Raw genomic sequence first — 55950 nt, 5'->3', positions numbered from 1 at the left:
GACCACTTCGTCGACTGGATCGACTGTCGTGCCCGCGACATCGTGGACCACCGTGCGAGTATCACCGGCAAGCCGATTCAACAGACTCGACTTCCCGACATTGGGCCGGCCGATCAGAGCAATCCGGTGCAGCCCGACGGCCGGGACTCGGCGGCCCTCGTCAGGAAGCAGTGCGACCACCTCGTCCAGCAGGTCGCCACTCCCTCGCCCATGCAGCGCGGACACTGCCCTAGGTTCACCCAGACCGAGCGACCACAGGCTCGCGGCCTCCGTCTCGGTGGCAGTGTTGTCCGCCTTGTTCGCCACCAGAAGCACCGGCTTCTGCGAACGGCGCAGAATCCGTACCACCTGTTCATCGGCGGCGGTGGGGCCGACTGTGGCATCGACGACGAACATCGTCACATCCGCATCGCGGATAGCGCGTTCGGCTTGGAGCGACACTGAGGCTCCCCTTCCCACTGCCGCGTTGTCCCAACCGCCGGTGTCCATGAGCATGAAGTCGCGACCAGCCCAATTCGCGCGGTACGACACGCGATCACGCGTGACACCCGGGACGTCCTCGACGACGGCTTCGCGACGTCCGAGGATGCGGTTCACGAGCGTCGACTTACCGACATTGGGTCGTCCAACGACCGCCACCACCGGCAGGTACTCGTCCGCCTCGGTCTCGAAGTCCTCGTCGATCCACTCCTCATGCGCGGCGCGCTCCGCCGCGTTCTCAAGATCGGTGTCCGGGGCGTCGACGAACCACTCCCGGTCACCGGGGTCGACGACCGGGATCGGTTCGGATTCCTTCACCGCGATTCCTCCCGAACACTCAGCACCAACAAGGCGACCGCATCGATGGTCTGGGCGAGGTCCATGTCGGTCGCGTCGACGAGAGTTGCGTCATCGTGCATCCGCAGCGGTGAATGAGTCCGAGTGCTGTCCTTGCGGTCGCGTTCCCGCAGGGCCTCCTCCGTGGCTTCCACACCAGAAGAGGGCCGTCGTTCCTGGGCGTCCTGGGCCGCGCGGCGAGCTGCCCGCACTGCGGGGTCGGCGGTCAGGAACACCTTGACGTCCGCATCGGGAAGCACCTCGGTGCCAATGTCCCGACCCTCGACGACGATCCCGTGACCAGACGCGATGGCCTGGGAGACCTCAGCGCGTTGGAGGCGTCTCAGGAGTGCCCGCACGTCGGGTACTGCACTGACCGCACTTACTGAGTCGGTCACCCGAGTTCCCCTGATGGGCCCTCCGACATCGACGCCGGCGATCCGGATCGTCGGGTTCTCGGGATCGGTGCCACTGATGATGTCCATGTCAGTGAGCAGCGCCCGAACGGCCCTCGGGTCCGACGGATCGGCACCACGTTCCAGCACCAGCCAGGTGGCCGCGCGGTACATGGCCCCGGTGTCGAGGTAGCGATAGCCGAATCTCGTCGCCACGCCTTTGGCCACACTCGACTTGCCAGAACCGCTGGGACCGTCGACGGCGACCACCAACGGACGTTCGCTCATTGGGCGAGGTCCCGGCGCAGGACTTCGGCGCCGCGCAGGTAGACGTGTTGGATATCGGCTCGGGGCACGTCCAGGTCAGCGTGCATCAAGACCCGGACCGCGCGCGGCAGGGCGCCTGCGACGCCGATCTCACTCGCGCACAGCAGGGGCACATCGGTGAAACCGACATCTCGGGCAGCTGCCGCCGGGAAGGCGCAGGACAGGTCGGGGGTCGCGGTGAAGATGACGCTGATGATGTCGTCTGCGGTGATGTCGTTGCGCCGCAACATGACGGTGAGGAGTTCGACTACTGCATCACGCATCTCGTCTGCATCGTCGGCGATGAGATGCGTGGCTCCCCTGATTCCGCGCAGCGCCACAGGACCTCCTTGTCCGCCGCCAGCGTAGTGGTCAGCCGCCTTGCTCTGCACCCGCGGGATCAGTCGCCGCGTAGAGGTCGCGCACCTGTCGCTGGGTCAGTTGCCGCACACGCCCGGGCCGCAGCCCATCGAGGCGCAGTGGACCCACGCTCAGGCGCACCAGGTCGATCACGGGGTGTCCGGCGGCAGCCAACATGCGTCGGACGATCCGATTACGTCCTTGGTGCAAGGTGATCTCGACGATGGCCCGGTCGCCATGACTGCTGACGACGCGAAACGCATCCGCCGCCGCAGGTCCGTCGTCCAGGTCGATCCCGGTGGTGAGGGTCCGGGCGACGCCCTTGTTGACGGGGCCGGGGACCGTTGCCCGGTAGGTCTTGGCCACTTCATGGCGGGGATGGGCGAGCCGATGTGCCAACTCGCCGTCATTCGTGAGCAGCAGCAGCCCGGACGTGTCGGCGTCGAGGCGCCCGACATGGAACAGCCGCTCGGGACGATCCGCGACGAACTGATCCAGGCAGGGGCGCCCCCGGTCGTCGGACATGGCGGACATGACTCCGGTCGGCTTGTTGATCATCAGGACGACAAGGTCCTCGTTGCGCGGCAGTAGGTCTCCATCGACTCGGATCTCGTCGTCCGGGGACACCCGCACTCCTTGCGCGCGCACGGGACGGCCGTTCACGCTGACGCGTCCGGATTCGATGATGAGCTCGCACGCGCGGCGACTGCCCAGACCGGCTCGGGCGAGGGCCTTCTGCAGGCGTTCGCCGTCAGTCGATGAGGTCATCCAGGGAGCCCAGGTCGGGAAGGTGGTCCGCGATCGGCGGGAGTTCCGACAGCGAATCCAGGCCCATTCGATCGAGGAAGTAGTCGGTGGTCACGAACCGCGTGACGTGCTCGCCTCCGGACTCCTCGGTGATGAGTCCGCGAGCCTGCAACGTCTTGATCACACCGTCGGGATTGACTCCCCGCACGGCCCCGACTTGCGCCCGACTGACCGGTTGGCGGTAGGCGATGATCGCCAACGTCTCGAGTGCGGCCTGGGACAGTCGGGACTGGCGGCCATCGGTGACGTAGCGGGTGATGAGTTCGCGGCAACTCGCGGCCGTGTAGAAGCGCCAGCCGGAGTCCACTCGTCGCAACTCGATGCCACGGCCGTCGCCCAGGTATTGCATCGCCAACTCCGCGAGGCAACTCTCCACCTCGACTTCGGGCCTGCCCACCACTTCGGCGAGCATGACGGCCGGCTGCGGCTCATCGGCGAGGAGCAGCAAGGCCTCCAACGCCGCGGACAACGATGGGGCCCCCAGGGGCAGTTCCCTTGTCGGAGTGGAACCCGCGGGGTTCGACTGTTCTGTCGGAATTCGCTCGCGCAGGTCGATCACATCGGGCTCAGCCGTGTCGGAGTCGACCGTCTCGGACGCGATGGCGTCGGAGTGAACTGTGTCGGGCTCAACTGTGTCGGGCTCAACTGTGTCGGGCTCAACTGAATCGGACATAGTCTCTGTCTCCTCGCTGGGCAGGTTCGTCGCCTTGGTCGTCTTCGTCGCCACCGTCGACTTCACCCGCGTCGGCCTGGACTCGTGCGGATCCGGCAGCGACGGACCCTTCCTCGGTGGATCGCTGATCGGCGGATTCCTGGTGGGCGGACTCTTCGTCGGCGGACACTTCACCGACGGACTCTTCGTCGGCGGACACTTCACCGACGGACTCTTCGTCGGCGGACGCTTCACCGACGGACCCTTCGTCATCGAACTCGTCATGAACATCCACTCGGCCGTCATCCGTCCCGGTCCACCGGATGAGCAGATCAGCGAGTGGACCGGCCTGTTCGAAACTGACGGCCGCCTCGCGATACAACTCCAGAAGGGCGAGAAATCGGGCAACGACATGGGGGACGTCCGGGCAGTCGGACACCAGAGCCCGGAAGGTCATCTGTTCCTGGCGCCGGAGTCGGGTCACGATGATCGCGGCCTGGTCGCGAACACTGATGGCCGGAGCGTGGATGTGCGTGACGCTGACTTCCGGCTCTTCGCGGGGTGTCAGAGCACGAATGGCCGCGGCCGCGAAATCGTCATGAGATCCCGGAATCTCGACGTCGGGCAGTAACCCGGTGAGTTCACGGTCCATTCCGACGCGGGCCGGAACCCGCGGAGCCGCCTGGTAAAGGCGGTCCATGAAGAACTCCGACGCCTCCTTGAAGGCGCGGTACTGCAGGAGACGCGCGAACAACAGGTCACGGACTTCGAGCAGGGCGAGATCTTCTTCGTCCTCCTCGGTGTCCCCCGGGAGCAGGCGAGCGGCCTTGAGGTCGAGCAGGATCGCCGCGATGACCAGGAACTCGGTGGTCTCGTCCAGATCCCATTCGTCGCCCTGGTCTCTCAGGTGTGCGACGAAGTCGTCGGTCACTTGATGGAGCGCCAGCGCGGTGACCTCGAGCTTGTGCTTGGCAATCAAGGACAGCAGCAGATCGAACGGGCCGGTGAACCCGTCGACCGAGACCTCGAACACCGCTCCCGATGCCGCCTCGGCGGTGGTGTGCTGCGGCGGGGCAGCGGGGAGGGCAGACGACACCCGACGACGGTAACCCACGGTGGGGTCGGGGCCGCGCAAGGCGCGCGTCGCGTCACCGCCCGCGGGGATGGGCGGTCAGGTAGACCTCACGCAGATGATCGATGGTCACGCGCGTGTAGATCTGGGTGGTGGTCACCGAGGCATGGCCGAGCAACTCCTGCACGACGCGGATGTCCGCGCCTCCCTCGAGTAGGTGGGTCGCGAAGGAGTGCCGCAGCGTGTGCGGGTGAACATCAGTGAGGTGGGCGGTGGCGGCGGCGCGCTGCAAGATCGCCCACACACTCTGTCGCGACAGGCGACCTCCGCGCGGGTTCAAGAACAAAGCAGGCGTCGCTTGGCCCTTGGCCGCCAGGCTCGGGCGCACCCTGATGAGGTATGCCTCGCAGGCTGCGATCGCATGGCGGCCGACAGGGATCAATCGCTGCTTGCGACCCTTCCCCATCACGGTCAGAACGCGGTGGGACAGATCGAGGTCGTCGACATCGCTGCCGGTGAGTTCGCTGACCCGGCAGCCGGTTCCGTAGAGCAACTCCAGCACCGCCCGGTCCCTGATCCCGGCAGGAGTGTGTGGGTCGGGGGCCACGAGCAGCGCCTGCACCTCGGCGACACTCAGGCCTTCGGGCAGCCGGTCCGGTGGCCGGGGCGGATTGACCTGTCCCGCCGGGTCGTGGTCGACGATTCCTTCGGAGACCGCGAACGCATGGAACCGTCTCACGGACACCACCGTGCGTCCGACCGAGGACTCCGCCAGGCGCGCTCCCCCGTCTCCCCCCCGCAGGTGTGCCACGAAACTGGTCACCAAGGCGCTGTCGATCTGCGACGCGCACTTGACGCCCTGAGCCGCCAAGAACTGCTGGTACTTGTCCAGATCCCGTCGGTAGGCCGAGATCGTGTTGCGGGCCAGTCCTCGCTCGACCGTCAGGTGATCGAGGTATTCGTTGACCTGGGCGTTGAGCGGTGTCGGCTCCATCCCCATGGGCAGTCAGCCTACTGAGTCGCGGGAACCTTACTGAATCGACGGAACCTTGCTGAATCGAACGAACCTTGCTGAATCGAACGAACTAGGTGGTGTTGGCTTGGTCCTACCGCCCTCGTCAGGCACACTGCCTGGGTGATCGACCCCTTCCTCACGCTGGGTGGCCTCTTCGCGGGCACCGTCGTGGGGCTGACGGGGCTCGGGGGTGCGGCCATCGTCACGCCCATGCTGCTTCTGCTGTTCAACGTCCCCGCTCCGGTGGCTGTGTCAACCGATGTCGTGTCGGCCGCGGTCATGAAACCGGTGGGTGCAGGGGTGCACATCAAGCGCAAGACGCCCTACTACCCGGTGGTTCTGTGGTTGACCATGGGCTCCGTGCCCGGGGTGCTGCTGGGTACGTGGCTGTTCGCCTTGCTGGTCGCGGACGCCGAACAGGGCGATGAGATCCTCAAACGCCTGATCGGCGTCGTGCTGCTGACCGCCGTCGCCATCACGGTGATCCGGATGCGGCTGCGCAAGTTCGCGGACGTCCATGCCGACCGGGCCTTGGAGTTCAGCCGTGGCCGGCTCGCCATCGCAGCCTCGGTGGGCCTTGTCGTGGGCACGCTGGTCGGACTCACATCGGTCGGCTCGGGCACTTTGATAGCGGCCAGCCTGCTGATCCTCTTTCCGGCGATGCTGCCCAGTCGACTTGTCGGAACCGACTTGGTGCAGGCAGTTCCGATGCTCATCGTGGGCGCGTTGGCGCACTGGGGGCTCGGAGATGTGGACCTGACTGTCCTGCTGTCTCTCATGCTCGGTCAGATTCCGGGGGTGTTCATCGGGGCGCGGGTATCGAGCCGTTACAACGGCCAGGAGTTGCGCTGGCTGCTGCTGGTTTTGGTCGGGGCTGGTGGCTTGGCGCTGCTGGGGGCGCCGACCTGGGTGGCGACCACCGTCACGGTGGTGGGTGTGGTTGGGCTGGGGGTCCCGATCCTGGCCCGGGCGTTCCGGGCTCGGAGGAATCCGCAGCCGCAGCCGGATTCCAGCCCTGACGCGAAGCCCGAGCCCGCCGAGGAGCCGACCGGCACCGCGTGAGCCCCCCGCCCCCCGGTCCAGTTGTGTGGTCGGAGGACTCAGTCCGAAGGCAGCCAGACGCGGTCTTGGCTGATCAACTGATCCCGGGTGGGCCACGGAGTGTCCGCCGGCCGCAGGCCCTGCCAGCCGCGGGCCTGGGCTGCCGCAGCCGCAAGGACTCCCGTGGCCGACGTCGGGTTGGCCAATGCGCCCGCCAGGACGAGATCGACGGCGTCCGACAAGGGGACCCACGCTGTCGGCAGGTCAGCCTCCTCCCCCGAGCCCGGTGGCCTGCCGCCGGGAACCTCGTGCAGGCCCCGCGCGAGGAAGCAGCGAAACGCCTCGCTGGTCCCGCCCGGCGAGTTGAACCAGTCGGCCAGCACATGCCATTCGTCGGCGAGCAGGCCGGCCTCCTCGACGAGTTCTCGCTGCGCCGTGCGCAGGGCGGACTCCCCAACCATGTCCATCAGCCCGGCGGGAGGCTCCCACAACTGAAATCCGACGGGATGGCGGTACTGGCGGATGAACAGGACCCGATCGTCGTCGTCGAGCGCCAGAATGCCGACTGCCCCGGGATGAACGATGTAGTCGCGGACGACCACCTCGCCGCTGCTCAACTCGACGTGGTCGGTGCGCACGGCCCAGCGCAGCCCGTCGAAGCGCGGGATCCGCTGCGTCACTGGGCGGGGGTCGAACTCGTCGGCGATACCTGTCGAGTCCGTGTTGTCCGTGTTGTCTGTCGTATCTGTCATGACCTGGCCAGGCGAGAGGTGGTCGTCGGATTACGCGGGATCGGCGGGTGTGGCACTGCTGGAGATTTGGGCATCTGAAACCTGCGCATCCTGCGACCGCAGTTTGAGCGCCGCCTCGACGAGTCCCGCGAACAGTGGATGGGCCCGCGTCGGCCGGGAGCGGAACTCGGGGTGGGCCTGGGTTCCGACGTAGTACGGGTGGACGGTCTGGGGCAGCTCGACGAACTCCACCAGACGCCCGTCGGGAGAAGTGCCGGAGAAATCCAATCCGGCGGCCGCGAGTTTGGGTCGCAGGGAGTTGTTCACCTCGTACCGGTGTCGATGACGTTCGTCCACGTACGGGGCGTTGTACAGCCGTTCGACCAGTGATCCCGGGGTGAGCTTCGCGGGGTACAGTCCCAGCCGCATGCTGCCGCCCATGTCACGCGCCCCCGAGACGACGTCCATCTGTTCGGCCATGGTGGCGATGACCGGGTGTTCGGTGGTCTCATCGAACTCCATGGAGTTGGCATCGCCCCACTTGAGCTCGGTGCGGGCGAACTCGATCACCATGCATTGCATCCCCAGGCACAGACCCAAGGCCGGGAGCCCGTGCTCGCGGGCGTGGCGCAGAGCACCGACCTTGCCGTCGATGCCGCGGACCCCGAAACCTCCGGGGACACAGATCGCATCCACATCGGCGAGGTGCTCCGCGGCACCTTCGGGGGTGGCGCAGTCGTCGCTGGACACCCACCGCAGATTGACCCGGCAGTCGTGGTGGAAACCGCCGGCCCGAAGAGCCTCGGTGACGGACAGATAGGCATCGGGAAGGTCGATGTACTTGCCGACCAAGGCGATGTCAATCGCGTGGGCGGGCTCGTGGACCCGACGCAGCAGAGCGTCCCAGTCGTTCCACCCCACATCGCGGAAGGGAAGCCCGAGTCGGCGCACGACGTAGGCGTCCAGACCTTCGCTGTGCAGGACCTTGGGGATGTCGTAGATCGACGGGGCATCGACGGCAGCGACGACGGCTTCGGTGTCGACGTCGCACATCATCGAGATCTTGCGCTTGATCGGCGACGGGACATCGCGGTCGGAGCGCAGCACGATGGCGTCGGGCTGGATGCCGATCGAACGCAGCGCCGCCACGGAGTGCTGCGTGGGTTTGGTCTTCTGCTCACCTGACGGGCCGATGTAGGGCAACAGCGACACGTGCAGAAAGAAGGTGTTCTCGCGACCGATCTCGTGGCGCACCTGGCGGACGGCCTCGAGGAACGGGAGAGACTCGATGTCGCCGACGGTGCCGCCGACTTCGGTGATGACGACATCGATGTCGTCGGTCGCCATGCGCAGAATCCGAGACTTGATCTCGTTGGTGATGTGAGGGATGACCTGCACCGTGTCGCCGAGGTATTCCCCGCGGCGTTCCTTGGCGATGACCGTTGAGTACACCTGACCGGTGGTCACGTTGGCCGAGCCGTGCAGGTTGGTGTCGAGGAATCGCTCGTAGTGGCCGATGTCCAGGTCGGTCTCGGCGCCATCGTCGGTGACGTACACCTCGCCGTGCTGGAAGGGGTTCATGGTCCCGGGGTCGACGTTGAGATAGGGGTCGAGCTTCTGCATGGTGACCCGCAGACCACGGGCCTTGAGCAGGTTGCCAAGGCTCGAGGCGGTCAAGCCTTTGCCGAGGGAAGAGGCGACTCCGCCGGTGACGAACAGGTGCTTTGTGGTCCCCGGACTCATGGGAGATCAGACTATCAGCGACCGTAGTGCGACATCTCGTCGCGAAACTGGGCGAGTCCCATCGGTCCCAGGCGGATGGCGGCCATGTGCCAGTCCTTCAGATCGAACTGTGGGCCCAGACGTTCCTTGGCGTCGGAACGCAGTTCCCACCACACTCGCTCGCCGACCTTGTACGAGATCGCCTGCCCCGGCATGCCCAGGTAACGGTCGACCTCGCTGGCGGCGAAGTCCGCGTCGAGCAGCGCCACGTCCATCAGTAGTTGACGTGCCATCTTCGGCGTGACGTGACCGCGCTGGCCGGGGAACCCCGCCGGAACAGTGCGTCCGGTGTGCAGTCCGATGTCGACAACCACCCGGACGGCTCGCATCAGCTGGGCACTCAGGAAACCGATGCGGGTGCCGGGTTCGTCGAACCACCCGAGTTCGTCGGCGAGCCGTTCGGCGTACAGCGCCCACCCCTCGGCATGTCCAGACGTGAACCCGAGCAGCCGCTGGAACCGCGACATCGACTCTTGCACCGCTGTCGCACCCAACTGCAGGTGATGGCCGGGCACTGCCTCGTGGTACCAAACCGACTCCAGCCACCACCGCGGGAACACCTCCGCGCCGCGGGTGGGGTACCAGGTGGTCCCGGGTCGAGACAAATCCTCGCTCGGCTGGACGTAGTACGGTGCCGCCGCGGAACCCTCGGCGGCGATCCGGACGTGGCATTCCCGAACGCGCGGGTCGATGTCGAACAGCACCTGATCGACTCGGTCTGTGGCCTGTTCAGTCAAACGCTGAAGATGATCGGTGAGCGCGGGGACCCCGTAGATCTGGTAGGTCGGGTCGTCGCCCAACGCCGCCCGGAGATCACGCAACGGAACCTCGGGCAGAATCCGGTCGGCCTCGCGACGAAGCTCGACACTCAACCGACCGATCTCATGCCACCCCCAGTCATAGGTGTCGTCCAGGTCCAGATCGACCCCGTTGAACGCGGCGGACGCGCGCACATAACGTTCCTCGCCGACGGCGTCCTCGGGATCGGCCATGGCCGCATAGACATCGGACAGCCACACGGCGGTGTCGGTGAATCCGGCGCGGGCCCGTTCCACGGCGTCGTCGGGGATGTCTCGCCCGGCGACGTAGGCAGGCAGCCACGCCTGCGCGTAAGTGGCCATCTGTTCGGCCACCGCCACGGCTTGTCGGCGGGCGGCAGGACAGTCTTGGCGGACGCCCTCATGCAGAGTTTCGCGCCACCCCGCCAACGTGGGCCCCACCTGGGTGAGCAACTGCGTGGCCACGTGATCGTCGGTGGCGAACTCCAACGCCATGCGGACCTGTTGGGGCGGGCTGGCCAGCACGTTGATGGTGCGCAGGTAGTCGCCGGCGTCCGCAGCGGCCAGCGTGTGTCCGAACTGTTGCCCCATGACCTGGAGGGCGATTCGGTCCGCGTCCGATTCGACCGGAGTTCGGGCAGCGCGATCGGCCAGATCACGCAGATGATCGAAGCGGGCGATGTGACCAGCCGGACTGAAGTCGGTGAGAGTGGGAGTGGTCGACCCGAGCCCGAGGATGAGGCCGAGGCAGGGGTCGTCAGCCGCAATCAGATCGACTGCCTGATCGGCCAGCTCGAACGCCGCACTTGTCGTCATGGCTGCGCCGATTCCCTGGAGCGTGCGTGGGTCTGCGTGCCGGCGAGTTCGAGCAGTTCCTTGGCATGAGCCAAAGCAGCGGCGGAGTCCGGCTGCCCCGACAACATGCGCGAGAGTTCGGTGGTGCGGTCCTGTCCGGTCACTTCGGTCACGCTCGTGGCCGTGACCATCCCGTCGGAGCCCTTGCGCACCACGATGTGTTGATCCGCGAAGGATGCGACCTGCGGCAGATGAGTGACCACCAGCACCTGCGATCGAGTCGCGAGTCTCGCCAGGCGCCGTCCGACTTCGACCGCGGTGCGCCCCCCGATGCCTGCGTCGACCTCATCGAAGATGAACACCCCGGGCGGCGCGCTGGCCGCCAGTACAACCTCCAGCGCCAGCATGATGCGGGACAGTTCGCCACCTGACGCGCCCTCGCCGACGGGCGCCGCGGCGGCTCCGGGGTGGGGGCTGAGCAGGAATCGGACGACGTCGACACCGGCCTCGCCGAAGGCCACCCGGCGGCCGTCGGAGAGCGAAAGTCCCTTGTCGTCAGGGCGCTGCTCGACCTCCACGCTGAACCGTGCGTCGGGCATGGCCAGCCCGGCGAGTTCGTCGGTGACCTCCTGGGACATCGAGTCGGCGGCCTTCTCGCGTGCTCGCGTCAGGCGCTCGGCGGTCGCTGCGAGCGCGGTCAGGCATTCGGACACCTTGGTCCTCAGCTCTTCGACCGCCTGCTCACCGCCGTCGATCCCGGCCAACTCGGCTCGGATCGTGTCCGCATGGGCCAGTACGTCGTCGACGCTGGGTCCGAATCTGCGCAGTAGCGGCGTCAGCCGAGCCTTGCGCAGGTGCAATGCCTCCAACGCCGCCGGATCGGCCGATAACGAGTCCGTGTAGGTGCGCAGTTCACCGGCGAGATCACGACTCGACTCGTGCAGGGTCAGGAGCCGGTCAGCGTATGTCTGCAGCGAAGGGTCGAACCGCGCCGCGTGGCGCACGCGCTCCGCGGCTGCGGCCAACGCCGAGACGGCTGCATCATCGCCACCGATCAGAGCCAGGGCGGTGGACATGTCGTCGTTCAGGGCCTCTGCGTTGGCCAGGCGCGTGATGGCATCACTGAGTTGTTCATCTTCCGCCGGGACGGGGGCGACGTCGTCGATGTCCGCGAGTTCGGCCCGCAGCCTGGCGATGCGGTCGCTCCGGTCGCGTCCTGCTCGCGTCAGTTCGACCAGTCGATCGGTCAGCTTCAGGTACTCGCGATACCGGGTGTTGTACTGGGCGCCGAGGTCCGCGGCTTCAGGTCCGGCGAAACGGTCCAGCGCCGCGCGTTGTCGGCGGGCGCTGCGCAGTTGCAGCTGATCGCTTTGCGAGTGACGTTGAGCGAGGGACCCGCCGATCTCGGACAGCAGCGACACGGGAACGGTGACTCCCCCGGCGGTCGCCCGGCCTCGCCCGCTGCGTGGGACCACGCGCCCGATGACCAGTTCGGCGGTGCGGGTGTCGTCGTCGATGTCGTAGCGTCCGCCGGACTCGGTCACGGCCGTCACTGCGGGTGAATCGGCGGGCAGGTCGATGACCGCATCCACGCGGGTTCCCTCCGCGCCGAGTAACGCTGTGTCGAAACGATCGCCCAGGATCAGCCCTAGGGCCGAGACGACCATCGTCTTGCCGGCGCCGGTTTCGCCGGTGAAGACCACCAGCCCCGGATGGAGGTCGATGTCCGCGGCCCGGATCACCCCGAGCCCGTCGATGCCGAGGTGCCGGATCACGTGATGTCCCGGCCGCGCCAGCCGGCCACAGGGAGGTGGAACTTGGCGACCAGGCGGTCGGTGAATTCCGATTGATGGACGCGGGCGAATCGGATGGGCCGATCGAGGGAGGTGACCTCGACCCGGCTTCCCGGGGGCACGGGATGGGTCCGTTGCCCGTCGCACCAGATCACGGCATCGGGACTGGTGTCCGCGAGGTCCAGTGCCACCAGGTTGGTGGGATCAACCACCAACGGGCGAGCGAACAGCGCGTGGGCGCTGATCGGCGCCACGATCATCGCGGAGACACCGGGCCAGATGACCGGACCGCCCACGCTCCATGCGTATGCCGTCGAGCCGGTCGGAGTCGCCACCACGACACCGTCGCAGCCCCAACGCGACAACGGTCGCCCTTCGATCTCGAGCATCACATCGATCATGCGTTGCCGCGCGGCCTTCTCGACCGATGCCTCGTTCAAAGCGAAGGTGCGCCATACCTGCTCGCCATCGACGAGCACCCGCACCGACAACCCGGTGCGTTCCTCGACGCGGTAGGTCCGGTCGACGACTGCCGCGACCAGGTTCGGCACGTCGTCGGTTTCGAGCTCCGCGAGGAATCCCACGTGACCGAGATTGACCCCCAGCAGCGGAACGCCCGCGGCGACCGCGTACTCCGCTGCCCGCAGGATCGTGCCGTCGCCCCCGACCACGACGACCAGTTCGCAGGTGCAGTCGTCCCGCCAGGCGGTGATCGGGAGATCGACTGAGGCTGAGGCAATGTCGTCAAGTTCGACCTCGGGCACCCGGACGCAGATGCCACGCTCGGACAGCTGACCGGCGAGTTGCCGCGAGATGTTCAGCGCGCCCGCCCGCCCGGAGTGGGTCACCAACAAGACCTCGCGCTGACTGCTCACCCGGCAACGCTAACCTTCTCGGCCGACAACGGTTGGTTCAGGAGCGCGAGTCGCCCACATCGGGCCACTTGATTCGCTACTGTTCGGACGTTGACCGGACCTCATGACCCGGTCTGCGAAGGGAGCCCCCCGGTGAATGGTGCAACCGCAGTGTCGGCTCCGCGCCGATGGCCGGCGGTTCTGATCCTCCTTTCGGTGCTCGCGGCGCTCTTCACTGTGAGTGCCGCACCCGCGCTGGCGGCGGAGGAGCAAGGCGCCGAAATCCGAGGGACGATGCTCGATCCTGCGGGTCAGCCGATCCCCGGCGTGAGTTTCCAGGTGACCAATGCCGCGGGGTTCAACGGCGACGACACCACCAACAAGCAGGGCCAGTGGGTCGTCCCGATTCCCGGCCCGGGCCAATACGTCGTCACGATCGACACCACGACACTGCCCGAAGGCGTGACTCTCACCGACCCGGAGAAGACCTCGCTGACGGTCAATCTGCTGTCGTCGTCGAAGACCGTCGCCTTCCCGACCGGCGAATCGTCGACCGTCCGCGAGTCCTTTCTGGACCGATTCCTGCAGCTTGCCTCCGACGGATTGGTGTTCGGGCTCATCATCGCGCTCGCCGGCGTCGGCCTGTCGATGATCTTCGGAACCACCGGTCTGACGAACTTCGCCCACGGTGAGATCGTGACCCTCGGTGCCATCGCGACGTTCGTGTTCAACAACATGCTCAGTCTGCCGTTCCCGCTGGCTGTCGCCCTCGGGGTCCTCGTGTGTGGCGCCTTCGGCGCGCTGAACGATCTCGGCACTGTGGCGACCGCTGCGCCGCAAGGGCGTCAGCCTGATCGCCATGCTCGTCGTGTCGATCGGCTTCGGCATCTTCTTGCGCTACGTCTACCTGTTCTTCTTCGGCGGGGACACCGAGCAGTACGCCTCCTACAGCGGTCAGGCGGGATTGGCTCTCGGCCCCGTCGACATCACACCCAAAGTGATCGTCGGCAGCATCGTCGCGGTGATCGCGCTGATCTTGACCATGATGTGGCTGGCACTCACCAAGAACGGCAAAGCCAGCCGCGCAGTGTCGGACAACCCCGCTCTCGCATCGGCATCGGGCATCAACGTCGAACGGGTCATCAATCAGGTTTGGATCATCGGAGCCGCCCTGGCGGGCCTTGCCGGCTCGCTGTACTCCATGAGCGTCGGGGTCAACTGGCTCGAGGGATTCCAACTGCTGTTGCTGGTGTTCGCGGGTGTGATCCTCGGCGGCCTCGGCACAGCGCTGGGCGCCATAGTCGGGTCCTTGGTCGTCGGAGTGCTGATCCAGGTGTCCACCTTGTTCATCCCCACCGAGATGAAGACCGTCGGCGCTCTGGCGATCATGATCATCATCTTGTTGATCCGACCGCAGGGTCTACTCGGACGACGAGAGCGAGTGGGGTGACGACATGGACTTCAACCTGATCCTCAACCAGTCCATCACCCAGGGCCTTGGCGTCCAGGCGGTGATCTTCGCCCTGGCCGCTATCGGCCTGAACGTCCACTTCGGCTACACGGGGCTGCTCAACTTCGGTCAGGCGGCGTTCTTGGCAGTCGCCGCCTATGGTCTCGGGGTCACGGTCGCGACCCTGGGTCTGTCCTTGTGGGTCGGCATCCTGGTGGGCCTCCTGGCGGCGGTGGTCCTCGCCCTGTTGCTGGGCATCCCGACGCTTCGCCTGCGGGCCGACTACCTGGCCATCGTCACGATCGCCAGCGCCGAGATCGTCCGACTCGTCGTCAGGTCCGTGACCCTACGCGACATCTTCGGCGGCTCCGACGGCATCAACCGATTCGCCAACGACTTCTACGCCCTCAACCCCTTCAGCGCCGGACTCGCGCTCGGCCCGTTGACCTTCAGCCAGAACGACCTGTTCGTCGTCGTGGTCGGATGGCTTCTCGTGGCCCTGTCGTGCCTCATCGTGTTCCTCGCCATGCGATCTCCCTGGGGCCGCGTCCTCAAGGGCATCCGCGAGGACGAGGACGCCGTGCGCAGCCTCGGCAAGAACGTCTACTCCTACAAGATGCAGTCGCTGGTCCTCGGCGGCGTCCTCGGCTGCCTCGGAGGGTTCATCTTCGCGATCTCGTCGCAGTCGGTCCAGCCGGACAACTACGGCACGGACCTCACGTTCTTCGCGTGGGCCGCGCTGATCCTCGGTGGGGCCGCCCGCGTGTTCGGGCCCGTCCTGGGCTCCATCCTCTTCTGGTTCCTCCTCGTGTTCATCAACGTGGCCCTGACCGAAGCAGTCCGCGTCGGATACATCACCTTCATCGACGGCACCCAGGTCGGGCAGATCCAGTTCTGGATCCTGGGCTTGTCCCTCATGCTGCTGATGATCTTCCGACCGCAGGGGATCCTGGGCGACAAGCGGGAGTTGGCGTTCGATGTCAAATAACGAGAAACGTGAGATCGCCCGCGCAGCACTGGCCGGCGTCTCCCATGACGCCGGAGCCGCCAAGCCAGACCCCATCTTGATCGCCGATGGCGTGACCCGGCAGTTCGGTGGACTGACCGCCGTCAACGTCGAGCACGTGGAGATCCAGCGCGGTGCCATTACGGCGCTGATCGGCCCGAACGGTGCCGGCAAGACGACCTTCTTCAATCTGCTCACCGGGTTCGACCGCGCCAACGAGGGTCAATGGACGTTCGAGGAACGCCAGATGGCCGGCATTCCCCCCTACAAGGTCGCCCGGATGGGAATGGTGCGCACCTTCCAACTGACCAAGGCGCTGTCCAAGATGACCGTCATGGAGAACATGCTGCTGGGCGCTCCGGACCAGCGGGGCGAGAACTTCTTCCGCAGTTTGATCCCGGGCCTGTGGCGGTCTCAGGAGCAGACCAATGAGGCCCGCGCCGAGGAACTGCTGGCGCACTTCAAGCTCGACGCCAAGAGTGAGGACTTCGCCGGGTCCCTGTCGGGCGGGCAGCGCAAACTTCTCGAGATGGCCCGCGCCCTCATGGTCAAGCCCAACCTGGTCATGTTGGACGAACCCATGGCCGGTGTGAACCCAGCCTTGAAGCAGTCCCTGCTCGACCACATCCGTGAACTGCGCGAAGCCGGCATGACGGTGCTGTTCGTCGAGCACGACATGGACATGGTCCGCGACGTGTCCGACTGGGTGATCGTGATGGCCCAGGGCCGCATCATCGCCGAGGGCCCGCCGTTGGAGGTCATGCAGCAGCAGGCCGTCATCGACGCGTACTTGGGCGAACACCACGACGCCTCGCTCGACACCGGGAGCGCCCGATGAGCACGACCGATCCTTACGATCCCCTGGACCCCATCAACCCACTGGAGCCCGGGTCCGACAAGTTCATGCAGCAACTGCATGTCGATGCCGAGCAGGACACCCGCTCGAAGGAACTGACCACCCGTGACCATCACCTGGCCACATCGGGGAACGCCCTGCTGCGCGCCGACGAGGTCGTGGCCGGTTACATCCCGGGCGTCAACATCCTCAACGGCTGCGACTTCTACGTCGACGATGGCGAGATGGTCGGCATCATCGGGCCCAACGGTGCCGGCAAGTCCACGCTGCTCAAGGCGCTGTTCGGACTCGTGCGCATCCGCACGGGAACCGTTACGTTGAAGAACGAGGACATCACCAACCTGCGCGCGGACCGGCTCGTGCGCCAAGGTCTGGGGTTCGTCCCCCAGACCAACAACGTGTTCCCCTCGCTGACGATCGAGGAGAACCTGCAGATGGGCGCCTACCTCGCCCCCAAGAACTTCAAGCAGCGGTTCGACTACGTCTGCGGGATCTTCCCGCGACTCGGCGAACGGCGCAAACAACGCGCGTCGGCGCTGTCCGGTGGTGAGCGTCAGATGCTGGCGATGGGCCGAGCACTCATGATGGAGCCGTCGGTACTGCTCCTCGACGAACCGAGCGCGGGCCTCTCCCCGCACTGCAGGACGAGGTGTTCGTCCGCGTGCGGGACATCAACAACGCGGGCGTGACCGTGATCATGGTCGAGCAGAACGCTCGCCGTTGCCTGCAGATCGTTGACCGAGGCTACGTGCTGGACCAAGGACGTAACGCCTACACCGGCACCGGCCGCGACCTCGCGCACGACCCCAAAGTCATCGCCTTGTACCTGGGCACGCTGGGCGCCGAACGCGACGAAGGCACCAAGGACCTGTAGCCCCATCCCCGTCAGCGACACCGGATCATGTGCCATCGTCGGCGGAGTTCCCACCGCCCTGCTCAGGTCATCCGCACACCGCCGTGGCCCACGATCGCGATTCGGCTCGGCGACGGCGCGCCGGATCACTGCCGCTTCCGATTGCCTTCCAGTAATCGAACCAGCACACTGTGTGACCTCACGGCTCGCGTGATCCCGGTCAAACCCGGGTTTCAGAATTCTAGTGTCAGTGGACCAGTGGAGGCTCTCGGTGGCCCGACAGTTGCGACGACCCACACCGCGGCGATGGACCCGTTACGTCGCGGCGGCGCTTGCCGGCTCCCTGCTCACGACGGCAGCGCCCGTCGCGGCGTTGGCCGAAGAACTCTCCTCGCAACCGAGACCGCCGGCCCCGACACCGCCCCGGCAGACCCGAGTCCAGCTGTGTCGCAGCCACCGGTCGGTGCCGCCGCCACCGTCCCTGCGGGGTTCTCCGGGGACGGAGGCAACCCCGCCGATCTGCTCGTCGCCAACCGGGTCATCGTCGATCCGGGCGTCCCACTGAGCGAACTCACCACCGATGAGAAGACCATCTGGCGATCGCAGTGGAACACCGTGGGCCCGGCGTTCGGAGCGGATGTTCAGGTGGACAACACAGTTCGCCCAGGGGGCCAGGCCACGGTGACTATCCCACTCGTGCGACGAGCCAACCCAGGCGTCCGCGCCAAAGATGTCCAAGTGCGGATCACGGCCGAGAGTGGCCGGATCTCCGCGGTCAAGGGTACTCGCTGGTCCTGTGACCCGAGCAAAGACGACACCGTGTGTGCCTATCGCAGGACCGTAGGTTCCGCGACCAGTCCGTCGAAGCTGACCGCCGATCTCGCCGTACGGGAAGGTGCCCGTGGCAAGGCTCGGGTAGTTGTCGTTGCGACCTGGAAGGAGCAGCGGATCGTCAACGCGATTGGGGGTGCGACGGGACCGGTGGGCACCTATCGGACCGATGGGTGGCGACCCGGCAGAGTCAAGGCAACGGAAACCAGCGAGTTGCTCCCCCGATTGCGGATGCGCACCGAATCGTCCGGGAACAACAAGGACAACGCCCTGGTCTCCGTCGGTTCAGGGACGACGATCCAAGACCGCGCCGTTGCCCTGAGTGCCATCGTCCCCAGCGCGGCGGGCCAGCCGGTCGACTTCGCGTGGAAACAGGTCGGTGGCCCCGAGATGCGGCTGACGGATCGGTCGATAAGCAACACCAACGGAGCCAGCAGCGTGAACGCAATCGCGCCCACAGACCTGGACAAGCCCGCCAGGGTGGCGTTCCGAGTGAGAGCCGCCAGCGGCGGCGCGGCGCTCACGCGCACTGTACGACTCACCGTTGTGCCCATTGAGCGAGCCAAGGTCACGATGCCGGCGGGTACGCAGAAGGAGATCCTGGACACAGCTAGGGTCACCGGAAAGGGAAGGACTTACAACAACTCCCGAACCGAGTTCACTGTCGAATCGCCCGGTGTGCTGGCCAACGGACGTGCCCGAATGCAGTTCGTCGCGCACTCCCGGAACACCCGAGTCAAGCGAGTGACCTGGACGCAGCTGTCAGGACCACCCGTGGTGATGAAGAAGACGGGCAAGACGACAGCCGTGGTGAAGGGCGACTCACAAGCCGGGGTGGCGACGATGCTGGCCACAGCGCAGGTCGCGGGGCGGGGCACAATCGAGCGCGCCGAGTTGGTCAAACTCGGAAGCGGCATCACCCGCACCGAGATCCTCCTCCGAAGCAAGAGCGTGGGAGCGCGCAGTTCCAAGACCTGATAGCCCCTTTGTGTGCGGTCGCAACGATCGGATCGAGCTCCACCATCACCTACACGTTCCCCGGTAGTGCCTCTGTGACCGTGAAGAAGGAGGACCTGGGAAAGAACAACAGCCCCAAGGACCTCGAAGACCTCACCAAGTCGAATTGCGACAAGTCCGAACAGGCCCTTACCTTCACCAGACGCCGTGCTCACCTACAACGGCAACACCTTCCGCAGTCTCACCGGTGAAATCAGCAGCGAGATGCTGGATCTGTTCGGCATGAAACTCAAGCTGGAGGATCTGGCGCCCGGTGCGTTCAAGACCGCCTGGGTACAGAAACTGGCCGGCAAGGCAGATCCCGCGTTCACCCTGGACAAGGACAAGACCTTCCAGGCCAAGTGGGAGTCCAAGGATTCCAAGTGGGGTTCTCTGGAGGGCGAGTTGGTCCTCGACTCGAAGATCGCCTCCCTCCCGATCCTGCCGTTGCCGACCGGCTGGACCCGTAAGCCCACCGCCTTGGCGCTGGCGACCAAGAAGGGGATCATCGGATACAACTCAACAGTCACGCTCACCCAGGAGTACAACGCCAAGCGCGAGGGCGATACCGAAAACGCCGACGGTCAAGCCCTTTTCGTCGGCGAACTGGCCAAGATGAACGTCTCGAAGCTCAGCGCTCATGCCGCCAACCTCGCTGTCCTGACCGCAGCGGATGGGAAACAGGTGAGTTTCAACGGCGACGCCGAGATCAAGGACTCCAGCGGAAGGTGGACGGGGTCCGTCGAAGCGAGTGCGACATGCCCGACGGACGGGTGTGCACTCATCGGAGGTGCTCGGCTCAAGAATGCAAAGCTGAGTTGGTCGCGGGAATCCACGTCGGATCAGGCGGGTGTCGCAGCGCGCGCCGGCGACGACGAGGAATCCACCCGCACCACAATCGCAGCAACAGGATCGTTGAGCGTCGAACACCTCGGAGACATCGACGTCGAAGGTTCTTTCACGGACGTCGGCAACTGGTCGTTGGCCGCCAAAGTAGCCCCAACCGTGAAGCGGCAGGTCAAAGCCGGTGTGACCCTGACGAAGATCTCAGGCGAAATCAAGGTCGAGACCCCCGAAGCTTCGAAGGACGATCCCGATCCTGACAGTCACCTGACGTTCGGCATCGGCGGCGAACTCGAGGGCTTCTCGGTCGGCAACCTGACCAACGGCAAACTCTCCGGTGAGTTCTCCAACATCTGCACAGAAGCCGACCAAGAAGCCAAGAAGTGCGACCGCTCCAACCTGCACCTCGCCATCGAGGCCACCGGGAAGTTGCGTCTGGCAGGCAAGGACGTCGACATCACGGCGCGAGGAATCGTGGACCTCGCCAACGATGATCTGGAACTTACCGGGGTCATCGGCTCGGCCGAAGGTTTCGGGCCACAAGAACTGAACATGAAGAACTTCGGAATCACCTTGACCAACAACTCCAAGATGGCGCAGTGCGTCGCAAAGTCGGACAAGGGTGAAACGGTCACTGAAGACGGTCAGCCCCTCCAGATCGGAGCCCTCGCCGATCAAGCCGATCCGAAGACGCTCATGGTCGTGATCGGAGCAGACGCTGAGCTGACGGGGACTCCTGTCAAGATGTACGGGCAGTACTCCAACGGCGGTCAACTATGCATGTGGGGCGCCACCAACGAGCTCCTTCACCAAGGGTGGGTCTGACGGTCGATGACGCATACGTCGCCTACAGCACATTTGAGGCCGACATCACCCTGCCGGGTGCCAAGCAGGTTCGCGTCGACGCGAACTCGCTGAATCTCGCAGGCGACTTCGCACTGAACCGGGAGCAGTCAGCTTCCGTCACCGGTTTGTCGACGCAGAAGGTCAGAGAACCCACTGACCGACCATGTGACGATCAATCTCACATTCGGCAAGGGGCTCACCAGTTTCAGCGCGAAAGCCGCCTACCAAATGGCACGCCCATGGATGATGTCGGGAACTCCTGACAACGGATTTGCCGTCTCGGGCCTCGAACTCTTCGCGAAGTTCGACGGTGGTAGCGGCACGGCCACGATTGGTTTCGGCGTCACCGGTAGTTATGACACCCCCGCCAAGAACGGTGTCGGCGCTTCCCGCACACCCGTCTTCGCCACCATCGACTTGGAAGCCGGCGGCAGTACCGGTTTCCAAGCCTGCCTGACGGTTGGTGTCAACGGCGGCCAGCCCGTCTTGAACGCCTTCGGCATCGCTGAGTTCAATCTCAGCAAGATGGCGATCGCAGGGTGCCTGGCCGCCGACCCGGTTCAGTCCTCCGTCGCGTTCAACTTCGAGGCGCAGTTGCCGAGCAGTTGGACCAAAGACATCGCGTTCATCAACTCACCAAAGGTTGCCTTCGGATTCAAACTCTCCCTCGACTCCCCGTGCCTGGTGGCGAGTGTGGGTGACGACCGATCCGCCACCGGCCCGGACACGCGTCAGACCGTGTTCGACCTCGCCAACGGTGGATTCCTCACCGCGAAGTTCCTCAAGATCGTCGTCGCCCCAGTCGGCTGCACCCTGCCGCTGTCCGACGGCAAGAACGACGAGATCGATCCCGGATTCGCCTTCGCCTTCGACGGGCAGATCATCGGCGCTGACGTGTACGTCAACGTCGCCGTGGCGCTGAAGCCGTTCGCGGTCAAAGCCAGTGTTGAACTGCCCGCGATCGAGACAGCCGGCTTCTCCCTGACCGGCTACGAACCAGGCACCCCGCTGCGATTCAGCATCGACACCGCCGCCGGCAAATACACGATCGATGCCGCCATCGAACTCGGGACCGAGTCGACCGGCGCTCGCGTCCGAGTGCTGGGCGATCTGGACACCAAGGCCAAGACCCTGCAGATGAAGGGCAACGGTGACGTCCGCCTCGCGGCGATCACCTTGGCGTCGGCAGATGTCGTGGCCGACGTCAAGTGGGGATCGGACCCCGCCTACAAAGCGAACGTCAACGGACTGGTCAACATCTTCGGAATCGTGACCGTGCGAGTGGGAGCGGACCTCACGTATGAGGACAAGAAGCTCAAGCAGTTCTACCTGGGTGTGGGGGTAAGGGCCAACATCGCCGTCGCCTCCATCGATGGCACGATCGTCATCGAGTACTGCCTGGGCACCCTGAACGACTTCCAGACCGTTGCGGACAACTTCGAAAGGACCAAGAGTTTCGACAACAAGAACTACTGCACCCGGGCAGACAACCACAAGCGGGTGCGGGTCTGGGGTTCGGTCGATCTCGGCTTCTTGATGTGGAAGACCCACAAGGTGGCGGTGCTCTACAACTCCGACAATGACCAACCGGTCTACGAGGACTACAACGTTCCGACTGATCGCACTCCCCCGGTTCGTCCCCACGGTGGATGACATGGTGAGACAGGCCAGTTACACAGGCATCAAGTGCTCATGGAGCGGCGCTGGTGCAGGTACCCCACTCAATCCTGAGAAATGCAAGAAGACCTGGATCAAACCCATCCAAGGCATCGGTTCCCGGCCATGTGTCGCGTCACAACAAGGGGTGGACTGGGACCCGGAGGACGGCTCGAACCCTCCCCCGACCGGGGTGAGCAAACTCCAGGTCAACTCCAACGGCAAGGCCATCGACCTACGGGTAGGTGACGGTTGCGAAATCCAGGTCCTGATGGGGCGTGGGGGAATTCGACGCAGCCAAACCGGACTCGGTCAACCTGGTCACCGTGAGCTGCAATCGATACAACGCGGAATTGGAGGCGTGTATCTGGAATGACCCGCGTAACGCGGGACGGCGAGCAGGTCCTCGTGGTACCTGGCACCGACAACAAGCCGCTGGGTACCACCTTGCCTGAACAGGCCGAAGCGGGCATCCAGCAACTCGTCATGAACTTCGCGGGTGAGAAGAAGGCCGCCGACCTTCCCGGCTTCCGGAAAGGGACGTTGGCCAATCAACAGTCGAACCGCTGCCTCGACGTGCCCTTCGGGGACAGCAGCAAACAGTTGCGAATCTGGGACTGCAACAACACCGCCAATCAGCAGTTCGAGTACAACCCGGACACGCAGCAACTCAAGGTCCTAGGGCAAATGCCTGTACCGGGATGACGGCCTGACGTGGTTCTACGCCAAGGTTCAGGACTGCGACAGGAGCAGCGCGAAACAGCGGTGGGAGTTGACGGATCGCGGCGAGATCGTCTCACTGGCCGGCGGTGGTTACGACCGATACGTGTTGGAAGCCCTACGGCACCGACAAAGGCTCACTGGTCTACGTCCGAGACAACAAGAACCGGGTGAGTATGAAGTGGTACGAACAGGTCAGCGACAAGTGACTCGCTGACTGCCCCGCCTCCCCCACCAACTGCTGCACCGCCCCCAGTACGGTCGGGGGATGGTCGACGAAGGAGCTGCCTCTATCGAGGCTGAGGGCGAGGTCGGTGCCCCCACCGAGGACCAGAGCCACCGGGTGGTGAGATTAGCGCGCAAGGTGCCGTTCACGATCATCGGGACTGTTGTGCTGCTGGCCACCGCGGTGGTCACGGGCACGGTCTTGCAGTCGGTCTGGGACAAGCCCTGGTTCCCGGAGGTCGCCTACGGATTGCCCGCGTTCGAGGCCGGTCGTTGGACCTCGGTGGCAACCGGGACACTATTCGCGATCTCCGCGATCGGGGTGGCGGTGGTCTTCGCCCTCATGTGTGGATTCGCCGAATACCGCATGGGCACCTGGCGAACGGTCGTCACGTTCTTCGCCGGACAGGTCATCGGCATCCTGGCCGCGGCAGCCTTCCTCGCCGTTGCGCGCGACCGTGGCTGGTACTGGGCCGACCAGACCGCACTGCTGCTGGACGTGGGATCCAGCGCCGGGGGTATGGCCGCGCTGTCGGCGGCGACCGCCACCTTGACCCCGCCGTGGCGGGGTCGGGCCCGGTTCCTGATCGTCATGTACTGCGCGGTGTCGTTTCTCTACGTCGGCGCCATCTGGGATCTCGAACACGCGATCGCGGTGACCTTCGGGTTGCTCGTCGGGCCCGTGCTGCTGGGCCGCCGACCCCAACTGCCTTCCTGGCAGGGAAGCAGACGCGAGTGGCGGATGCTGGCTGCGGCGTTCACGTTCTTCGTGGCACTCGGCGCCTTGGTGGGCGCGATAATCCCGGCGAGCGGACCGCTGGCCGAACCCAGCGATATCACCGACACCGACGGACCCGGATTCCTGGGAATCGTCCTGATCGTGCTCCTGCTGCTGTGGTCCGACGGGTTGCGCCGGGGCCGTCGGGTCGCCTGGCGCTGGGTGGTCGGCCTGTCCGCCCTGATCGTCTTCGGCGCGCTGCTACCCCCGTACACCGCCGACTCCATCTACACCGGGCTCCTGATGGCCGTGCTGCTGGTGATCCTGATCCTGGGTCGCAGCGCGTTCACGGCTCGAGGCAACCGGACAGTCGGCGCCGGAGTGTGGTCGCTGCTCGGACTGGGGCTCGCCGCATTGATCGCCTACTCCGCACTCGGGTTCCTGCTCATCAGAGGTTTCAGCCCGGCGGCGACCATCGACTCAGCCATGCTCGAAGCCTCCGAACGAATCACCTTGGGAACGGGAGAACTGATTCCCACGACGATTCTCGCCACGGTGTTCCTGGCGTCGCTGCCGGTGTTGTGGTGGGGCTTGGTCCTCGTGGCGTTCGTGCTGGTGCTGTGGAGCAACCAACTCCCGGCCCCCGGTGTCGATCGGGAACGGTCGTTGGAGCTCCTGCGCCGCTACGGCGGAACCAATCTGTCGTGGATGACCACGTGGCCCGAGAACTCCTACTGGTTCAGCCCCGATGGCCAATCCGTCGTCGCCTATCAGGTGCACGCGGGGGTCGCGATCGGTCTCGCGGACCCCATCGGACCCCCCGACTCTCTGGTCCCCACCTTGCGGCAGTTCGCCGACCACACAGAGACCCAGGGCACCCCCGCTTGCCTGTTCAGCGTCACCGAACCGGTCGCCGCAGCCGCTCGCGAAATGGGCTGGCGCACTCTTCAGGTCGCGGAGGAGGCCATCGTCGATCTGCCGGATCTGGAGTTCCGTGGCAAGGCCTGGCAGGACGTGCGCACCGCCATCAACCGGGCCAAGAAGGAGTCCGTCACTTTCGAACTGGGACGACTGGCCGACATGTCGGCCACCACACTGCGCCAGGTCCGCGCGATCAGCGAGGCGTGGGTGTCCGAGAAGGGACTGCCCGAGATGGGATTCACGCTGGGTGGGGTGGAGGAGGCACTCGACCCCGAGGTCCGCGTCGGACTCGCGGTGACCGCGGACGGGACCGTCGATGGGGTCACCTCATGGCTGCCGATCCTGGCACCGGGTGGTGCCGTGCGCGGCTGGACGCTGGACCTGATGCGCCGCCGAGACGGCGGATTCCGCCCTGTCACCGAGTTCCTGATCGCCTCAGCCTGTCTGGCGTTCAAAGACGAGGGCGCGCAGGTCGTGTCGTTGTCGGGGGCTCCCTTGGCCCGGGCCGATGCCGATGCGGAAGTCACCGCATTGGAGCGGGTCCTGGACTCCGTCGGCGAGGCCATGGAACCGCTGTACGGGTTCCGATCCCTGCATCAGTTCAAGGCCAAGTTCCAGCCCCGCTACGCACCGATCTCGATGGCGTACCCGGATGAAGCGGCGCTGCCCCGCATCGGGGTCGCGATCGGTCGCGCGTACCTGCCGACCGGGCTGACGGCAGTGCTGACCCATCGGTGAACGGGCGGCGCCCACTCACCACTCCGACTCCTCGCCGTTGCCCGGTTCGCCCAGGTTGCGCGACAGCGCCTTGTCGGCGTAACGCTCCCAGTTCTCCTGCAGCGCGTCGATGAGCTGGGTGACCAGCAGCGGCGACAGGTTCACCCGGGCGACCAGCACCCCCGGCAGTTCGGTGTCGGTCTCGTTGGCGTACTCCATGCGCACGAAGTCCAACGTGAACTCGTAAGGACTGTGGGCAACTGCCGCGAAGTTCGCCCACACCCCACCGCGTGCATCTGCGGGAACGTGGACATTGATGTGTTGCTCGGCACCGTAGTCAGCCATACCGGCAGGCTACTGCGTGACGCGGTCGGCACCCGGGAGGCTGAGACGGCTGTGGACTACGCGCCGACTCCGCCGCCAGCGTCGCCTTGGCCTCCCCCGCCGGTGCCGCCGCGGTCGGTCTCGGAGGACGACCCCGGTGGAGTGTTCAGCAGGCGTTCTTCGAACAGCTTCACGATCGTCGGGATGCGGTCACGCCCTTCGACGGGCATTTGGCGACCACCGGGTTCGGGGAAGTACAAGCCGATGAACAGCGGTCCGCGCTTGAGGTAGACGACAACGGTCGACGACTCCTCTCCGGACAGCTGCTCGGTCTCGTTGACGCGGTAGGCGAGGCGGTCCACGCCGGCCGTTCGCTGCCAGGAGCGATCGATATCCGCGGTGATCGATGATGAAGTGATCGTGCCCTGCGACAGGTCCATGCTCACGTCGAACTGACAGTCCGCCGTGCTGCTGCGGACCTCCGCGAACGCCTGCGCGGTGGCCGCATCGGATTCGTACTGGACGGCCTCGGTACTGAGGGTCGTCGTGCCTTGTCGGTCCTTCGCCGCGACCTGTAGGCGCCCCACCCGAAGATCCTCGCTGGGGTAGTCCCCCCCACACAGGTCCAAGGTGGGACCTCCGGCAACTGACCGTCCCCCCGGGATCGGTGCGACCGTGAACCGGTTGGGGACATCCTGCTGGCGCACGACCAGGTTGGCCAACGTGGCCTCGATCGACTGCCCGGGCGGTGAGGGGGCGGCGCTGCCGGAAGGCCCCGGCTGGGAAGGGGCCAGCGGGGAGGGTGTCGTTGGATCCGTCGGATCGGTGGCTTCCGGGGACGGGCTGGGGCGCGGGGACTGCGACGATGTCGATGTCGCGCGCGGGGTTGTCCCCGAGTCCATTCTCACGAGCGCCACCCCAGCGCCCAACACCACGAGGAAGGCCACGACGGCGGCGGCGATCCACAGCGGAGTACGGTTGGCGGCGGCCGTTGTCGCCGTGACCGGGGCGGGAGCCGGTGGGGCGGTCCCAGCCTGTGGGCGGAAGTGCCAGGCAGGCGGTGGCGGGGACGGGTTGGCAGGCTCGGACGGCGGGGGGCCGTACGTCAGGGCGAACGGCGTGGCGGTGACCGCCGAGCCGCTGAGATCCGTGAAGGTATCGGCTGTCCAACCGCTTCCCGACCAGAAACGGTACTGGCCGCTGTACCAAGGGTCCGGATACCAGCCGGCGGTCATGCTCGAACCTGGTGTGGTCCCCACGTCGACCTCCTTGCGCCGGCGGCTCTCATCTCATCACGACTTGACGCTGTGCGAAACCGCGGACTACAGGGAGGTCCCCAGCGCGGCACTGGAAACACCGCGAAGACCTCATCGTCCCCGAACAGTGTCTTTGTGTCTCCCTTACAGATGTGTGGCACATTCGTCCTGGAGCTCCCACCCTCCTGGAGCGCAGCGCATGGTGCGAGGAGACTGTCATGGAACCGACCGCGAGTGCACCCGGCGTTGGTCAGCCGATCCTGACGGATCAGTTGAACGACGCCATCGCCCAGGTCCGCAGCGTCGTCGTCGGACAGGACCGGATGGTCGAGCGGGCGTTCATCGGGCTGCTGGCAAACGGCCACTGCCTGATCGAAGGTGTTCCAGGACTGGCCAAGACACTGATGGTGTCCACCATGGCTCGAGTTGTGGGTGGGGACTTCTCGCGGCTGCAGTTCACGCCGGATCTGGTCCCGGCCGACGTGGTGGGCACCCGGATCTGGCGGCCGTCCCGAGAGGAGTTCGACATCGAATGGGGCGCGGTGTTCGCCAACATCGTGCTCGCGGACGAGATCAACCGCGCACCGGCCAAGGTGCAGTCCGCGCTTCTGGAGGTCATGGCCGAACGGCAGGTGTCCATCGCGGGGCAGACTCGTCGGGTACCGTCGCCGTTCCTCGTGCTGGCCACTCAAAACCCGATCGAGTCAGAGGGCGTCTACGCGCTTCCTGAGGCGCAGCGGGACCGGTTCCTCATGCAGGTGGTGGTGCACCATCCCACCTACGAGGAGGAGACGAGGATCGCGGAACGGATGAGCGTGTCCGCCCCCACTCCCCGCCAAGTCCTCAACACCGAGCAACTGCTGCAACTGCAGTCAGAGGCGAACCAGGTCTTCACCCACGAGGCCGTGCGTGACTATGCCGTCCGCCTGGTGATGACCACCCGGGATCCGGTCCGCTGGGGGCTACCGGACCTGGGTCCGCTGATCGAACTGGGAGCGAGTCCGCGCGGGACCCTCGGACTGTTGGCCGCAGGACGGGCGCTCGCCGTCATCCGCGGCCGGCGGTTCCTGGTCCCTCGTGACATCTATGACGTAGCGCCCGAAGTCCTGCGCCACCGCGTTCTGCTCACGTACGAGGCGCTCGCCGATGGTGTGGCCGTCGACCAAGTCGTGGCGCGGGTGCTGGGTCACGTCCCGGCCCCCGCTGTCGTGCCCGGTGGCGATGTGGCATGGGGAGGTGTGGCGCCGACCTCGGCGGTTGGATGAACGATTTCGGCGGTTGGATGAACACGGTCAACGGATCGTCGGAACCGGTCAGCGACCATGTCGGCCGGGCTGCTGTCCTGCGCCGCCTGGAACTCGACGTGGTCCGCCGACTCGATGGCCGCGTCACCGGCGAACACCACACCACCGACTACGGGCCCGGCAGTGAACGGGCCGGGGCCCGCGAATACCAGCCCGGGGACGATGCCCGATTGATCGACTGGAACCTCACCGCACGTTCCCACGTGACCCATGTCCGGGTCACGGAAGCGGATCGAGAGCTCGAGACGTGGGTGGTGGCTGACCGCTCCGGCAGTTTGGACTTCGGGACCCAACTGCGGGAGAAGCGCGATGTCGTGCTCGGGACGGCCGCTGCGTTCGGCGTGCTGACGGCCCGCGCCGGCAACCGCTTCGGGGTGCTCACCTGCGGCGGTACCCGACTGCACTCGCGACCGGCGGCAACTGGTCGCCGTGCCATGCTCGGCGCACTGGCGACCCTGTATGACACCCCCCGCGCCGAGGGGCCGCCACACGCGGGGGCCGACCTCGCTGCTGCGCTCGCCGCTCTTCGTCAAGTTCAACCCCGACGTGGCCAGGTCGTGGTCGTCTCGGACTTCCTGGACAGTTCGCACTGGCAGCGCAGTCTGCGCCAACTCGCGCTGCGCCAACAGGTGATCGCGGTTCACGTGACGGATCCGCGGGAACTCGAGTTGCCGAGCATCGGGATGTTGGGTGTGGTCGATCCTGAATCGGGCCGTACCGTCCACGTTCACACCGGCTCGGCACGCCTGCGCCAGCGGTACGCCGAGGCCGCGCATCGGCGACACCACCAGATCGTGTCCGCGATCCACGCCAGCGGCGCCGAGTACCTGCATGTCTCCACCGACCGTGACTGGCTGACCGATGTCGTCGCATTCGCGACCGGCCGCCGCCGTCCCCGAGCGGTAGGTGTCCGACGATGACGTTCCTCTCGGCCTGGCGGCTGTTGCTCCTCGTCGTCCCCGCGGTCCTGCTCGCGGTGTACGTCTGGCGTACCCTGCGTCGCCCCGCAGTGGCTGCGCGGTTCAGCAGCGCGGACCTGCTGGCATCCATCGTCCCGCGCCGGTCCGGTTGGCAGCGTCACTTGCCCTGGGTGGGGCTGCTGACCGCGATCGTGCTGGGTGTGCTGGCGTTCGCGCAACCGGCGGTGGCCCTGCTGGTGCCCAAGGAACGCGCCACCATCATGCTGACCATGGACACCTCCCGGTCCATGGAAGCCGACGACATCACTCCGAATCGGCTGGCTGCTGCTCAGGCCGCGGCCCGGTCCTTCGTCGCTGAACTGCCTCCGGAGTTTCAGGTCGGCCTGGTCACTTTCGACGCCCGGGCACAGTTGGCGCAGTCCCCGACCACCGACCGCCAAGCGCTGCTGGCCGCGATCGGCGCGATCGATTTGGGTGCTGGGACGGATACCGGCTCCGGACTGGAACTGTCGCTCGACGCCATCGAAGCCGTCCCCCCGGATGCCGACGGCGCCCGCCCGCCCGCTGCCATCGTGCTGATGAGTGACGGCACCCCGACCCTGGGAACGGCCGATCTGACCCCGGAGGAGGCCGTAGCTGCGCAGGCGGTCAGAGCCAAGGACATGTCGGTTCCCATCTCGACCATTGCCTTCGGCACTGACGAAGGCGTCGTCTTCGACGGCTCCGAGGCCGTTCCGGTGCCCAGTGACGCGGACGCGCTCCGGGCGATCTCTGAGGTCACCGGAGGTCAGGCGTTCACCGCGGAGTCCGCCGCCGAACTTGATTCGGTCTACCAGACCATCGGGACCTCGATCGGCTACGACGAGGAATTGACCGAGGTATCGGCTGCGGTGGCGGGGCTGGCCATGCTGTTCGCTGTGCTGGCCGCAGTGGCGGCGCTGGTGTGGGCTCCGAGCCTCTCCTGATACGCCGCTTGCTCGCGCGGGACGCCAATCCGTAGCCCCGTTGACTGGACCCCGCTATTTGTGTCGTGCAATAATCCTTGGGGTGGTCATAGCCTTTGCGCAATCCGCGCGGCGGCACAAGATCGGGTCCGGCATGTCGTGAAACACCCGTTCTTCACCGACCGAGTGCCAGCGCCCACCGGGTCGCTACAACCAGATGATCGGCTGGTGTTCCTTGGCGACGACCAGACCGGGCGACCGCTGGAGGTGATGGCAGTGGAACTGGACGACGGCGGACTTCTCGGCATTCACGCGAGGGACCTCCGAGCCAAGTACCAACCCGCGTATGAGGAGGGGAAGAATGCCCGCCAAGACTAAAAGCGGCACCGTCATTACCGACGAGATGTCAGAGGAGTTGGCCGACGAGGCCGAAGTTGGATACGAGTTGCGGCCAGGTAGGGGGCGCCCATCCCTGGCAGGCGACGCCACACCCTCACCCCAGGTCACGTTTCGACTGACGGAGACCTTGCGCAGGCAGGCTCAAGCACGGGCTGAGGAGGAAGGAAAGACCGTTTCAGCGCTGGCTCGGGAGGCTCTTGAGCGGTACCTGGCTTCCTGATACGCCGAGGTGTCTGGGCTCCGAAGCCGAGGAATACCAGCGACGCAGTCCATGTCCTCACCGCATAGCCCGGGCAATCACTCATCAGGGCTCAGGTACGGGCGAGGAGGAAGGCGGCTACGCCGTGGATCGGTGGTTCTCGGGCCATCCGCGGTCACCGATCGAGTCCCCCAGGCTCAGGGCCGCCAGGGCACCGTTGACGATCGAACCACTGTCGAGGTCGTGGGCGCGGTAGAGGTCCGGGATGGTGCCGGACTGACCGAACTCGTCGACACCCAGGGCCACTTGCGGGGCACCCAACGCGGAGCCGATCCAGGACAGGGCGTGCGAGGAAGCGTCATGGATCGACACGAGGGGTGCAGGTTCGGGGAAGGCGGCGCGCAGAGATCCGGGGAGGGACGGGGTGGTCGCCGTTCGCACAGCTTGCCGGACGGTGCGCTGCCAACTGCGGAACAGGCGCCCAGGAGAGGTGACGTCCACGACATGGGCGACAACGCCCTCGTGGGCGAGTTCGTCGGCAGCGGCCAGGACCTCTGGCATCACGGCTCCGCAGGCGACGAGGTGAACCGTCGGGGCACCCCACTCCGGGGCGTGGCGCCGAGCGAGATCCGGTGTGCTCCCACGCCCGTCGACCAATCGATACGCGCCCGCCAGGACCTGTCGCCGGATGACGGCATCCCCGAGCCGACGTCGCGCGTATTCGAAGGCGTCTTGCTCGATGGGGCGAGTACTGAGACGGAAGTACTGGACGAGTTCGGCGCTGAGAAGATCCGGGGCGGTTTCGGTGGCCAGTCCCGCGACGCGCGCGACAGAGTCGCAGAGCAGCCAGTCGAGGGCTGAGGCAAAGGCCGGTTCGTGCAGGACGGTTCCGGGAAGCTCCGTGCCGACAGAGGCCGTGATGGTGGATTGGTGCGCCCCACCTTCCGGTGCCAACGTGACCCCGGAGGGGGTGCCGGCGACGATGAATCGGGAGCCGGAGTAGGCGCCGTGAATGAGGGCGTCAAGTCCGCGCAAGACGAACGGGTCATACACCGTGCCGATCGGGATCAGCGGCTGGTCGTTGAGGTCTCGGGAGCGGCCCAGCGCACCGAGCATCATGAACAGGTTCATCTCGCTGATGCCCAGTTCGATGTGTTGGCCGGAAGGTCCTTCTCGCCACTTCACGAGGGCGTCGTCGGTCCACGACCGCCGGGGTCCCGGGGTGAAGACACCGACCCGGTTGATGAATCCGCCGAGGTTGGTGGAGGTGGCGACGTCCGGCGCGGTCGTGACGAGGAAGGGGCGCAGGTCCTCGTCGCGGGAAAGGTCCGAAACGATCCGACCGAAGGCCTCCTGGGTCGCTACCTCAGCGCCGGGTCTCCTCCGGGTGGAAGTGGGAACAACGGCGCTGAGCGACGAAGTGAACCGGGAGCGGCGCCAAAGCCGACCGCGCTCGGCGCACCACCGCCCCTCCGGGGAGGTGTCCGTGAATCGGGCCCACTCATCGTCCGGGTCCACCCCTGCCCCGGCGCGGAGTGTCTCGATCGCGGTGGCATCGAGCAGGGCCGAGTGGTTGCGGGGGTTCCCGGCGATGGGAAGGCCCCAGCCCTTGATCGTGTAGGCGAACACGACACTGGGGCTATCGGTGTGTGCATCGCAGGAGGCGTAGGCGTCGAGCAGCGACGGCAGGTCATGCCCGCCGAGGTCGGTGACGAGGGCGACCGCGTCCGGGTCGCTCAGCGGGGACAGCAACTGCACGACTTCCGCGGGCGCCCCTTCGAGGAACCGGGCCCGAGCGGCCGCGGTCTCGAGTCCGAACACCGACTGGTACTGCTCGTTGGGCATGTAGTCGATCCAGTTCCGAAGGTGCTCACCGCCCGGCATGGCGAACGCTCGCTGAAGCCTCTTTCCGTACTTGACCTCGACGACATGCCAGCCGGCGGCTCGGAACTGCGCAGTCCACTGCCCGATCCGGGTGCCGGGGATGACCCGGTCGAGCGACTGGCGGTTGAAGTCGACGATCCACATGACGTTGCCGAGACCGGTGTTGGCGGGGTCCGAGACGGCCTCCCAGACGTTGCCCTCATCCAATTCGGCGTCACCGAGAATGGCGATGAACCGCGATCGCTCACGTTCGCCGAAATGGGCGTCGACGTAGCGGCGGGCTGCAGCGGCGAACAGCGGAGCGGCCGGTCCCAGGCCCACGGAGCCGGTGGAGAAATCGATGCGATCGGGATCTTTGGTCAGCGAGGGGTAGGCCTGAAGTCCGCCGAACGATCGCAGTGTCGTCAGGTAGTCGCGATCCAGTCCACCGCCGAGGTAGTTGATGGCGTGCAGGACCGGTGAAGCATGTGGCTTGACGCTGACCTTGTCGGCTTCGTTGAGGTGAGCGAACCACAACGCGGTCATGACGCCCACCAGTGATGCGCTCGAGGCCTGATGGCCACCGACCTTGACAGCGCCGGGCGGACGTTCCCGGTTCGCATGGTCGATCATTCGCACGGCCAGCCACAGCACGCGGCGTTGGATGCTTTCCAAAGTGTCGACGTCAGACAACGCTGAGTCCTTGGTCGAGATCCACGATGAGGTCGTCGCCGTCTTCCAGGCCAACGGAAATGCGGAGCAGGCCTTCCCCGGGCTTGGCCTCCGCCGTCACAGGTCTGTGGGTCAGGGCAGCCGGGTTCTGAATGAGCGAATCGATTCCCCCCAGCGACACAGCGTGGGTGAACAGGTCGAGCATCGAGCAGAACTTCTCGGCTGCTTCGAGACCGCCGACCAATTCGAACGCGACCATCGCGCCTGGTCCGATCATCTGAGAACCCACGAGACCGTTGGGGTCACATTCGGGCAGCCCCGGGTAGTGGACGCGAGCGATCCCCGTCTGTTGGGTGAGCCAATCGGCGATTCGAGCGGCGGTGGCCTGCTGCGCGCGGATGCGCAGCGGAAGCGTGGGCAGGCCACGATGGAGCAGGTAGGCGGACCACGGGTCGAGCACAGCCCCGGTGATCGTCCGGATCGGACGCAGCTGCCTCGCGTAGTCGCTCGACGTGGCGACGATGCCGCCCATTGCATCGCCATGACCACCGATGTACTTGGTCGCGCTGTGCAGGACAAACGCAGCACCGAGCGCAAGGGGGCGCTGGAGGACTGGTGTGGCGAAGGTGTTGTCCACGAGCACCGGAACCTCACCTGCCTGCACCACGGTGTCAGCGATGTCGAGCAGTTCGAGCGTCGGGTTCGCTGGTGTCTCGGCGACCACCAAGCCTGTCTCAGGCTCGATCGCATCGGCCACGGACCCGGCGTCGACGTACGTCACACGAGTACCGAGCACACCCGTGGCCAGGAGGTGGTCGGTACCGCCGTAGAGCGGGCGAACAGCGACTATGTGGGGAAGTCCAACGTGCACTCGTGACAGTAGGACAGCCGACAGCGCAGCCATGCCACTGGCGAAGGCCACCGATTCGATGGTGTCGGCCGCGTCGGCCGGCTGCTCGAGTTCGGCAACGGCACGTTCGAATCGGGCGACTGTGTCGTTCCACGCTCGCCGGTAGACCGTCGATGCCCCCGCGGCCAGAGGCAGTCCGGTGGCGAGGGTTTCGTAGGCGAGGCCGCCGGTGTCGATGCTGCCCAGAGGCGCGGTGGTCGACAAGTCGATGGGCGGCGCGTGGACTCCCAGCTCGGTCAGGTCGTCACGGCCGGCGTGCACGGCGACGCTGTCCAGTTGGTACCGATCAGTTCGATGATGCGTCGCCATGCACAGATACTGGCAATTCCTTCGCCCAAGAGGCAGTGTCACTGACCAACTGAGCACCGCTGGTCGTGAATACGAATATCATTCGGAAATGCCTGGTCGCGAAGGATCCCACCCGAAGGATGTTCAACCACTGGACAGCGTGGACGTCAGCATCCTGAACCAGCTCAGGCGCGACGCCCGAATCCCGAACAACGCCCTCGCTGCTCGCGTCGGGATCGCAGCGTCGACCGCGCTCACCCGGGTCCGCTCGCTGGTTGACCGAGGAGTGATCCGGGGGTTCACCGCCGATGTGGATCCCGCAGCGGTGGGCCGACCCGTTCAAGCCCTGGTTGCCCTGCGCCTGCGCACCCATGATGCGAAACATGTGTTGGGATTCGCTGCCCGCGTGGCTCAACTGCCGGAGGTCATCCAGACGTTCCACGTCTCCGGAACCGAGGATTTCCTCGTCCACGTCGCTGTACAAGACCCGGAACGGCTCCGCTCGTTCGTGCTCAACTCGTTGACCGCTGATCCCACCGTCGGCCAAGCGCAGACCCACCTGGTGTTCGAGCATCAGCGGGGTAGTTTCATGCAGGCGCTCCCCCAATGAACAGGACGCCCCGACCAAGACGAACGCCCCGCCAAGGACGAACGCCCCGCTGAGTATGAACGCCCACACGGACGAAACCCCACACGGACGAAACCCCACACGGACGAAACCCCACACGGACGAAACCCCACACGGACAAGCCCCACACGGACAAAGCAGAGGTGGGGCCGACCGTCTCCGGTCGACCCCACCTTCTGGTGTTCGCTGATCGTCAGCTGCTGGGCGAAGCCTCCGCGCCGGTGGCGGCGGGGACAGTGCCCTCGATGAAGCGGTCCGAGGCGTACGTGTTGTCCGCACCGAACTTGTAGACGCCCATGACCGCCTGGCCCGGGTCGCCGTTGTCCTGGAAGTCGATCGGACCGGACTGACCGTTGTAGTCGATGTCCTTGCCCTCTTCGAGGAACTTCTTGCACTCCGCGAAGGTGATGCACGGCTCGCCGCCCGAGGTGATCTCCACGAGCTTCGAGGCGATCCCCGGTCCGCTGTCGTCGTTGGCCGCAATCGCGCCCAACGCCGAGACGATCACGGCGTCGTACGACTCCGGCGCGTAGGCGAAGTCCTCGAGCTTCGGATCCACAGTCAGCAACTGCTCCTTGAAGTCCTCGGGAGCCTGCGCACCCGGCAACGTGCCCAGCGTGCCCTCGAGGGCGCCCTGCGGCAGGCCCTTGCCCAAGGTGTTGGACAGGTTGCCGTCGACCAGGAACAGGTTCACCTTGTCGGGGCCGATGCCCTGCTTGATGAGTTCCTGGATGACCTTCTTGGATTCCTCGAAACCGATCAGCACGATGCCGTCGGGGTTCAGCGCCTTGGCCTGGCCGACCTCGGCGTCGAAGGTCTGCGCCTTCGGGTCGTAGAAGATCGGGTCGCCCGCCATGGTGCCGCCGGCCTCGGTGAAGTTGGTAGCGAAGTTGCTCGCCAGGCCCTCACCGTAGGAGTCCTGCAGCACCAGCACGGCCGGCTTCTTGACGTTCTCAGCCGTGACGACCTCGGCCAGGACCTGGCCCTGGAAGGTGTCCGGCGGAGCGGTACGCCAGTACAGCCCGTTGTCCTGGTAGGTGGACAGTTCCGGCGAGGTGTTCGCCGGAGAGATCTGCAGCACGCCGGCTGACGTGATCTTGTCGATGATGGTCAAGGAGACCGACGACGACGCTGCACCGATGATCACATCGGAACCACGCGAGATCATCTGATCAGCAGTGGTCGATGCGATGTTGGTGGCCGTGTCGCCCGAGTCGCCTTCGAAGACCTCGACGTCCTTGCCGTTGACGCCACCGGCCTTGTTGATTTCTTCGATCGCGAGGTTGACGCCCGCGAACTCCGGCGGTCCGAGGAACGCCAGGGAACCCGTCTGCGGCAACACGGTGCCGATCTTGAGGACACCATCGGCCTTGGCCGACGGGGAACTCGATGCTTCCGTACCGCCGCCGCTGGTACCGCTGCTGCTGCAGGCTGACAGCGCAAGCGCCGCCGCTCCGGCAACAGCTGCGAACTGCAGCATTGAACTGCGTCGTGCCATTCACCACTCCTTAGTAGACCCGCGGCCTCCGCGAGTGATCCACAACATATAGGAACTGCGGGGAATGGCCAGAACGAGAACGCCGGGTGGTTCAAGCGTTACGAAGTCGTGGCCTGCAACCAAACGAAGAACTCGACGTTGCCCGCCGGGCCGGGCAGCGGGCTCGCGGCGCGTGCGATCTCAGGCCAGCCGAGCTCCGCCGCGACTGCGGCAACGGTGTCGACGGCACGGGTCCGTTCCACAGGGTCACGCACGACGCCGCCGCGCCCCAGTGCTTGGCGGCCGACCTCGAACTGCGGTTTGACCATCAACACCATGTCGCCGTCCGCCGCCACGACGGAAGCGAGGGCGGGCAGGACGACGGTCAGCGAGATGAACGACAGATCCGCGACGACCAGGTCAGGCGTGAATGGCAGATCCGCGGGCGTGATCGAGCGGATGTTGCACCGATCCAGGACAGTGACCCGGGGATCGGATTGCAGCCGCCACTGGAGCTGCCCGTACCCGACGTCCACCGCGATGACGCCGGCGCCACCTCGGCGCAGCAGGACGTCGGTGAAGCCACCGGTCGAGGCGCCGGCATCCAGGCACATGCGTCCGGCAGGGGGGCGCAGGCCCAGCGGGACGAACGTGTCCAGTGCGCCGACCAACTTGTGGGCACCACGGGAGGCGTAGTCATCGCCGGGCTGTTTCGTGACGACGACAGCTGCGCTGTCCAGCACCATGTAGGCGGGCTTGACCGCCGTCTGTCCGTTCACGGTGACCCGCCCCGCTTCGATCAGGCGCCGGGCGGCCTCGCGGGACTCCGCCATGCCACGTCGGGTGACTTCGACGTCCAAGCGGCGCCGGACATTCACTCCGGGGGGGTCTCGTTCATGACGGACTCGAGCTTGGCGAGGACCTCGGTCAACACATCTGCCGATGCGCCCAGATCGTCGGGATCGAGATCGGCCAGGCGGGCCATGGCCTCGTCGACACCGGGAACGCCGGTCTTGGCGATGCCGTCGAGCTCCTGCTGGAGCGCCACGATGGTCTGACGCAGGTCACTGCGCCCCGATTGCGCGAGGGCATCCAACTGGTCGGGATCCATCCCGGAGGTGTCGTCGTCGGTGACGGCGATTACGACGGCCTCCGCGACCACCTCGGTGTCCACCGGGGAATCTTCCCCAGCAAGTACCTCACCGGGATCGACGATGCCGTCGGTCACTGGGAGGCCTTGGGGGTTGTGGTCTTCCGGGTTGTGGTCTTCCGCGTTGTGCTCGTACGGGCAGTGCTCTTGCGCGGAGTCGTCCCGCCCGCCTTCTTGGCTGTGGTGCGCTTCGCTTCAGCCGCGGCGGGCGCCTTCTGGGATGCGGTCTTCTTGGCGGCAGTCTTCTTGGCCGTGGACTTGCGGGTAGTGGCCTTCTTGGCGGGTGCCTTGCTCGTTGTCTTCTTGACCGTCTTCTTCTTGTCCGGAGCAGGGGGTGGGGTGTCGGCTGCCTTGCTCGCGGTGGCGGTGGGCGCCGCGCTGCTGCTCGGCGCGGATTGCGCACTACCGGCCCCCGGCTTGCGGAGGGTGGCGCCGGATGCCTCGGCCAGACCCCGCACCATGCCCGCTGCCTCGGACACCGCTCCAGAGACGGTCGCTGTGGCCTGGTCAGCCGCGCTGCGGGACACGCCCGCAGCCGTGACCACGGCGCCGGTGGCGCGATCGGTGGCCCGGTGCTGTTCTTTGCGCAACTGGTCCTCCAGGCGCTGCACGTGCTTGCGCACCGCGGCGAGTTCTTCCTCGCGCACGAAGCCCATGCGGCCGACGGCGCGGTCGACCTCGGTGCGGATGAGCCCGGTGAGCAAGTCGCGGTTGGTGCGGCTGGCCTCGAGCAACTCGTCGGTGAGGGTCTGAACCTGCTCGGAGGTTGTCGAGGTGACCTCGACGCCCTGCGACGACAGCATCTCCGCGACCTCGCGGGCCCGCTGCACGGCCACATCGCTCAGACCGTTGGCGACCTGCATGTAGCCCTTGATGACATCAAGCACCATGACTTGCTCCTTCAATGCCCAGTTGGGTGAACTCGGGACCCGCTAGGGCGAGCTCGTTTTCCGAAGGTGATTGTCCCACTCCCGGCGGCTGCAACCGAATCCCGCCGCAGTATCGTGTCGGAATCAGCAGGGTGAGGTCGAGGATGAGGATGGAGTTGCATGGCCACGGAGGCTGAATGCCGCGCCGCCATCGAGACCTTGATCGAACGACTGGGCCAGGTGGATCACTCGACCCGTCGCAAACATGTCCCGGATCGCACCATCGGTGTGACGCTGCTCGATCACGACGTGACGTACGTCGGTGAACTGAAGGACGGCGAGCTCGGCAACGTCCGCCGCGAGAGCGGCGACTACCGGCCCCAAGTCCGCGTGGTGTGTACCAGTGACGACCTCATCGCCATGACCGAGGGGCGGTTGAGTTTCGCGCACGCCTGGGCCACCGGCCAGGTCAGACTCGATGCGAGCCTGCGGGACCTGCTGCGGCTGCGCTCACTCGCCTGACTCGACGCTCTCCCCCAGCAATGCGGCGGCTTCGGCCGCCATCGACGTGCGTCCGTCCATCGCGCGCTTCTGCAAGGTGCGGAACGCCTCGGCTTCGCTCATGCCGTAGGCGGCAATGAGTTGCGCCTTGGCTCGGTCGATGAGTTTGCGGCTGCGCAACGAGTCGGACAACTGGCCGACCTGCGCGCTCAGTTGCTTGATCTCGGCGAACCGGGCTCGGGCCATCTCCAGTGCCGGCAACAGGTCGGACTCCGACCACGGCTTGGTGAGGTAGGCCATCGCTCCCGCGGCGACGGCCTGATCGACCAGTTCGCGTTGGCCGTAAGCGGTGACCATGATGACCGCCGTGCGCCCCTGCGCCGCGATCTCGCGCGCTGCCGTCAATCCGTCCGTGCCCGGCATGTTGACGTCGAGCACCGCGATATCCGGAAGAAGGTCCGCGCACAGCCTCACCGCGGTGGCGCCGTCGCCGCACTCCCCCACGACCTCGTAGCCGAGTTCGCGTAGCTGCTCGACGAGGTCCAACCGGATGACGGCCTCATCCTCCGCGACGACGACCGTCGTGGTCACGATCCACGCCGCCGACGCCGGGGGCGGGGACGGTACGCTGCACCTGTTGCCCCGGTATCCCAACCGGTAGAGGAAGCGGTCTCAAACACCGTCCAGTGTGGGTTCGAATCCCACCCGGGGCACTCACTCATCGGTGGCTCCCGGGACCGCATCGGCGGCCCCCGCAAGCCCGTCGCGAGGCCCCCCGGATTCTGCTGCTTCCCCCTCGGGCTCAGGCGCACCGGTCCATCCCGCGTGCTGCGTGGCGATGCTGCCCAGCACCCCATTCACGAATGCGGGTGATTCGTCGGTCGACAGTTCCCGAACAGTCTCGATCGCCTCCGAGATCGCGACTTGATCCGGGACGTCGGAGCGCCACAGGATCTCCCAGACACCGATCCGCAGGGCGTTTCGGTCGACGCCGGGCATACGATCCAGATCCCACCCGATCGACGCCGTGGTGATGCGTTCGTCGATCTGGTCACGATGTTCACAGACACCGACGACCGCCTCCGGAACGAAGCCGTTGAACGGCTGCTGCCCGTCGCTGACCCGGCGCTGCTGGTACTCGGCGAGCACGTCGCGAGCGTCCATGTCGCGCAGTTCGGCCTGGAACAAGATGTCCAGTGCGTGCCGACGTGCTCTGGTGCGGGCGCCCACCTAGCGTCCCGAAGCCGAATTGCGGGAGCGGGACACTAGTTGACGCGTCCGAGGTAGGAGCCGTCACGGGTGTCGACCTTGACCCGGGTGCCCTCGTCGACGAACAACGGGACCTGGATCTCGGCGCCGGTTTCGAGGGTCGCCGGTTTGGTCCCACCGGTCGAACGGTCCCCCTGCAGTCCCGGTTCGGTGAACGTGATCACGAGTTCCACCGAGGCGGGCAACTCGATGTACAGCGGAGTGCCGTCGTGCAGTGCGATGACCGCCTCCTGGTTCTCCAGCAGGTAGTCCTTGGCACCGCCGACCACTGCCTCGGACACGGGGATCTGGTCGTAGGTCGTGGTGTCCATGAAGACGTACGAATCACCGTCGTGATACAGGTACTGCATCTCGCGCTTGTCGACGTTGGCGGTCTCGACCTTGACTCCGGCGTTGAAGGTCTTGTCGACGACCTTGCCCGACAGCACGTTCTTGAGTTTGGTGCGCACGAACGCACCGCCCTTTCCGGGCTTGACGTGCTGGAACTCCACGACGGTCCACAACTGGCCGTCCAGGTTCAGCACGAGTCCGTTCTTCAGGTCGTTCGTCGTCGCCACTTCTACTCCCGGTTGGGCCTCGTCATCCGAGGCGGATCAAGTCACGTGCGACCGATGTCAGGCATTTCGTTCCGTCGTCGGTGACCGCAATGGTGTCTTCGATTCTGACACCGCCGAAGCCGGGAACGTAAACGCCGGGTTCGATGGTCAGGACATCGCCAGCGGCAATGGTATCCGTCTGCGTCCTGCCGAGCATGGGTGCCTCGTGGATCTGCAGCCCGACCCCGTGCCCCAGCCCGTGGGTGTAGAGGTCCTCCAACTGCCGGCGGCGCAGTTCTTCTCGCGCGGCCACATCGGGCTGCGCGGACGGAACACCGGCGGCCACAGCATCCCGAGCAGCGAGTGCCGCGGCAGCGACGGCCTCGTGCAGTTCTCGTTGCCGCGGAGTCGGTTCAGCGCCGACGACGAACGTGCGGGTCATGTCGGAGTGATAGCCCCCCACCAGCGCACCCGCGTCGATCTTCAGCAGATCGCCGACCTGCACGGGTCGATCCGTGGGGGTGTGATGCGGGATGGCCGAGTGAGGGCCAGTGGCCACGATGGCGGGGAACGCGGGCCCGTCTGCTCCTTGGTCGAGAAGCTCGTCAGTGAGCATACGGTCGATCTGGCGTTCGGTCAGCCCGGCGTGGATGCGCGGCATGACGTTGGTGACGGCGCCGCTGATCAAGGCGCAGGCGCTGCGAAGCTGCTCGAGCTCGTCGGAGTCCTTGGTGCGGCGCAGACCCTCGATCACGCCGGTGGTGGGGACCAGGTCGACATCGGTGGCGTCGATGCGCTGGAACTGCGCCAAAGACAGGTGCTCGGCTTCGATACCGATCCGGGTCTGGCCCATCTCCCCGGCAACGCGGATCGCTGCCGGCAAAGTGTCCCGCGCGTCGACGACCGTGACCCGGGGCGCCTGCGTGGCGACCTGCTCGAGGTACCGCCCGTCAGTGACCAGAACGACATCGTCTGGCGTCACCGCGACACTGGCGTTGGATCCGGTGAATCCCGTGAGATACCTGATATTGACGAGACTGCTCACCAGCAGCGCCGAGGGCGCTCCGGCCGCGACAATAGCGTCCCGGAGGCGGTCGACCCGGCCGGCGTGGTCAGCCACTACTCACCGGCCAACGCCCGCAACGCCAGGGCGTACGAGTCGATGCCGAAACCCGCGATGGTGCCCGTGGCGACACCGGCGATGACGCTGGTGTGCCGGAACTCCTCCCGGGCCGCCGGGTTCGACAGGTGAACCTCGATGAGCCGCGCGGTGAGTTGGGCGCACGCATCGCGCAGCGCATACGAGTAGTGCGTGAACGCCGCGGGATTCAACACGACGTCGATGCCGTCGTCGGCGGCCTCATGCACCCACGCCGATGAGCTCGGCTTCGTCGTCGCTCTGCCGCACCTCGACAGCGAGCTCCAGTTCGGAGCCGACGCGTTCGCACACGGCGACCAGCGCGGCGTAGTCGGCATGTCCGTAGACGTCTGGTTCTCTGGTGCCGAGCCGGCTCAGATTGGGGCCGTTCAGCACCAGGACACGACGAGTCATGAGACCTCCTGGAAGGCGCGGTGAAGTTCGTCTTCGCTGGGCCCGGACAGCAGCGCCGGGTGGCCGATCCCATCCAACACGATGAACCGCACGGTTGCCCCGCGCGCCTTCTTGTCGATGCGCATCGTGGCCAGCAACTGCGGCCAGCGTTCGGGGTGGCGGTAGCGCGTGGGCAGTCCGAGGGACTCCAGGATCGTGCGGTGGCGCTGGACATCGGACGCGGTCAACTCCCCGGTGCCTTGCGCCAATGCCGCCGCGAAACACATCCCCACGGACACGGCATCACCATGACGCCACGAATACTGCTCGACCTTCTCGATGGCGTGCGCCAGCGTGTGGCCGTAGTTCAACGTCTCCCGCCCGAGGACCCGGTCGACGGACTCGGTCAGGTCGTCGGCCACGACATCGGCCTTCACGGCGATCGCCCGAACAGTCAGGTCGTCGATCACCGGCCCGGCGGGATCGAGCGCCGCGGTCGGATCGGCCTCGATGGTGTCGAGGATCGAGGTGTCCCTGATGAACCCGGCCTTGACGATCTCGGCGAACCCGGCGGCCAGGTCCGCCGCCCGTAGGGTGCGAGCCTGCTCCAGATCGCAGATGACGGCGCGGGGCGGATGGATCGAGCCGACCAGATTCTTGCCGGCTGAGGTGTTGATCCCGGTCTTGCCGCCGACGGCTGCGTCGACCATCGCCAGCACAGTGGTCGGGACCTGGATGATGTCGATACCGCGCAGCCAAGTGGCGGCGACGAACCCCGCCTGGTCCGTGGTGGCTCCCCCACCGATCGCGACGATCGCGTCGGATCCGGGTGACCTGCGCCGCCCCGAGCGCACCCCAGCACATCTGTGTCGTGGCGGCGGTCTTGGCGGCTTCCGCGTCCGGGAGCGGGATCAGCAACGCCGACCGGCCACTGGAGTCGATCTCGGCCGCGAGGCGCTGCGCCTGATCCGCGGCGAAGGGCGCGTGCAGCACGGCGACGCTGTTCGCCCGATCGGGCACGGCGGCGATGATCTCGGCGTCTATGCCACGCCCGACCACGACGTCGTAGGGACGTTCCCCTTGGACTGTCACTCGGCGGGTCACGGTTGCCTCCTGTCCAGTGCCGACACGATGTCCGCAGCGATGTCGGCTGGGTCCCGATCGTCGGTCGCGATCGACACGGTAGCGACCGACGAGTAGAGAGGTTCGCGGCGGTGCAGCATCCGACTCCAGGTGGTGCGGACATTGCCCAACATCAAAGGTCGGGGCCCGTCGATCCCCACGCGCTTGGCTGCCTCACTCGAACTGACCGTGAGGTAGACGACGAGCAGATCCGCCAGGTTCGCGCGCACTTCGTCGCTCTCGATGGCTCCCCCGCCGAGACTGACGACGCCGTCGGCTTTTGTCAGGGCGCGTTCGATGGCGGTTCGCTCACGGTCGCGGAAACCCTGCTCACCTTCGGCGACGAAGATCTCCGGTAGCGGCATCCCGGCCGCAGACGGCCACATCGTCATCCGTGTCACGGAACGACACGTCGAGCAGTTGCGCGAGGATCGGCCCGACCGTGCTCTTGCCCGATCCCGGTGGGCCGACCAGAACGACCCGGGGAGCCATCAGCGCACGACCAAGGTGTCCCGGTACGACTGCAGGTTGCGCCGTGATTCCGCCAGCGAGTCCCCGCCGAACTTGTCCAGGAACGTGTCAGCAACGGTGAGCGCGACCATCGCCTCGGCGACGACACCGGCAGCGGGCACCGCGCACACGTCGGAGCGCTGGTTGATTGCCGCGGCGGACTCGCCGGTGGTGACATCAACGGTTCGCAGCGCCTTGGGCACAGTGGAGATCGGCTTCATGGCCGCGCGCACGGTCATGATCTCGCCGGTGGACATGCCCCCCTCCACGCCTCCGGACTTCCCCGAGGTGCGGCGCAGGGCGCCGTCCTGACTGACGATCTCGTCCTGTGCCGCTGATCCGCGGGTCCGGGCCAAGGTGAACCCCGCGCCGAACTCGACGCCTTTGATGGCTTGGATGCCCATGAGCGCGCCCGCGATGCGGGAGTCCAGGCGACGGTCCCAATGGGTGTAGGAGCCGATGCCGGGCGGCAATCCGTGGACGACGACCTCGACGACTCCGCCCAGGGTGTCACCGTCCTTGAACGCCGATTGGATCTCGGCCTGCATCTCGGCACTGGCCGCGACGTCGAGGCAGCGCACCGGGTCGGCGTCCAGGGCCACCACATCTGCAGCGGTCGGGAGGATTTCGCTGGTGGTGCGGGCGGCGCCGAGTTCCACGACGTGGCTGACGATCTCGATGCCGCCGACCTGGCGCAGGAACTCCCGGGCCACCGCGCCGAGCGCGACCCGGGCAGCGGTCTCGCGGGCGCTGGCCCGTTCGAGGACGGGACGGATGTCGTCGAAGCCGTACTTCTGCATTCCCGCCAGGTCAGCGTGACCGGGGCGGGGCCGAGTCAAGGGGGCGTTGCGGGCCAACCCGGCCAACTCGTCGGGATCGACCGGATCCGCTGACATGACCGTCGTCCACTTGGCCCACTCGCTGTTGCCGACTCTGATGGCGATGGGGCCACCCATGGTGAGGCCGTGCCGGATGCCGCCGAGGATCTCGACCTCGTCCGCTTCGAACTTCATGCGCGCGCCTCGCCCGGCACCCAGCCGGCGGCGGGCCAGATGAGAGGCGATGTCGGCGGAGGTGACCTCGACGCCGGCGGGCAGTCCTTCAAGAATCGCGACCAGCGCCGGGCCATGAGATTCCCCGGCAGTCAACCAACGCAGCATGGCTCAGATTGTCGCACCAGTGCTGGTTCTGCGCGGAACTCGGATGCGCGACCTGACGGCACTCGTCGGTAATCTCGCGACATGAGTGGATCGACGGGTGCGGACCTCCAGCCGACGCAGGTGCTCGAAGTCGCGCAGCGGCTCACACGAGACGTAGCGCTGTGTGTGCTGACGACGACCGGCGCAGACGACTGGATCCACGCGCGGGTCATGCAGCCGTTTCCGGTGGACCCTGATCTCACCTTGTGGTTCGGCACGAGCCCGAGCAGCCGCAAGATCGCGGACATGGCCCACGACGCGCAGGCAACGGCCACTTTCCAGTCCGCGGATGGCTCGGCCTATGCGTCCCTGTCCGGTCGGGTCGGGCTCGTCGACGACCTCGAGACGAGGCGGCGGCTGTGGCGTTCCGACTGGACGCAGTACTTCCCCGCCGGGCCGGACGACGGCTACATCTTGATGCGACTGGTGCCCGATCGGATCGAGGTGTTGGACTTCGCCAATGGGGTGGCACCACCGCCATATGGTGCGGTGCCCGCTGCTGTGGTGCGTCTCCGACGGCGAGTGGGCGATCACTCACGACGCCTGACGAGATCAGGCCACCGAGGGTGATGTCTTGGCAGTCGGGGCCGTGGTCGGCAGGCCCGACACCGTGGGAGCGGGGGTGCCGGAGCGTGGGGCTGTCGGTGCCGCCGTCGGCACAGCAGCAGACGGTGTCGGCGAAGGCACCGGGGACTGCCCCGAACTCGTCGGGTTCGGTGCGGTGGGCTCGTCGGTGGGTGTCGGCTCTGAACCGGGCAGGGCCAGCGTGCCCTCGGGGAGCGAGAAGAAGTCCCCGTTGAGAGTGAGGGTGTAGCTGTCCACCCGGTCGGCGCTGGTGACGTCCACGGTGTTGATCAGGAACGCACGCTCGATCCGCTCCATGTTGTCGACGAACGTCTTGATGTTCGAGTAGGGACCTTCGGCCGTGATGGCCATGGGCAGGACGACGATGGGGGTGCTCGAGCCTTCCAGTTCGACCGGTTCCGACGGCGCGATCCCGGTCAGGTCCACACCCGCTGCTTGCGCTTCGGTCTCGATGGAGCGGACCAGTTCCGGCTGTTTGACCTCGGCCGGCATCTTGGCCTCGACGGATTCGATCTCGTCGAGTTTCGCGGGCACCTCGGCGGACTGTTGTTCCAGTTGCACGAGTTTGGCCCGCAGGCGCAGGTTGTTCTCTTCGGTCTGTTGCGCTTGTTCGTTGATGGCCGCGGCTTGGTTGCGCGCTGGGTTGACGAGCAGGAAGAAGCCCAGCAGAAACACCAAGATGACGGCGGCGATCCCGCCGAAGAGCCACTTGCGCTCCGCGGTCATGGGTCAGCCCCCCGGCTGCGGGACAGGCGCTGGGCTGGGAGCACTCGGTGTTGTGGTGCCACCGTCAGCTTCGGTCGTGGCCGGCGGCGGTGTTCCGTAGCGACCGGACAGCGCATTGCGGCTCAGATCGGCGTTGGATTCCCACGAGATGTTCTGCCCGGAGCCAGTGCCGGTGCCGGTGGCCTTGGAGGAGTTGGTGAGGAACGGATAGGCGTAGTCCTGCAGAGTCTCGAGCGAGTCGAGCCACGCGGCGACCTCGCTGAAGGCCGAGCCGGTACCGGAGAACGTCATGGTCCCGACGGACTCCTTCGGCGGCAGCACCCCGCCGGGGCTGTCGAGCACCGGTCCGCCTTCGGTCAGCGCGCCGGAGACGGAGTCCAGCGTCACCCCGGCGGGTGTGGAGAACGACAGCTGGTTGAGCAGGAACGCCCATCGGACCTCGCGGGACATCGCGGTGGTGAGCGCTTCCTGCCCTCTGCTCGCCACGGCGAACACGGCAGGTACTTCGGCGTACTGGGCGACCTGGCCCTGTAACTGGATCTGTTCGGTCTGCGCGACCGCGAGGCGCTGTTCGGCGGCGGCGATGTCGCGCTGCGCGAGGAAGAACAGTGCTCCGAGGATCAGGACGACCAGCACGAGCAGGACGATGATCCAGCGCCTGATCCGTGCGACCCGCTGGCGGGTCCGGATGGATTCGGGGATGAGATTGACCCGCACGTAACCGGGGAACGGTCGCTCGTCGACCAGGTCGACGGTCTCAACGGTTGTCGGGGCTTCCGCTTCGGTCTTGGTGCGGCGAACTGTCAGATTCATGCGTCGTCCCAGATTGCCAGGCCGACGGCAGCTGCTGCCAGGGGATCGGCGAAGGATAGGTGGTCAGGGGTGAGTCCGCTGCTGCCGGGCCCAAGGGTGGTCAAGGCCATGCCGCGACGCACGGGCAGACCCGTCGCGGTTTCGAGTCGTTCTTCGAAACCGGGCACCAAGGAGCCGCCGCCGGTCAGGACGATGCGGTCGATCCGGTCGACGCTGCTCGTTGCCAGGTAGTAGTCCAGCGATCCGCGGATCTCGTCGATCAGCTGCCCGATCACGTCGCCCATGATGCCGACGGGCGAGTCGGGCGTTGCATCGGAGTCACTGATCGAGTTCTCACGCTTGAGGGATTCGGCGGTGGGCAGGTTCACGCCGAGTTGCTCGATGAGGCGTTCGGTGACGTTCTGGCCACCCATCATGAGGATGCGCACGAACTGTGGGATGCCGTTGACGTGGACCACGAGATTGGTGGTGGTCGCTCCGATGTCGACGACAGCCTCGGTTTCGGTCGACATCCCGAGCGGGTCGGCTCTTACCAGGGCGCGGACCAGTGCGAAGGGGGTCAGATCGACATCGATGACCTTCAGGCCGCCGATCTCGGCCGCCTGGATGGCGCGCAGGATGGCGTCCTCGGCGGCGGCAACCAGTAGTCCGTGGGTGGTGGGGGTGTTGCCCTCTCCCCCGGTTCCTTGGCCCAGGGGTACGAAGTCGAGCACCGCCTCGTCGACGGGCATGGGAACTTGTTCACCGACCATCATCGGCAGGCTCTTGCGCCGGTCCTCGGGGGCCACGTAGGGCAGGTCCATCAGCCTGACGACGACCCGTTGACTGGAGATGCCGATCGAGACGTCCTTGCCCTTGAACTTGCCCTGCTTCCACAGGTGTTTGATGGCGGTGCCGACCAACTGCGGGTCGCGTACTTCGCCTTCGACGACGGCCCCGATGGGCAGCGGCATCTGACCGAAGCGATCCAGCTGGAAGACCCCGTCGCGCACAGAGATCTGCGCGGCTCGAACGCAGGACGTGGAGATGTCGAGACCGATGCGGCTATGTCCGCCCATGTCTCACCTCCGCGCTCAAGGACCAGCATTCCGTCCGGAACGGTTGCGGTCCACCCGTTCCCACATTTGTTCTACTTCCTCGGGTAACGGAACCTCGCGCCAGGATCTGAAACGAGGTGTCGGGATCGGGGCAGTTGGGTGTTTCGTCCGGATTATCCGAGCAGGGTCCCGGTGTAGGTGTCAGCGAGCGATTGGCCGAACACGACAGCGATCAGCGCGCCGGCGATCATGAAGGGTCCGAACGGAATCGCGGTCTTGCGTCCGGCTCGCTTGGCGAGCATGAGGCCGCCGCCGACCAGGGCACCGAGGAGGAATCCGAGGAAGGCGCCCACGATGAGTGGCCCCCATCCGAGCCAGCCCAGGTAGAGCCCCAGGACGCCGGCGAGTTTGACGTCACCGAACCCCATCCCCGCGGGATAGACGAACGCGAGGAGGAAGTAGAACGCGAACAGCGCCAGGGCACCCAGCCAGGCATTCAGGTAGTCGTTCCAACGACCATCGACGATGGCTGGGAGCAAGAGCAGTAGACCGGCGACGACGTAGGACGGCAGGACAATGACGTTAGGCAGGCGCCGGGTGTCGAGGTCGATCAGCGCCAGAGCAACCCCGACAGCGGCGAAGTACAGGTAGGCGGGCAGTTCCCAAGTTGAGGCCGAAGTTCCACGTCATGAGCACGAACAGCAAGCCGGTGGTGAGTTCGACGATCGGATACCGCGGCGAGATCGGTTCGCCGCAGTCGCGACAACGGCCGCGCAGGATCAACCACGACAGCAGGGGGATGTTGTCGTAGGCGCGGATCTCGTGACCGCACGAGGGGCAACCTGATCCCGGGGTGACGATCGATTCCCCGCGGGGCACGCGCCAGATGACCACGTTCAGGAACGAACCGATCACGAGCCCGAACACCAGGGCAACGCCAAGTTCTACCAACGTCACTCGCGCCCCTCCTGAGGAAGTGCACTGCTACGAGTAGTTCTCGCGCTTGTAAAGAATGTCCAGAGTGTAGTGCCTGACACTGCTGGTGGGATCCTCGACGCCCCACACCGGCAGGGGCCGGTAGTACATCGTCAACGCGTTGTCGATCCGGGCAACACCTCCGGCATAGATCTGTCCGAAGTGGTCCGTGTTGTTGGCTTTCCGAATGTTGCACGGGGAATACAACAAGACGTTGACCGAGTCTTCGATCGTCACTCTGTTGTCCAGGACAATGCCATCCTTGGTGCACGGCGATGGCTCATCGTTGTAGGGCTGAATCAGATAGAGGTTCCGGGTTGCGGAAGTGTCTGAACGGAATGTAAGTGAATTGGCGAATCGGACCCCGCCCTTTGCGAACACCGCGACATTGCTTCGCAGTGGGATGTCCTGGGCATTCGTCTGGATTACTACCTGACAGTTGGTTCTGAGGATCGTCGGCGTGTCGGAGTTGGTCAGTAAGCCACCGGCCTGGACCGTTCGCATCGCCAGTCACGTTGCAGTCGTGGTTCTCGTAGTAGCCCGTGTACCCCGCAGCCGCCCACAGTGCCCGGGTTTCGTTGCTCCAGTTCAGGACGGGGAAAGACTGTGCGGGCGGCGCTTCAACTTGCGAATAGGGGAAGCACTTCGCGGCGTTGGGGCAGGTCCCGTCCCACGAGATCGATCCACTGGCTCGTACGACTCCATTCACTTTGGCGTTTCGCACGATCGACACGTTGCCGGCGGAGACCTGCACTTTCCCCTTCACGGTCACACCGGGATTGGACGCCGTGAATCCGGTCCGTGACCAGGCGTCGACTTCGAACGTGCACGTGTTGGACCCAGCAGATACTGCCCTGCGCAACGACACTGCCGAAGAACTGCTGATTGTTGCTGCACACGAAGTTCCCATTCGTGTAGAGGTCGGCATCTGCAGCACCATCTCGCCCAAAGACCTGGGCCCGATTGGCGAGGGTGATCCCGGTGTTGCCGAAGATCGCCTTGTCCAAGCCGTTCTCCATGGTCGGATTCATGTTGACCAAGACCTCGACGGTGCGTTGGGCGGGGCGGGTGTCCGCTACAGCTGCGCTGGTGGCCGTTGACTTGATCAGAGCGCGATCGACCGTGACCGCACCAGATCTGACGTCCTCGCAGGTCGCGGCTGCTTCTCCATCGAAGTAGGTGACCACTGTCTGAACGGAGATCGCATCGGGCTGCGCTTCGGTTTGGGTGACGGTGTCGTCGCACGGTAGGGACTCGCGCGCCGTTCCTTGAATCTTCGCGAGCGTGATGTCGACTTGCCCTTCCGCTGACATGACGCTTGACGACCGTTGGCGATCCTGACCCGATTGGCGCGCCTCGCGCAGCGCGAATGCCGCGATCGTGATCATCAGGATTGCCACCATCATCACAAGTCCCATCGTGGCGACGAGCGCAACCCCAGAGTCCTCACGCATCCGGTGACCAGCCATGCGACGGCCCTCCTTCATGCTGTCGGCGCAGGACTGCAGCGACCCGCGTCATACCCGTAGTTGGTGTTACGTCCGGAAATCGACGCGCTGAGTTCGTCACTCTCGGACGGATCGTTCAGATCCACAGCCCCCAGATTGACGTCCAGAAGTCGGGAGGCGAAAGCGCTTGTCCCGCCTTGGAGAGTGAAGGGCCAGTTGCCCTCACCCGGGTTGACCAATCCTCGCGAGACGGTCGACCAACCCGTCGTAAGCCCGTCCGTCTGCCAGGTGGGACTCCAACTCCTCATGCGCAAGGCACTGGTGCCGGGTGCGTCGGCGTCGGCGATCACCTGCCATTGGACGCAGCGCTCATCGCCGTTCGCCTGCGTGTAGACACGCATGCATGAACCGGAGGTTCCGGTGCCCTCACAGGTGGACAGGACCTGGTCTTCGTCGCCTGGGCTGTAGAGCACATTGCCCGACCTGACCTGGCGGTCGATGATCGCTAATCCTTGGCGAAGCTGGCTCACGGATTCGGCGTCGCGTCGGGACTCCTCAGCCATGCGCTGGACCGTGATCACGCCCTGGAAGATCAGTCCGATGACCAGCGAGAATACGGCCATCGTGATCAGCAACTCGATAAGGGTCACGCCCGCATCACCGGCACCCGTGCGTTTGGCACCGGCCTCAGCGACAAGTGTCGGTTTACGCATCAGGGTTCGCCCCGTAGGAGGTCTGGCTCAAGATGCCGCCGAGGTCGACCAGGACCGCGAATGACGTGACGTTCGTGGACTCTGAGCCGTCCACCTCGAAAACGCGATAGCGCAGGTCGGCCCGCACGGTGGGTGCGGATGTGACCTCGGTCGTGCACCGCGTGCCGGCAGCGGTGCATGAGGTGTCTTGCGACTCCTGAGGTGGCTGCACGGCGATGACATAGTCAATGTCGATCCGCACGCCCTGATCATCGTTCGATGCGTAGGTCCGGCTCACGCTTCCACTGACGTTCCGAGTCTGGTTCAGGCTCACAGTCGAGTAGGTGCCGGTGTCGCTGTCCCAGAATTCCAGAGACCCGGTGCGACTGGCGGATGGCTCTCGGGCCCCAATCCCAGACTCAGCTACCGCCTGATCGACGAGTCCGTTCACCCGAACCACCTGATCGAATCCCGTGGGACCCGTGTCGCCCGTGGTGGTGTCGGGCAGCCCCCCCACCTTCACTTCTCCGAGTGTTCGTGAGACCGATGCCACGGCGCAGTTCGGGGAGGAGCCGGAGCAGAAGCTCGTGGAACTGACGAACTGACCAACAAGGGAACGGCTTGTGCTGCCTGAAGCAGAAACCTCGGCGAGGTTGAACGCCGGCAGCGTCCGCGGTAGGCCGGCAAGCGTCAGCGACATCGAACTGGGTGACCCCCCGGTGGCCACTGTGGCAGAGCCGCAGGGTTGGGATCCGGGGACCAGCGAACCGGAGGGTGGCGCCTGACAGGAACTGCCCCCGGACACCGAAGCTGACCCAGAGCCGTCGTCAGCGGTACTCGGCGTCAAGGTGATGCTTCCTGCAGTGCCGGCGGTTGGGGATAGGACCCCAGGATCGGTGGGAGCGATTGCGAAGGTCTCGGCCTCGCCCACTTCAGATGAAGGGTCGGTGTCACCCTCAGCCACTTGGCTGAGGCCACCCTTTGACGCCTCAGTCCCGGCTACAGAAGTCCGGACTCCGGTTGTCTGGGCAAGTGCTGACACGCGCGAGGTCTGCTCCACCGTCATCGACGAGCTCAGCATGGGTAGGTCGAGTGATGCGGAATCAACGCCGAAGTCCTCAAGTAGTTGCGTGTCGGCGCCTTCCTCGCCACCTGCTGGAACCAATGAGATGCTCCCGGCAGTGATTCCCGCCTGGGCGCTGAACGACGGCTGACATGGGCCCGAGAAGGGATGAGTCGAAGTGGAGAGACACCCAGTCGGCGAGTAACTCGTCGATCGTTCAATGACGGAGTTCTGCGCATCGGTGGAGTTCACTCCGTACGTCACGATCACGGTCAGGTTATAGGCGGGCTGCTCAGTATCTGCCTGGGTGATGTAGGTCGCGATCGTGTAGGTAGTGTTCTCAATCGTCATCGACCTGCATATGGGGGCTCAGCGGCGCCGTTGTGCCAGTGGAGTTGAGTACCAGTTCCTCGTTGATGCTGGACCCGGCGGGTGCTAGCCGCGGCGTCGACTCCTTGTCGATGATTCGGATGTCCGACGCGAACTCCGTCGTTGTCTGGTTGATACCGGAAACGATGAGGTCATACGGGAGCGCTCGCAGTTGCTCAAGGGTTTGGGTCGCCAGGGCAGTCGCCTGTTGTCGCTGTTTGGCCTGGCCGACTGTCTTGGCCGAACTGATGAAGACGCCGGTCAAACCGATCATCACGAGGCTCAAGATGAGCATGGAGACGATCAACTCCATGAGGGTGAACCCGGCGTCCGAAACTGATCTCTTCGTCGTAGTCATGCGGCGTCTGGGCGGACGGCAGAACGGTCCAAGGCGACGCTCCACGATCATCACCTCCCACTTTTCGCATCGTCACAGTCGCCCCCTTGCTTTACCGCGAACATGACGCGATCCTCAGACCGAATGCAACTGGGGTGGAAGGCCTCACTAGACCTTCCACCCCAGTTGCACCACTTGCTAACTTAGGCGCAAGCTCCAGCCTCCAAGCCACCCGCCGAAGAGTAGCGGTATGTGGGAGTATCGCCTTCGGGGTTCGTCAACGAGACGCACCAAGTCGTCGAGGTAAGACCAGTTTGGTTGCCAAACGCCGTACCGTCTGAAGCGTTGCCGACCTTGACGCCATCCAAGCGCAGTTCGCCTGCCGCCACCGTCACAACGGGTGGCGCGCCCACGTTGTCAACGTAGTAGGTCGCGATTTCCTTGCCAACCGTTGACACGTCGGCCTGGGTGGCAGTGTCACGAGCCTTGGCCCGCTGGCTCAGGAAGATCGGGATACCGATCGCTGCGAGGATTCCAATGATGATCATGACTACGAGGAGCTCGATGAGCGTGAAGCCCGCGTCTCCCCTTCTCTTGCTCAGACGATCAAACATGATCGTTCCTTTCACTTGTTACCAAGTGCCCCATGAATGAATAAGGGCAATGACACAATCACCATCGGGTACCCGAGGGGGTTTCTGTAACCTGAGCGAGAAACTGTCCGTAATCAGGACGTCACAGAGTGTCACCTCACAGTGAAGGTCCGAAATGGGACTAACTGTCCCTATCCGATAGGACTACGAGGGAGCCGGATTCACGCCTGATCGGCAGGGGCGCCGCGTCGGCTGCGGTAGAGGCAGGCCCAGGCGGTCAGCCACCACCAGGCGAAGAATCCCGCCACCAACGTCGCGACGAAAGACCCCACGACACCACCGATGAAGAAGCCGTTCAAGGCGCCGAACAAGAACCCGAAGACCAGGAACACGGCGATGATGATGCCCGTGATGATCCAGCGGAAGGGGTGCGACCAAATGGCTCGGAAGTTCGCCCCCAGGGCGTTGCGCTGCCCGTCGATCGCCGCGATCGGGATGAACACGGTCAACCAGGCGAGCAGAACCCCGGGCCAGCGGTAGAAGGCCGTCCCGATCAGTACCACCACGGTCTGCAGGATCACCCAGATGCTGTAGAGCCAGAAGTGCCGATTGGCCCGGCTGAACGCCAACCCGACCGGCACGCGTTGGGTCACCGACTCGAACGCGCCCGCCGTCAGCACTGCTCCGGTGACCAGGAACACCAGGATCGATCCGATCAGCAGCAGGATGAACGTCGGCTCCCAGGACACCTGCGGATTCGTCATCACGAACAGCGCTTGAGCCACGGCATTGGCCACGATGACGATGATCGCCGGCAGCCATGCCCGCCACATTCGCGCGAATCCCGACAGCAGCACCGAGAACCCGTAGTGCCTGGGCTGTTGAGGCTCGGCGGGGGTCACCGGGGTTTCGGTCGCATCAGTGGTGCTCATCGCTGTCCCGCTCTCTTGATCACAGCGTCAACGGGTCCGTCGTAGATGGACGCCCCACCCACCGAAACGGTGAACGTCGTCGGTTTCGCACCTTGCGCGGTCACGAGAATCTCGTCGCCCTTCACCGTGGTCCCGGTGCAGGTGTAGGTCTCCGGCTCATAGGTGCACACCGGGGCGACCAGGATGTCGACCTTCTCACGCAGCAACACGTCGTTGGCAGCGATGTTCAGCCCGGTGATCGCGTCACCGGCGACTGGCTGCAGAGTCGCGATCTGGGTGCCCAGGTTCGAGCACCCCGGCAGAAACGCCAGCGCAGCGACGCCAGCACCGATCAGTATCCGATTCATGCCGCACCTGCTCGCTCGTTGGCCACCAGTCGTGCCTTGCGGGCCATGGTTTCCTTCTCCAGGGCCGCGTCGGTGATGGTCTCCATGTCGAACGGCGCCGGCAGCAGGAGTTCGACGTTGCGGTCCAATGGCGAGCCGAGACGCATGAGCGGGTTCGCGGTCCAGTCGTTGGACGCCAACTCCCGACTCAGAGACGCCAGGCCCTCTTGGGAGAAGTCCCCCGGCGTCCAGGTCGCGGGACTCATGTGGTCGAGCGTCGTGGCGAAGATCGAGATGGTGCCGTCGCGGTTGTCGACCACTTCGAGCAGTTGCTGCTGCTGGGGGTA

At 65.6% G+C, this 55950-nt stretch carries 63 protein-coding genes and 1 tRNA gene (2 of these 64 running past the window's edge); 20 read left to right on the top strand and 44 right to left on the bottom strand.

Annotated elements, in window-relative coordinates; translation table 11 throughout:
- The 7 genes in view from der to xerD are tightly spaced (at most 52 nt apart) and all read right to left on the bottom strand, a layout consistent with a single transcriptional unit that may run on beyond the window.
- On the bottom strand, positions 1-798 hold the 5' portion of the coding sequence (der, locus tag V9E98_12575; GenBank protein ID MEI2717800.1) for a ribosome biogenesis GTPase Der. The gene continues 660 nt to the left of window position 1, outside the view; 798 of the gene's 1458 nt are visible here — the first part of the coding sequence; its start codon is at positions 796-798; the stop codon falls past the left edge of the window.
- Entirely contained in the window at positions 795-1499 is a 705-nt protein-coding gene (gene cmk, locus V9E98_12570; protein ID MEI2717799.1) for a (d)CMP kinase, read from the bottom strand. The genes der and cmk overlap by 4 nt, the downstream gene beginning before the upstream one ends.
- The gene (aroH, locus tag V9E98_12565; protein MEI2717798.1) at positions 1496-1858 is read right to left on the bottom strand and encodes a chorismate mutase; all 363 of its coding nucleotides are present in this window, start codon (positions 1856-1858) and stop codon (positions 1496-1498) included. The genes cmk and aroH overlap by 4 nt, the downstream gene beginning before the upstream one ends.
- A gap of 31 nt (positions 1859-1889) precedes the next feature.
- Positions 1890-2645, bottom strand: coding sequence for a pseudouridine synthase (locus tag V9E98_12560; GenBank protein MEI2717797.1), 756 nt, complete (start codon positions 2643-2645; stop codon positions 1890-1892).
- Positions 2629-3357, bottom strand: coding sequence for an SMC-Scp complex subunit ScpB (gene scpB / locus V9E98_12555; protein MEI2717796.1), 729 nt, complete (start codon positions 3355-3357; stop codon positions 2629-2631). The genes V9E98_12560 and scpB overlap by 17 nt, the downstream gene beginning before the upstream one ends.
- Positions 3341-4432, bottom strand: a complete 1092-nt coding sequence (locus V9E98_12550; GenBank protein ID MEI2717795.1) for a ScpA family protein — start codon at positions 4430-4432, stop codon at positions 3341-3343. Before V9E98_12550 ends, scpB begins: the two co-directional genes overlap by 17 nt.
- 52 nt (positions 4433-4484) lie before the next feature.
- The gene (gene xerD / locus V9E98_12545; protein ID MEI2717794.1) at positions 4485-5402 is read right to left on the bottom strand and encodes a site-specific tyrosine recombinase XerD; all 918 of its coding nucleotides are present in this window, start codon (positions 5400-5402) and stop codon (positions 4485-4487) included.
- 141 nt (positions 5403-5543) lie between these two features.
- Between xerD and V9E98_12540 the strand changes: the two genes are divergently transcribed.
- The gene (locus V9E98_12540) at positions 5544-6485 is read left to right on the top strand and encodes a sulfite exporter TauE/SafE family protein (GenBank protein ID MEI2717793.1); all 942 of its coding nucleotides are present in this window, start codon (positions 5544-5546) and stop codon (positions 6483-6485) included.
- A 38-nt stretch (positions 6486-6523) separates the two neighbouring features.
- Here the strand turns inward: V9E98_12540 and V9E98_12535 are convergent, their stop codons facing one another.
- From V9E98_12535 to V9E98_12510, 6 genes are all read right to left on the bottom strand, one after another.
- A complete protein-coding gene (locus tag V9E98_12535) occupies positions 6524-7216 on the bottom strand; it encodes an NUDIX hydrolase (protein MEI2717792.1) in 693 nt (230 codons plus the stop codon).
- A gap of 30 nt (positions 7217-7246) precedes the next feature.
- Positions 7247-8938 carry a CTP synthase gene (locus V9E98_12530; GenBank protein ID MEI2717791.1) on the bottom strand — a complete coding sequence of 564 codons (1692 nt, stop codon included), beginning with the start codon at positions 8936-8938 and terminating at the stop codon, positions 7247-7249.
- Between the two features lie 14 nt (positions 8939-8952).
- Positions 8953-10572: a DUF885 domain-containing protein gene (locus tag V9E98_12525; protein ID MEI2717790.1), complete on the bottom strand. Its 1620-nt coding sequence runs from the start codon at positions 10570-10572 to the stop codon at positions 8953-8955.
- Positions 10569-12326 carry a DNA repair protein RecN gene (gene recN, locus V9E98_12520; GenBank protein ID MEI2717789.1) on the bottom strand — a complete coding sequence of 586 codons (1758 nt, stop codon included), beginning with the start codon at positions 12324-12326 and terminating at the stop codon, positions 10569-10571. The genes V9E98_12525 and recN overlap by 4 nt, the downstream gene beginning before the upstream one ends.
- Entirely contained in the window at positions 12323-13219 is an 897-nt protein-coding gene (locus V9E98_12515; protein ID MEI2717788.1) for an NAD kinase, read from the bottom strand. Before V9E98_12515 ends, recN begins: the two co-directional genes overlap by 4 nt.
- 290 nt (positions 13220-13509) lie before the next feature.
- Positions 13510-13701 (bottom strand): hypothetical protein, encoded by a 192-nt coding sequence (locus V9E98_12510; GenBank protein ID MEI2717787.1) that lies wholly within the window; start codon positions 13699-13701, stop codon positions 13510-13512.
- Between the two features lie 356 nt (positions 13702-14057).
- Here V9E98_12510 and V9E98_12505 point away from each other — a divergent pair, with 356 nt between their 5' ends.
- From V9E98_12505 to V9E98_12455, 11 genes are all read left to right on the top strand, one after another.
- Complete coding sequence (locus tag V9E98_12505) at positions 14058-14648, top strand: branched-chain amino acid ABC transporter permease (protein MEI2717786.1); 591 nt, start codon at positions 14058-14060, stop codon at positions 14646-14648.
- Between the two features lie 4 nt (positions 14649-14652).
- Positions 14653-15636, top strand: a complete 984-nt coding sequence (locus tag V9E98_12500) for a branched-chain amino acid ABC transporter permease (GenBank protein MEI2717785.1) — start codon at positions 14653-14655, stop codon at positions 15634-15636.
- Positions 15626-16492: an ABC transporter ATP-binding protein gene (locus V9E98_12495; protein MEI2717784.1), complete on the top strand. Its 867-nt coding sequence runs from the start codon at positions 15626-15628 to the stop codon at positions 16490-16492. Before V9E98_12500 ends, V9E98_12495 begins: the two co-directional genes overlap by 11 nt.
- Positions 16489-17199: an ABC transporter ATP-binding protein gene (locus V9E98_12490; protein MEI2717783.1), complete on the top strand. Its 711-nt coding sequence runs from the start codon at positions 16489-16491 to the stop codon at positions 17197-17199. Before V9E98_12495 ends, V9E98_12490 begins: the two co-directional genes overlap by 4 nt.
- Positions 17196-17384: a hypothetical protein gene (locus V9E98_12485; protein MEI2717782.1), complete on the top strand. Its 189-nt coding sequence runs from the start codon at positions 17196-17198 to the stop codon at positions 17382-17384. The genes V9E98_12490 and V9E98_12485 overlap by 4 nt, the downstream gene beginning before the upstream one ends.
- A 423-nt stretch (positions 17385-17807) precedes the next feature.
- Positions 17808-19172 carry a hypothetical protein gene (locus V9E98_12480; GenBank protein ID MEI2717781.1) on the top strand — a complete coding sequence of 455 codons (1365 nt, stop codon included), beginning with the start codon at positions 17808-17810 and terminating at the stop codon, positions 19170-19172.
- A 186-nt stretch (positions 19173-19358) separates the two neighbouring features.
- A complete protein-coding gene (locus tag V9E98_12475; protein MEI2717780.1) occupies positions 19359-20858 on the top strand; it encodes a hypothetical protein in 1500 nt (499 codons plus the stop codon).
- Positions 20859-21044: 186 nt separating this feature from the next.
- Entirely contained in the window at positions 21045-22532 is a 1488-nt protein-coding gene (locus V9E98_12470) for a hypothetical protein (protein ID MEI2717779.1), read from the top strand.
- Between the two features lies 1 nt (position 22533).
- Positions 22534-22911: a hypothetical protein gene (locus V9E98_12465; protein MEI2717778.1), complete on the top strand. Its 378-nt coding sequence runs from the start codon at positions 22534-22536 to the stop codon at positions 22909-22911.
- Positions 22908-23240 carry a ricin-type beta-trefoil lectin domain protein gene (locus V9E98_12460; protein MEI2717777.1) on the top strand — a complete coding sequence of 111 codons (333 nt, stop codon included), beginning with the start codon at positions 22908-22910 and terminating at the stop codon, positions 23238-23240. Before V9E98_12465 ends, V9E98_12460 begins: the two co-directional genes overlap by 4 nt.
- Positions 23241-23523: 283 nt before the next feature.
- On the top strand, positions 23524-25857 hold the full coding sequence (locus V9E98_12455) for a DUF2156 domain-containing protein (protein ID MEI2717776.1): 2334 nt from the start codon (positions 23524-23526) through the stop codon (positions 25855-25857).
- Positions 25858-25872: 15 nt separating this feature from the next.
- Here V9E98_12455 and V9E98_12450 read toward each other — a convergent pair whose 3' ends face one another.
- On the bottom strand, positions 25873-26181 hold the full coding sequence (locus V9E98_12450) for a DUF3467 domain-containing protein (protein MEI2717775.1): 309 nt from the start codon (positions 26179-26181) through the stop codon (positions 25873-25875).
- A gap of 56 nt (positions 26182-26237) precedes the next feature.
- Positions 26238-27419, bottom strand: coding sequence for a DUF2510 domain-containing protein (locus tag V9E98_12445; GenBank protein MEI2717774.1), 1182 nt, complete (start codon positions 27417-27419; stop codon positions 26238-26240).
- Between the two features lie 215 nt (positions 27420-27634).
- On the opposite strand from V9E98_12445, the gene V9E98_12440 reads away from it, so the two are divergent.
- The 4 genes from V9E98_12440 to V9E98_12425 all read left to right on the top strand — a co-directional run bounded on the left by V9E98_12440 (position 27635) and on the right by V9E98_12425 (position 31203).
- Positions 27635-28681 (top strand): AAA family ATPase, encoded by a 1047-nt coding sequence (locus V9E98_12440; protein MEI2717773.1) that lies wholly within the window; start codon positions 27635-27637, stop codon positions 28679-28681.
- Positions 28678-29640, top strand: coding sequence for a DUF58 domain-containing protein (locus V9E98_12435; protein ID MEI2717772.1), 963 nt, complete (start codon positions 28678-28680; stop codon positions 29638-29640). The genes V9E98_12440 and V9E98_12435 overlap by 4 nt, the downstream gene beginning before the upstream one ends.
- Positions 29637-30605, top strand: a complete 969-nt coding sequence (locus tag V9E98_12430; GenBank protein MEI2717771.1) for a VWA domain-containing protein — start codon at positions 29637-29639, stop codon at positions 30603-30605. Before V9E98_12435 ends, V9E98_12430 begins: the two co-directional genes overlap by 4 nt.
- A 340-nt stretch (positions 30606-30945) precedes the next feature.
- Entirely contained in the window at positions 30946-31203 is a 258-nt protein-coding gene (locus tag V9E98_12425) for a hypothetical protein (GenBank protein MEI2717770.1), read from the top strand.
- 117 nt (positions 31204-31320) lie between these two features.
- Here V9E98_12425 and V9E98_12420 read toward each other — a convergent pair whose 3' ends face one another.
- Both V9E98_12420 and V9E98_12415 read right to left on the bottom strand, forming a co-directional pair.
- Positions 31321-33738: a pyruvate dehydrogenase gene (locus V9E98_12420; GenBank protein ID MEI2717769.1), complete on the bottom strand. Its 2418-nt coding sequence runs from the start codon at positions 33736-33738 to the stop codon at positions 31321-31323.
- A complete protein-coding gene (locus tag V9E98_12415; protein MEI2717768.1) occupies positions 33731-34936 on the bottom strand; it encodes a PLP-dependent transferase in 1206 nt (401 codons plus the stop codon). Before V9E98_12415 ends, V9E98_12420 begins: the two co-directional genes overlap by 8 nt.
- An 88-nt stretch (positions 34937-35024) precedes the next feature.
- On the opposite strand from V9E98_12415, the gene V9E98_12410 reads away from it, so the two are divergent.
- Positions 35025-35525 carry an Lrp/AsnC family transcriptional regulator gene (locus tag V9E98_12410; protein ID MEI2717767.1) on the top strand — a complete coding sequence of 167 codons (501 nt, stop codon included), beginning with the start codon at positions 35025-35027 and terminating at the stop codon, positions 35523-35525.
- A 211-nt stretch (positions 35526-35736) separates the two neighbouring features.
- On the opposite strand, the gene V9E98_12405 is transcribed toward V9E98_12410, so the two are convergent.
- The 4 genes from V9E98_12405 to V9E98_12390 all read right to left on the bottom strand — a co-directional run bounded on the left by V9E98_12405 (position 35737) and on the right by V9E98_12390 (position 39060).
- Positions 35737-37041 (bottom strand): ABC transporter substrate-binding protein, encoded by a 1305-nt coding sequence (locus V9E98_12405; GenBank protein MEI2717766.1) that lies wholly within the window; start codon positions 37039-37041, stop codon positions 35737-35739.
- Between the two features lie 98 nt (positions 37042-37139).
- Positions 37140-37898, bottom strand: a complete 759-nt coding sequence (locus tag V9E98_12400; protein ID MEI2717765.1) for a TlyA family RNA methyltransferase — start codon at positions 37896-37898, stop codon at positions 37140-37142.
- Positions 37895-38248 (bottom strand): hypothetical protein, encoded by a 354-nt coding sequence (locus tag V9E98_12395; protein MEI2717764.1) that lies wholly within the window; start codon positions 38246-38248, stop codon positions 37895-37897. The genes V9E98_12400 and V9E98_12395 overlap by 4 nt, the downstream gene beginning before the upstream one ends.
- Entirely contained in the window at positions 38245-39060 is an 816-nt protein-coding gene (locus V9E98_12390; protein MEI2717763.1) for a hypothetical protein, read from the bottom strand. The genes V9E98_12395 and V9E98_12390 overlap by 4 nt, the downstream gene beginning before the upstream one ends.
- Before the next feature lie 159 nt (positions 39061-39219).
- On the opposite strand from V9E98_12390, the gene V9E98_12385 reads away from it, so the two are divergent.
- Complete coding sequence (locus V9E98_12385; GenBank protein ID MEI2717762.1) at positions 39220-39561, top strand: hypothetical protein; 342 nt, start codon at positions 39220-39222, stop codon at positions 39559-39561.
- On the opposite strand, the gene V9E98_12380 is transcribed toward V9E98_12385, so the two are convergent.
- Positions 39550-40131 carry a response regulator gene (locus V9E98_12380; protein MEI2717761.1) on the bottom strand — a complete coding sequence of 194 codons (582 nt, stop codon included), beginning with the start codon at positions 40129-40131 and terminating at the stop codon, positions 39550-39552. The two genes, V9E98_12385 and V9E98_12380, sit on opposite strands and share 12 nt — an antisense overlap.
- Before the next feature lie 48 nt (positions 40132-40179).
- On the opposite strand from V9E98_12380, the gene V9E98_12375 reads away from it, so the two are divergent.
- A tRNA-Leu gene (locus V9E98_12375) sits at positions 40180-40253 on the top strand.
- 1 nt (position 40254) lies between these two features.
- Here V9E98_12375 and nusB read toward each other — a convergent pair.
- The 8 genes from nusB to aroC all read right to left on the bottom strand — a co-directional run bounded on the left by nusB (position 40255) and on the right by aroC (position 45668).
- Positions 40255-40770 (bottom strand): transcription antitermination factor NusB, encoded by a 516-nt coding sequence (gene nusB, locus V9E98_12370; protein ID MEI2717760.1) that lies wholly within the window; start codon positions 40768-40770, stop codon positions 40255-40257.
- Positions 40771-40805: 35 nt separating this feature from the next.
- Positions 40806-41366 carry an elongation factor P gene (gene efp / locus V9E98_12365; protein MEI2717759.1) on the bottom strand — a complete coding sequence of 187 codons (561 nt, stop codon included), beginning with the start codon at positions 41364-41366 and terminating at the stop codon, positions 40806-40808.
- Positions 41367-41388: 22 nt separating this feature from the next.
- Entirely contained in the window at positions 41389-42465 is a 1077-nt protein-coding gene (locus tag V9E98_12360) for a Xaa-Pro peptidase family protein (protein ID MEI2717758.1), read from the bottom strand.
- A complete protein-coding gene (locus V9E98_12355; protein ID MEI2717757.1) occupies positions 42465-42713 on the bottom strand; it encodes a type II 3-dehydroquinate dehydratase in 249 nt (82 codons plus the stop codon). Before V9E98_12355 ends, V9E98_12360 begins: the two co-directional genes overlap by 1 nt.
- On the bottom strand, positions 42706-42897 hold the full coding sequence (locus tag V9E98_12350) for a type II 3-dehydroquinate dehydratase (protein ID MEI2717756.1): 192 nt from the start codon (positions 42895-42897) through the stop codon (positions 42706-42708). Before V9E98_12350 ends, V9E98_12355 begins: the two co-directional genes overlap by 8 nt.
- Positions 42894-43730 (bottom strand): 3-dehydroquinate synthase family protein, encoded by an 837-nt coding sequence (locus V9E98_12345; GenBank protein ID MEI2717755.1) that lies wholly within the window; start codon positions 43728-43730, stop codon positions 42894-42896. Before V9E98_12345 ends, V9E98_12350 begins: the two co-directional genes overlap by 4 nt.
- Positions 43731-43976: 246 nt before the next feature.
- Positions 43977-44390 (bottom strand): shikimate kinase, encoded by a 414-nt coding sequence (locus V9E98_12340; GenBank protein ID MEI2717754.1) that lies wholly within the window; start codon positions 44388-44390, stop codon positions 43977-43979.
- 99 nt (positions 44391-44489) lie between these two features.
- Positions 44490-45668, bottom strand: a complete 1179-nt coding sequence (gene aroC, locus V9E98_12335; protein ID MEI2717753.1) for a chorismate synthase — start codon at positions 45666-45668, stop codon at positions 44490-44492.
- An 81-nt stretch (positions 45669-45749) separates the two neighbouring features.
- On the opposite strand from aroC, the gene V9E98_12330 reads away from it, so the two are divergent.
- Positions 45750-46277, top strand: a complete 528-nt coding sequence (locus tag V9E98_12330) for a pyridoxamine 5'-phosphate oxidase family protein (protein MEI2717752.1) — start codon at positions 45750-45752, stop codon at positions 46275-46277.
- On the opposite strand, the gene pilO is transcribed toward V9E98_12330, so the two are convergent.
- The 14 genes from pilO to V9E98_12260 all read right to left on the bottom strand — a co-directional run.
- The gene (gene pilO / locus V9E98_12325; protein ID MEI2717751.1) at positions 46260-47018 is read right to left on the bottom strand and encodes a type 4a pilus biogenesis protein PilO; all 759 of its coding nucleotides are present in this window, start codon (positions 47016-47018) and stop codon (positions 46260-46262) included. The two genes, V9E98_12330 and pilO, sit on opposite strands and share 18 nt — an antisense overlap.
- Before the next feature lie 3 nt (positions 47019-47021).
- Positions 47022-47831 (bottom strand): hypothetical protein, encoded by an 810-nt coding sequence (locus V9E98_12320; GenBank protein MEI2717750.1) that lies wholly within the window; start codon positions 47829-47831, stop codon positions 47022-47024.
- Complete coding sequence (gene pilM, locus V9E98_12315) at positions 47828-48889, bottom strand: type IV pilus assembly protein PilM (protein ID MEI2717749.1); 1062 nt, start codon at positions 48887-48889, stop codon at positions 47828-47830. The genes V9E98_12320 and pilM overlap by 4 nt, the downstream gene beginning before the upstream one ends.
- A gap of 152 nt (positions 48890-49041) precedes the next feature.
- Positions 49042-49458 (bottom strand): A24 family peptidase, encoded by a 417-nt coding sequence (locus V9E98_12310; protein MEI2717748.1) that lies wholly within the window; start codon positions 49456-49458, stop codon positions 49042-49044.
- The gene (locus V9E98_12305; protein ID MEI2717747.1) at positions 49451-49825 is read right to left on the bottom strand and encodes a prepilin peptidase; all 375 of its coding nucleotides are present in this window, start codon (positions 49823-49825) and stop codon (positions 49451-49453) included. Before V9E98_12305 ends, V9E98_12310 begins: the two co-directional genes overlap by 8 nt.
- A 27-nt stretch (positions 49826-49852) precedes the next feature.
- On the bottom strand, positions 49853-50080 hold the full coding sequence (locus V9E98_12300) for a hypothetical protein (protein MEI2717746.1): 228 nt from the start codon (positions 50078-50080) through the stop codon (positions 49853-49855).
- Between the two features lie 383 nt (positions 50081-50463).
- A complete protein-coding gene (locus V9E98_12295) occupies positions 50464-51312 on the bottom strand; it encodes a hypothetical protein (GenBank protein ID MEI2717745.1) in 849 nt (282 codons plus the stop codon).
- 14 nt (positions 51313-51326) lie between these two features.
- A complete protein-coding gene (locus V9E98_12290; protein ID MEI2717744.1) occupies positions 51327-52004 on the bottom strand; it encodes a prepilin-type N-terminal cleavage/methylation domain-containing protein in 678 nt (225 codons plus the stop codon).
- Positions 51997-53397 (bottom strand): hypothetical protein, encoded by a 1401-nt coding sequence (locus V9E98_12285; GenBank protein MEI2717743.1) that lies wholly within the window; start codon positions 53395-53397, stop codon positions 51997-51999. The genes V9E98_12290 and V9E98_12285 overlap by 8 nt, the downstream gene beginning before the upstream one ends.
- Positions 53387-53773: a prepilin-type N-terminal cleavage/methylation domain-containing protein gene (locus V9E98_12280; protein MEI2717742.1), complete on the bottom strand. Its 387-nt coding sequence runs from the start codon at positions 53771-53773 to the stop codon at positions 53387-53389. The genes V9E98_12285 and V9E98_12280 overlap by 11 nt, the downstream gene beginning before the upstream one ends.
- Positions 53774-53955: 182 nt before the next feature.
- Positions 53956-54366 carry a prepilin-type N-terminal cleavage/methylation domain-containing protein gene (locus V9E98_12275; GenBank protein ID MEI2717741.1) on the bottom strand — a complete coding sequence of 137 codons (411 nt, stop codon included), beginning with the start codon at positions 54364-54366 and terminating at the stop codon, positions 53956-53958.
- A gap of 200 nt (positions 54367-54566) precedes the next feature.
- Entirely contained in the window at positions 54567-55277 is a 711-nt protein-coding gene (locus V9E98_12270) for a hypothetical protein (GenBank protein ID MEI2717740.1), read from the bottom strand.
- Complete coding sequence (locus V9E98_12265; protein MEI2717739.1) at positions 55274-55624, bottom strand: hypothetical protein; 351 nt, start codon at positions 55622-55624, stop codon at positions 55274-55276. Before V9E98_12265 ends, V9E98_12270 begins: the two co-directional genes overlap by 4 nt.
- Positions 55621-55950, bottom strand: partial view of a TIGR03767 family metallophosphoesterase gene (locus tag V9E98_12260; protein ID MEI2717738.1) — the end only. It continues 1467 nt past the right edge of the window; the window shows 330 of its 1797 coding nt (coding positions 1468-1797); the start codon falls outside the window, past its right edge — the gene reads right to left on this strand; the stop codon is at positions 55621-55623. Before V9E98_12260 ends, V9E98_12265 begins: the two co-directional genes overlap by 4 nt.

The sequence above is a fragment of the Candidatus Nanopelagicales bacterium genome, from assembly GCA_037045355.1.
In the GTDB taxonomy this organism is placed as follows: Bacteria; Actinomycetota; Actinomycetes; order S36-B12.
The sequence above is the reverse complement of the archived record's forward strand: the minus strand, read 5'-3'. Positions and strand labels throughout refer to the sequence as shown.

Excerpts from the sequence above, each read along its gene's own strand:
- cmk (MEI2717799.1), bottom strand. The coding sequence starts at position 1,499 with ATGAGCGAACGTCCGTTGGTGGTCGCCGTCGACGGTCCCAGCGGTTCT.
- V9E98_12560 (MEI2717797.1), bottom strand. The coding sequence starts at position 2,645 with ATGACCTCATCGACTGACGGCGAACGCCTGCAGAAGGCCCTCGCCCGA.
- scpB (MEI2717796.1), bottom strand. The coding sequence starts at position 3,357 with ATGTCCGATTCAGTTGAGCCCGACACAGTTGAGCCCGACACAGTTGAG.
- xerD (MEI2717794.1), bottom strand. The coding sequence starts at position 5,402 with ATGGAGCCGACACCGCTCAACGCCCAGGTCAACGAATACCTCGATCAC.
- V9E98_12535 (MEI2717792.1), bottom strand. The coding sequence starts at position 7,216 with ATGACAGATACGACAGACAACACGGACAACACGGACTCGACAGGTATC.
- V9E98_12530 (MEI2717791.1), bottom strand. The coding sequence starts at position 8,938 with ATGAGTCCGGGGACCACAAAGCACCTGTTCGTCACCGGCGGAGTCGCC.
- V9E98_12525 (MEI2717790.1), bottom strand. The coding sequence starts at position 10,572 with ATGACGACAAGTGCGGCGTTCGAGCTGGCCGATCAGGCAGTCGATCTG.
- V9E98_12505 (MEI2717786.1), top strand. The coding sequence starts at position 14,058 with ATGCTCGTCGTGTCGATCGGCTTCGGCATCTTCTTGCGCTACGTCTAC.
- V9E98_12500 (MEI2717785.1), top strand. The coding sequence starts at position 14,653 with ATGGACTTCAACCTGATCCTCAACCAGTCCATCACCCAGGGCCTTGGC.
- V9E98_12495 (MEI2717784.1), top strand. The coding sequence starts at position 15,626 with ATGTCAAATAACGAGAAACGTGAGATCGCCCGCGCAGCACTGGCCGGC.
- V9E98_12490 (MEI2717783.1), top strand. The coding sequence starts at position 16,489 with ATGAGCACGACCGATCCTTACGATCCCCTGGACCCCATCAACCCACTG.
- V9E98_12465 (MEI2717778.1), top strand. The coding sequence starts at position 22,534 with ATGGTGAGACAGGCCAGTTACACAGGCATCAAGTGCTCATGGAGCGGC.
- V9E98_12460 (MEI2717777.1), top strand. The coding sequence starts at position 22,908 with ATGACCCGCGTAACGCGGGACGGCGAGCAGGTCCTCGTGGTACCTGGC.
- V9E98_12455 (MEI2717776.1), top strand. The coding sequence starts at position 23,524 with ATGGTCGACGAAGGAGCTGCCTCTATCGAGGCTGAGGGCGAGGTCGGT.
- V9E98_12450 (MEI2717775.1), bottom strand. The coding sequence starts at position 26,181 with ATGGCTGACTACGGTGCCGAGCAACACATCAATGTCCACGTTCCCGCA.
- V9E98_12440 (MEI2717773.1), top strand. The coding sequence starts at position 27,635 with ATGGAACCGACCGCGAGTGCACCCGGCGTTGGTCAGCCGATCCTGACG.
- V9E98_12435 (MEI2717772.1), top strand. The coding sequence starts at position 28,678 with ATGAACGATTTCGGCGGTTGGATGAACACGGTCAACGGATCGTCGGAA.
- V9E98_12430 (MEI2717771.1), top strand. The coding sequence starts at position 29,637 with ATGACGTTCCTCTCGGCCTGGCGGCTGTTGCTCCTCGTCGTCCCCGCG.
- V9E98_12425 (MEI2717770.1), top strand. The coding sequence starts at position 30,946 with ATGCCCGCCAAGACTAAAAGCGGCACCGTCATTACCGACGAGATGTCA.
- V9E98_12415 (MEI2717768.1), bottom strand. The coding sequence starts at position 34,936 with ATGGCGACGCATCATCGAACTGATCGGTACCAACTGGACAGCGTCGCC.
- V9E98_12410 (MEI2717767.1), top strand. The coding sequence starts at position 35,025 with ATGCCTGGTCGCGAAGGATCCCACCCGAAGGATGTTCAACCACTGGAC.
- V9E98_12405 (MEI2717766.1), bottom strand. The coding sequence starts at position 37,041 with ATGGCACGACGCAGTTCAATGCTGCAGTTCGCAGCTGTTGCCGGAGCG.
- V9E98_12390 (MEI2717763.1), bottom strand. The coding sequence starts at position 39,060 with ATGGTGCTTGATGTCATCAAGGGCTACATGCAGGTCGCCAACGGTCTG.
- V9E98_12385 (MEI2717762.1), top strand. The coding sequence starts at position 39,220 with ATGGCCACGGAGGCTGAATGCCGCGCCGCCATCGAGACCTTGATCGAA.
- V9E98_12350 (MEI2717756.1), bottom strand. The coding sequence starts at position 42,897 with ATGACTCGTCGTGTCCTGGTGCTGAACGGCCCCAATCTGAGCCGGCTC.
- V9E98_12340 (MEI2717754.1), bottom strand. The coding sequence starts at position 44,390 with ATGACGATGTGGCCGTCTGCGGCCGGGATGCCGCTACCGGAGATCTTC.
- aroC (MEI2717753.1), bottom strand. The coding sequence starts at position 45,668 with ATGCTGCGTTGGTTGACTGCCGGGGAATCTCATGGCCCGGCGCTGGTC.
- V9E98_12330 (MEI2717752.1), top strand. The coding sequence starts at position 45,750 with ATGAGTGGATCGACGGGTGCGGACCTCCAGCCGACGCAGGTGCTCGAA.
- pilO (MEI2717751.1), bottom strand. The coding sequence starts at position 47,018 with ATGACCGCGGAGCGCAAGTGGCTCTTCGGCGGGATCGCCGCCGTCATC.
- V9E98_12320 (MEI2717750.1), bottom strand. The coding sequence starts at position 47,831 with ATGAATCTGACAGTTCGCCGCACCAAGACCGAAGCGGAAGCCCCGACA.
- pilM (MEI2717749.1), bottom strand. The coding sequence starts at position 48,889 with ATGGGCGGACATAGCCGCATCGGTCTCGACATCTCCACGTCCTGCGTT.
- V9E98_12295 (MEI2717745.1), bottom strand. The coding sequence starts at position 51,312 with ATGGCTGGTCACCGGATGCGTGAGGACTCTGGGGTTGCGCTCGTCGCC.
- V9E98_12290 (MEI2717744.1), bottom strand. The coding sequence starts at position 52,004 with ATGCGTAAACCGACACTTGTCGCTGAGGCCGGTGCCAAACGCACGGGT.
- V9E98_12285 (MEI2717743.1), bottom strand. The coding sequence starts at position 53,397 with ATGACGATTGAGAACACTACCTACACGATCGCGACCTACATCACCCAG.
- V9E98_12280 (MEI2717742.1), bottom strand. The coding sequence starts at position 53,773 with ATGACTACGACGAAGAGATCAGTTTCGGACGCCGGGTTCACCCTCATG.
- V9E98_12275 (MEI2717741.1), bottom strand. The coding sequence starts at position 54,366 with ATGTTTGATCGTCTGAGCAAGAGAAGGGGAGACGCGGGCTTCACGCTC.
- V9E98_12270 (MEI2717740.1), bottom strand. The coding sequence starts at position 55,277 with ATGAGCACCACTGATGCGACCGAAACCCCGGTGACCCCCGCCGAGCCT.
- V9E98_12265 (MEI2717739.1), bottom strand. The coding sequence starts at position 55,624 with ATGAATCGGATACTGATCGGTGCTGGCGTCGCTGCGCTGGCGTTTCTG.